The 57,671-nt window shown below is 63.8% G+C and carries 50 protein-coding genes (2 of these 50 cut by a window edge); 15 read left to right on the forward strand and 35 right to left on the reverse strand.

Features of this window, described 5'->3' with window-relative positions:
* From ACVNHC_RS13320 to ACVNHC_RS13330, 3 genes are all read right to left on the reverse strand, one after another.
* Window positions 1–161 carry the beginning of a DUF3141 domain-containing protein gene (locus ACVNHC_RS13320; protein WP_457167536.1) on the reverse strand. 2,278 nt of this gene lie to the left of the window's left edge, so 161 of the gene's 2,439 nt are visible here — the first part of the coding sequence; its start codon is at window positions 159–161; its stop codon lies beyond the left edge, outside the window.
* 12 nt (window positions 162–173) lie between these two features.
* A complete protein-coding gene (gene fabI, locus ACVNHC_RS13325) occupies window positions 174–938 on the reverse strand; it encodes an enoyl-ACP reductase FabI (protein ID WP_457167537.1) in 765 nt (254 codons plus the stop codon).
* 354 nt (window positions 939–1,292) lie between these two features.
* Window positions 1,293–1,514: a hypothetical protein gene (locus ACVNHC_RS13330; RefSeq protein WP_157757167.1), complete on the reverse strand. Its 222-nt coding sequence runs from the start codon at window positions 1,512–1,514 to the stop codon at window positions 1,293–1,295.
* A gap of 197 nt (window positions 1,515–1,711) precedes the next feature.
* Here ACVNHC_RS13330 and ACVNHC_RS13335 point away from each other — a divergent pair, with 197 nt between their 5' ends.
* Together ACVNHC_RS13335 and ACVNHC_RS13340 are read left to right on the forward strand one after the other, a co-directional pair.
* On the forward strand, window positions 1,712–3,739 hold the full coding sequence (locus ACVNHC_RS13335; protein WP_457167538.1) for a cysteine peptidase family C39 domain-containing protein: 2,028 nt from the start codon (window positions 1,712–1,714) through the stop codon (window positions 3,737–3,739).
* Window positions 3,732–5,567 carry an ATP-binding cassette domain-containing protein gene (locus ACVNHC_RS13340; RefSeq protein ID WP_457167539.1) on the forward strand — a complete coding sequence of 612 codons (1,836 nt, stop codon included), beginning with the start codon at window positions 3,732–3,734 and terminating at the stop codon, window positions 5,565–5,567. The genes ACVNHC_RS13335 and ACVNHC_RS13340 overlap by 8 nt, the downstream gene beginning before the upstream one ends.
* A 6-nt stretch (window positions 5,568–5,573) precedes the next feature.
* Here ACVNHC_RS13340 and ACVNHC_RS13345 read toward each other — a convergent pair whose 3' ends face one another.
* The 11 genes from ACVNHC_RS13345 to ACVNHC_RS13395 form a co-directional block, all read right to left on the reverse strand.
* Window positions 5,574–5,879, reverse strand: coding sequence for a hypothetical protein (locus ACVNHC_RS13345; protein ID WP_457167540.1), 306 nt, complete (start codon window positions 5,877–5,879; stop codon window positions 5,574–5,576).
* 41 nt (window positions 5,880–5,920) lie between these two features.
* Complete coding sequence (locus tag ACVNHC_RS13350; protein ID WP_457167541.1) at window positions 5,921–6,901, reverse strand: hypothetical protein; 981 nt, start codon at window positions 6,899–6,901, stop codon at window positions 5,921–5,923.
* 248 nt (window positions 6,902–7,149) lie between these two features.
* Window positions 7,150–8,124 (reverse strand): TerC family protein, encoded by a 975-nt coding sequence (locus tag ACVNHC_RS13355; RefSeq protein ID WP_457167542.1) that lies wholly within the window; start codon window positions 8,122–8,124, stop codon window positions 7,150–7,152.
* Between the two features lie 222 nt (window positions 8,125–8,346).
* Window positions 8,347–10,044: a carbamoyltransferase family protein gene (locus ACVNHC_RS13360; protein WP_457167543.1), complete on the reverse strand. Its 1,698-nt coding sequence runs from the start codon at window positions 10,042–10,044 to the stop codon at window positions 8,347–8,349.
* A complete protein-coding gene (locus ACVNHC_RS13365) occupies window positions 10,044–10,298 on the reverse strand; it encodes an acyl carrier protein (RefSeq protein ID WP_050472803.1) in 255 nt (84 codons plus the stop codon). Before ACVNHC_RS13365 ends, ACVNHC_RS13360 begins: the two co-directional genes overlap by 1 nt.
* Window positions 10,298–12,457 carry a cytochrome P450 family protein gene (locus ACVNHC_RS13370; protein WP_050472802.1) on the reverse strand — a complete coding sequence of 720 codons (2,160 nt, stop codon included), beginning with the start codon at window positions 12,455–12,457 and terminating at the stop codon, window positions 10,298–10,300. Before ACVNHC_RS13370 ends, ACVNHC_RS13365 begins: the two co-directional genes overlap by 1 nt.
* A gap of 3 nt (window positions 12,458–12,460) precedes the next feature.
* Window positions 12,461–14,089, reverse strand: a complete 1,629-nt coding sequence (locus ACVNHC_RS13375; RefSeq protein WP_082205923.1) for an AMP-binding protein — start codon at window positions 14,087–14,089, stop codon at window positions 12,461–12,463.
* A complete protein-coding gene (locus ACVNHC_RS13380) occupies window positions 14,086–16,764 on the reverse strand; it encodes a tetratricopeptide repeat protein (RefSeq protein WP_457167544.1) in 2,679 nt (892 codons plus the stop codon). The genes ACVNHC_RS13375 and ACVNHC_RS13380 overlap by 4 nt, the downstream gene beginning before the upstream one ends.
* Window positions 16,765–17,033: 269 nt before the next feature.
* Window positions 17,034–18,971, reverse strand: coding sequence for an adenylate/guanylate cyclase domain-containing protein (locus ACVNHC_RS13385; RefSeq protein WP_457167545.1), 1,938 nt, complete (start codon window positions 18,969–18,971; stop codon window positions 17,034–17,036).
* Between the two features lie 24 nt (window positions 18,972–18,995).
* Window positions 18,996–19,727, reverse strand: coding sequence for a hypothetical protein (locus tag ACVNHC_RS13390; protein ID WP_457167546.1), 732 nt, complete (start codon window positions 19,725–19,727; stop codon window positions 18,996–18,998).
* Window positions 19,728–20,000: 273 nt separating this feature from the next.
* Window positions 20,001–20,474 carry an SH3 domain-containing protein gene (locus tag ACVNHC_RS13395; protein WP_058899575.1) on the reverse strand — a complete coding sequence of 158 codons (474 nt, stop codon included), beginning with the start codon at window positions 20,472–20,474 and terminating at the stop codon, window positions 20,001–20,003.
* A gap of 200 nt (window positions 20,475–20,674) precedes the next feature.
* On the opposite strand from ACVNHC_RS13395, the gene rarD reads away from it, so the two are divergent.
* Window positions 20,675–21,586, forward strand: a complete 912-nt coding sequence (rarD, locus tag ACVNHC_RS13400; protein WP_050472797.1) for an EamA family transporter RarD — start codon at window positions 20,675–20,677, stop codon at window positions 21,584–21,586.
* A gap of 31 nt (window positions 21,587–21,617) precedes the next feature.
* Window positions 21,618–21,947: a DHCW motif cupin fold protein gene (locus tag ACVNHC_RS13405; RefSeq protein ID WP_457167547.1), complete on the forward strand. Its 330-nt coding sequence runs from the start codon at window positions 21,618–21,620 to the stop codon at window positions 21,945–21,947.
* Here ACVNHC_RS13405 and ACVNHC_RS13410 read toward each other — a convergent pair whose 3' ends face one another.
* From ACVNHC_RS13410 to ACVNHC_RS13445, 8 genes are all read right to left on the reverse strand, one after another.
* On the reverse strand, window positions 21,948–23,771 hold the full coding sequence (locus tag ACVNHC_RS13410; RefSeq protein ID WP_457167548.1) for an ABC transporter ATP-binding protein: 1,824 nt from the start codon (window positions 23,769–23,771) through the stop codon (window positions 21,948–21,950). It abuts the gene before it with no gap.
* Window positions 23,768–24,526: a DUF1028 domain-containing protein gene (locus ACVNHC_RS13415; protein ID WP_457167549.1), complete on the reverse strand. Its 759-nt coding sequence runs from the start codon at window positions 24,524–24,526 to the stop codon at window positions 23,768–23,770. Before ACVNHC_RS13415 ends, ACVNHC_RS13410 begins: the two co-directional genes overlap by 4 nt.
* 3 nt (window positions 24,527–24,529) lie before the next feature.
* The gene (locus tag ACVNHC_RS13420; protein WP_457167550.1) at window positions 24,530–26,314 is read right to left on the reverse strand and encodes a gamma-glutamyltransferase family protein; all 1,785 of its coding nucleotides are present in this window, start codon (window positions 26,312–26,314) and stop codon (window positions 24,530–24,532) included.
* A 22-nt stretch (window positions 26,315–26,336) separates the two neighbouring features.
* Window positions 26,337–27,206: an ABC transporter permease gene (locus tag ACVNHC_RS13425; RefSeq protein WP_457167551.1), complete on the reverse strand. Its 870-nt coding sequence runs from the start codon at window positions 27,204–27,206 to the stop codon at window positions 26,337–26,339.
* Window positions 27,203–28,150, reverse strand: coding sequence for an ABC transporter permease (locus tag ACVNHC_RS13430; RefSeq protein ID WP_186391873.1), 948 nt, complete (start codon window positions 28,148–28,150; stop codon window positions 27,203–27,205). The genes ACVNHC_RS13425 and ACVNHC_RS13430 overlap by 4 nt, the downstream gene beginning before the upstream one ends.
* Window positions 28,151–28,253: 103 nt before the next feature.
* Window positions 28,254–29,765 carry an ABC transporter substrate-binding protein gene (locus tag ACVNHC_RS13435; protein WP_050472792.1) on the reverse strand — a complete coding sequence of 504 codons (1,512 nt, stop codon included), beginning with the start codon at window positions 29,763–29,765 and terminating at the stop codon, window positions 28,254–28,256.
* A 130-nt stretch (window positions 29,766–29,895) separates the two neighbouring features.
* A complete protein-coding gene (locus tag ACVNHC_RS13440; protein WP_457167552.1) occupies window positions 29,896–30,639 on the reverse strand; it encodes a FadR/GntR family transcriptional regulator in 744 nt (247 codons plus the stop codon).
* Between the two features lie 242 nt (window positions 30,640–30,881).
* A complete protein-coding gene (locus ACVNHC_RS13445; RefSeq protein WP_457167710.1) occupies window positions 30,882–31,580 on the reverse strand; it encodes an aspartate/glutamate racemase family protein in 699 nt (232 codons plus the stop codon).
* A gap of 118 nt (window positions 31,581–31,698) precedes the next feature.
* Between ACVNHC_RS13445 and ACVNHC_RS13450 the strand changes: the two genes are divergently transcribed.
* Complete coding sequence (locus tag ACVNHC_RS13450; protein ID WP_457167553.1) at window positions 31,699–32,310, forward strand: pyridoxamine 5'-phosphate oxidase family protein; 612 nt, start codon at window positions 31,699–31,701, stop codon at window positions 32,308–32,310.
* Between the two features lie 296 nt (window positions 32,311–32,606).
* A complete protein-coding gene (locus ACVNHC_RS13455; protein ID WP_457167554.1) occupies window positions 32,607–34,652 on the forward strand; it encodes a M3 family metallopeptidase in 2,046 nt (681 codons plus the stop codon).
* A gap of 148 nt (window positions 34,653–34,800) precedes the next feature.
* Here ACVNHC_RS13455 and dgt read toward each other — a convergent pair whose 3' ends face one another.
* Entirely contained in the window at window positions 34,801–36,147 is a 1,347-nt protein-coding gene (gene dgt / locus ACVNHC_RS13460; RefSeq protein WP_457167555.1) for a dGTP triphosphohydrolase, read from the reverse strand.
* 300 nt (window positions 36,148–36,447) lie between these two features.
* On the opposite strand from dgt, the gene ACVNHC_RS13465 reads away from it, so the two are divergent.
* From ACVNHC_RS13465 to ACVNHC_RS13480, 4 genes are all read left to right on the forward strand, one after another.
* Window positions 36,448–36,699 (forward strand): type II toxin-antitoxin system ParD family antitoxin, encoded by a 252-nt coding sequence (locus ACVNHC_RS13465; protein ID WP_186391878.1) that lies wholly within the window; start codon window positions 36,448–36,450, stop codon window positions 36,697–36,699.
* Between the two features lie 3 nt (window positions 36,700–36,702).
* A complete protein-coding gene (locus ACVNHC_RS13470; RefSeq protein ID WP_186391879.1) occupies window positions 36,703–36,996 on the forward strand; it encodes a type II toxin-antitoxin system RelE/ParE family toxin in 294 nt (97 codons plus the stop codon).
* A gap of 277 nt (window positions 36,997–37,273) precedes the next feature.
* Window positions 37,274–37,576, forward strand: coding sequence for a hypothetical protein (locus ACVNHC_RS13475; RefSeq protein ID WP_457167556.1), 303 nt, complete (start codon window positions 37,274–37,276; stop codon window positions 37,574–37,576).
* Window positions 37,577–37,770: 194 nt separating this feature from the next.
* Window positions 37,771–38,187, forward strand: a complete 417-nt coding sequence (locus tag ACVNHC_RS13480) for a DUF423 domain-containing protein (RefSeq protein WP_058899565.1) — start codon at window positions 37,771–37,773, stop codon at window positions 38,185–38,187.
* 41 nt (window positions 38,188–38,228) lie between these two features.
* On the opposite strand, the gene ACVNHC_RS13485 is transcribed toward ACVNHC_RS13480, so the two are convergent.
* The 3 genes from ACVNHC_RS13485 to ACVNHC_RS13495 form a co-directional block, all read right to left on the reverse strand.
* Window positions 38,229–38,996: an SDR family oxidoreductase gene (locus ACVNHC_RS13485; RefSeq protein ID WP_457167557.1), complete on the reverse strand. Its 768-nt coding sequence runs from the start codon at window positions 38,994–38,996 to the stop codon at window positions 38,229–38,231.
* 216 nt (window positions 38,997–39,212) lie between these two features.
* Window positions 39,213–40,037 (reverse strand): S-formylglutathione hydrolase, encoded by an 825-nt coding sequence (fghA, locus tag ACVNHC_RS13490; protein WP_457167558.1) that lies wholly within the window; start codon window positions 40,035–40,037, stop codon window positions 39,213–39,215.
* 10 nt (window positions 40,038–40,047) lie between these two features.
* On the reverse strand, window positions 40,048–41,175 hold the full coding sequence (locus tag ACVNHC_RS13495) for an S-(hydroxymethyl)glutathione dehydrogenase/class III alcohol dehydrogenase (RefSeq protein ID WP_457167559.1): 1,128 nt from the start codon (window positions 41,173–41,175) through the stop codon (window positions 40,048–40,050).
* Window positions 41,176–41,560: 385 nt separating this feature from the next.
* On the opposite strand from ACVNHC_RS13495, the gene ACVNHC_RS13500 reads away from it, so the two are divergent.
* Genes ACVNHC_RS13500 through ACVNHC_RS13515 form a run of 4 tightly spaced genes read left to right on the forward strand, consistent with a single transcriptional unit; the run spans window position 41,561 to window position 46,709 of the window.
* Window positions 41,561–42,814, forward strand: a complete 1,254-nt coding sequence (locus tag ACVNHC_RS13500; protein WP_122521376.1) for a sarcosine oxidase subunit beta family protein — start codon at window positions 41,561–41,563, stop codon at window positions 42,812–42,814.
* Window positions 42,815–42,824: 10 nt separating this feature from the next.
* Window positions 42,825–43,130: a sarcosine oxidase subunit delta gene (locus ACVNHC_RS13505; protein WP_457167560.1), complete on the forward strand. Its 306-nt coding sequence runs from the start codon at window positions 42,825–42,827 to the stop codon at window positions 43,128–43,130.
* The gene (locus ACVNHC_RS13510; protein WP_457167561.1) at window positions 43,127–46,147 is read left to right on the forward strand and encodes a sarcosine oxidase subunit alpha family protein; all 3,021 of its coding nucleotides are present in this window, start codon (window positions 43,127–43,129) and stop codon (window positions 46,145–46,147) included. The genes ACVNHC_RS13505 and ACVNHC_RS13510 overlap by 4 nt, the downstream gene beginning before the upstream one ends.
* The gene (locus tag ACVNHC_RS13515) at window positions 46,140–46,709 is read left to right on the forward strand and encodes a sarcosine oxidase subunit gamma (RefSeq protein WP_457167562.1); all 570 of its coding nucleotides are present in this window, start codon (window positions 46,140–46,142) and stop codon (window positions 46,707–46,709) included. The genes ACVNHC_RS13510 and ACVNHC_RS13515 overlap by 8 nt, the downstream gene beginning before the upstream one ends.
* Before the next feature lie 84 nt (window positions 46,710–46,793).
* On the opposite strand, the gene ACVNHC_RS13520 is transcribed toward ACVNHC_RS13515, so the two are convergent.
* From ACVNHC_RS13520 to ACVNHC_RS13560, 9 genes are all read right to left on the reverse strand, one after another.
* Window positions 46,794–48,284, reverse strand: a complete 1,491-nt coding sequence (locus ACVNHC_RS13520) for an inorganic phosphate transporter (protein ID WP_457167563.1) — start codon at window positions 48,282–48,284, stop codon at window positions 46,794–46,796.
* A 100-nt stretch (window positions 48,285–48,384) separates the two neighbouring features.
* Window positions 48,385–48,903, reverse strand: a complete 519-nt coding sequence (locus ACVNHC_RS13525) for an NUDIX hydrolase (protein ID WP_019964806.1) — start codon at window positions 48,901–48,903, stop codon at window positions 48,385–48,387.
* Between the two features lie 264 nt (window positions 48,904–49,167).
* Complete coding sequence (locus tag ACVNHC_RS13530; RefSeq protein WP_457167564.1) at window positions 49,168–50,073, reverse strand: nitrilase-related carbon-nitrogen hydrolase; 906 nt, start codon at window positions 50,071–50,073, stop codon at window positions 49,168–49,170.
* Between the two features lie 95 nt (window positions 50,074–50,168).
* Window positions 50,169–50,372, reverse strand: a complete 204-nt coding sequence (locus tag ACVNHC_RS13535; protein ID WP_457167565.1) for a hypothetical protein — start codon at window positions 50,370–50,372, stop codon at window positions 50,169–50,171.
* A 131-nt stretch (window positions 50,373–50,503) separates the two neighbouring features.
* Window positions 50,504–52,336 (reverse strand): single-stranded-DNA-specific exonuclease RecJ, encoded by a 1,833-nt coding sequence (recJ, locus tag ACVNHC_RS13540; protein ID WP_457167566.1) that lies wholly within the window; start codon window positions 52,334–52,336, stop codon window positions 50,504–50,506.
* A gap of 15 nt (window positions 52,337–52,351) precedes the next feature.
* Entirely contained in the window at window positions 52,352–53,347 is a 996-nt protein-coding gene (glpX, locus tag ACVNHC_RS13545; protein ID WP_019964810.1) for a class II fructose-bisphosphatase, read from the reverse strand.
* 46 nt (window positions 53,348–53,393) lie between these two features.
* Complete coding sequence (locus tag ACVNHC_RS13550; protein ID WP_026355763.1) at window positions 53,394–54,725, reverse strand: homoserine dehydrogenase; 1,332 nt, start codon at window positions 54,723–54,725, stop codon at window positions 53,394–53,396.
* A 93-nt stretch (window positions 54,726–54,818) separates the two neighbouring features.
* Window positions 54,819–56,036 carry an LL-diaminopimelate aminotransferase gene (locus ACVNHC_RS13555; RefSeq protein WP_457167567.1) on the reverse strand — a complete coding sequence of 406 codons (1,218 nt, stop codon included), beginning with the start codon at window positions 56,034–56,036 and terminating at the stop codon, window positions 54,819–54,821.
* A gap of 310 nt (window positions 56,037–56,346) precedes the next feature.
* Window positions 56,347–56,685, reverse strand: coding sequence for a hypothetical protein (locus ACVNHC_RS13560; RefSeq protein ID WP_457167568.1), 339 nt, complete (start codon window positions 56,683–56,685; stop codon window positions 56,347–56,349).
* A gap of 281 nt (window positions 56,686–56,966) precedes the next feature.
* Between ACVNHC_RS13560 and ACVNHC_RS13565 the strand changes: the two genes are divergently transcribed.
* Window positions 56,967–57,671, forward strand: the 5' end (the start) of a protein-coding gene (locus ACVNHC_RS13565; RefSeq protein ID WP_050472773.1) for a PHA/PHB synthase family protein. It continues 1,119 nt past the right edge of the window; the window shows 705 of its 1,824 coding nt (coding positions 1–705); the start codon lies at window positions 56,967–56,969; its stop codon lies off the right edge, out of view.

Raw genomic sequence — 57,671 nt, forward strand, 5'->3', positions numbered from 1 at the left:
ATCGCCACGGCCGTGTTGAGGATGTCCACCGTGGCCGATGCGGCGCCGATCTCGGTTTCGCTTGAGGCGAGCGCGCCCTGCAGCGCGGCCATCACATCGCCCTCGGCCCGCGGGACCTGCGGCTGGAGGAAAGGATCAAACAGATCAAACACATTGGCCATGACGGCGTCTCCTCAAGCGGTGATCGAAAAACCGCCGTCGATGTCATGGACACCACCGGTCAGGTTGCGGGCTGCGGGGGAAGCGAGGAAGGCGGCCATGGCCCCCACATCCTCGATGGTGGCAAGCTGATGCGTGGGGGCCCGCTCGGAGGCAAGGCTCAGAAGCTCGTCGAAATGGCCGATGCCGCTGGCCGCGCGGGTCTTCAGAGGTCCGGGCGAAAGGGCGTGAACGCGGATGCCCTGCGGGCCGAGTTCGGCTGCGGCATAGCGCACCGCGCTTTCCAGCGCGGCCTTCACCGGGCCCATCATGTTGTAGTGGCGCACAACACGGGACGAACCGAAGAAGCTGACGGACAGGCAGCAGCCGCCTTCCGGCATCAGCGGCTCGGCCAGCCGGATCATCCGCAGGAAGGAGTGGACCGACACATCCATGGCCAGCGAGAACCCATCGGACGAGCAGTCGATGACCCGGCCATGCAGATCCTCACGCGGGGCAAAGGCAATGGAATGGACAAGCGTGTCCAGCCGCCCCCAGCGCTCGGTTATGTCCTGAAACAGGTCCTCAAGCTGGCCGGGCTGGGCGACGTCGAGCGGCGCAACGATTTCCGCCCCCAGTTCCTCTGCCAGCGGCCGCACATAGGACTCCGCCTTGCTGTTCAGCCAGGTGACCGCCAGATCGGCGCCCTGGCTCCTCAGCGCGCGGGCGCATCCGTAGGCAATGGAGTTTTCATTCGCAATTCCAACGACAAGTGCCTTGTGACCTTGCAGCGAAAACACATTTCACCTCCGCGTAGCCTGCGCATGCATCCTGCACCCGGATTGTTGCGGTGGCTTGGCACTTCCATGACAGTTTGCCACGGGGGTGCCGCCAGCCGGCGGGATGATGCGGCAAGGCAGAATTCAGGGTCGGGATCAGGCCGCACACAATGGCTTGCGCGGACCTGCCCTCGGGCAAGTGGTCAGGGAAAGTCCGGCTCTGAGGCTCTTTCAAGCTGCACACTGCCGTGGGGAGGACGGCGCGGCGCGCAAACTCGCAGGGGCTCGCAGGCCCGGCGCAGTCAGCACAGAAGCCGCAAGCCGGTCAAACTGGTAGTATTCCGCATGTTGCTGCCTGGTCCTTGCGGCGGGATTTCAGCGCAAAAGCAGAGCCACACCGCCCGCAACAGCCGTCAGGGCAGCGGCCAGCATGACGCCTGCGCGGGGCAAAGCCGCAAGCCGGGCCGGACGGTCGAGATCTTCCGTCGCCGAAAGACGGGCGAGCGCGGGAGCACTGAACAGCCCCGCCCCCTTCGGGGCCATGGGGGCGGCCTGTTCCGGCGTTGGAACTGCTGTCTTGTCAGGCTTTTGCGTCACGCACCGTTTCCTCACCGCCGATTGATGCTGCCGGGGCAGATTGAGACAGATTGCAGGCCGCCAGCCCCGGCGCAAGGCTTGCGTGCGGCCGCCAAGTCCTCCATCACTCTCCAGGGACGAAGCAGGTTCAACCCCCTTGCCCGGACCTTGACCCGAAAGCCCACCAGCCGCCGCGCTGCAGACTGTCCGGCCTTGCCATGCTGCCCCTTCTGCCCCGATTGCGAAACCGCCAGAAAAACCGTGAGAACCGGTCTTCGCGCACGCCGGATATCCGGCAGGGCGAGACTTCCGAATGCGGGATCGCGGCGCTGGCGATCCTGCTCGCCCATCACGGCAGCCCGGTAACGCTGGAGGATCTGCGCCAGCAGGCAGGCACAACACGGCTCGGTCTCACTGCCCGCCAGCTGATCACGCTCGCCAGACAGAACGGCTTTCATGCGGCGGCCTACCGCCGGACGCTGGAAGATCTGCGCCGCCAGCCGCTGCCCGTGATCGCCCACAGCCGCTTCATCCATTTCGTCGTGATCGAGGCGGTGACGGACAGTCATGTGCGCATCAATGACCCCGGCTGCGGCCCTCTGGTGCTGCCGCTCCACGAATTTGCCGAAGATTACACCGGCATCATCCTGACGGTGCAGCCGCTGCGCTCTGCTGCGGCTGAAAGACGGCAACAGCATCCGCTCGCCGCCATGCTCCGGCCCATGTGGAAGGGCCTTGCCCTTGCAGCGCTGGCAGGGCTGGCGCTTCAGGGACTTGTGACGTTGGCCGCTTTTCTGCTCGCAAGCCACGGCATCATAGCGCTGACGCAGACCACAACGCCGCTGCTGCTGTTATCCGCTGCCGGGCTCGCCGGCGGCGCGGCCGCTCTTGCCCGCCACCGGGCAGGGCAAGTGGCGGGCCGCGCCCTGGCGCAGGGGGTGGAGCGGCAGACGCGCGCCTTCATGGCCACGCAGGACCTGGACTGGTTTGCCCGCCGCACACCGGACCAGACGGCCAACCTGATGACATTGCCTGCAGTTGCCGAAGCGGCAGGCTGCCGGGCCTCGCGCATGGCCGATGCCCCCGGCCTTCTGCTTCTCGCCCTCGCCGCTGGCATGGGTTTCGGCCTTTCGGGACTCGCGGTTGGCCTCTGCGGCCTTGGCGCAGCGCTGCTGACCCTCGCCGTGACAAACCGCCGGGGCACGCTGCTGTCGCGGATGGAAGGCTCGCTGGAAGAGCTGGCTCAAACACCGCCTGCCGTTCCACCGCCAGCGATGCTTGCCGGAATCGAAACATGGCTTTGCGGCGGGCGCAGTGATGAGCTGGCGCTGCGCCTTGCCGGCTCCCATGCGGTCAGCCTTGATCAGTCGCAGCGGGTGGGTGGGAGAACAGCAAGGCTCAACGCCTTTCTGGCGCTTCTGTTTTTGACCTCACTCGGGGCCGCCGCCCTGCACGGTCTTGCAGGCGCCCCGGCCGGCAGCGTCCTCGGCTTGTCTCTTCTGGCAGCAGCCCTGCACCGGCAGGCCGGAAAGCTGAGCGGGCTTGCCCCGGCACTGACGCAGCTGCGTGCCCTGGCCGCCACCTTGCGCGATCTGACGGACGGCACGCGCCCGCAAAGCACCGAAGTCCTGCCGCGTCCGGCCTCCGCCGAACTGACACTGCACCTTGACGCAGAAACCCTTATCCTCAGGCCCGGTGAAACGCTGGCCGTGACGGGACCTGCCGGCAGCGGCAAGTCGCGTCTGCTGCGCGCCATCGCCGGACTTGAGCTGATGCCGGGCGCAGACATATCGCTGAACGGCACGCCCATCAGCACAGCGGCGGCACAATGGCCCGGCCTCGTTCTGCATGAAGACCGGCCCCTGCCGCCTTTCGCAGGCACCGTGGCGGACAATCTGCGGCTCGGCCAAAGCGGCCTGGCTGATGCTGACCTGATGGCTGCGCTCGAAACGGTGGAGCTGTGGCCGGTGCTGCCCCCGCGCGGCGGCCTTGCGCTGATGCTCACGCCTGCACGCCCCGGCCTCAGCGGCGGGCAGCTGCGCCGCCTGATGATCGCCCGCAGCCTCCTGCGCCGTCCGCAGGTTCTGGTGCTGGACGAAACCCTTGATGCGCTGGAAACAGATCTGGAAGAGCGCCTGCGCCAGCGGCTGACCGCCACCGGCATGGCCCTTGTCCTCAGCGGCGCAAGAGCGCTGACGGCGGGCACGGTCACTCACACCCTCACGCTGGGAGGCCGCGATGCCTGACACCGCGCAGCGCCTTGCCCGCCTTGCCGCACAGGCGGACCATACCGGCGAAGAGGACCTGCGCCGCACCGCTCTGGATGAAGGCCTGCTCCTGCGCCGTGTCCGGCTGACGCCCTCACCAGACGGTGAACAGAAATGGCCACCGTTGGATGCCGGGTTGATCATCACCTTTGCGATGGAGAGCGGCCAAGCGAAGGTGATCGACACACGCAACGGCACGCCGGTTCTGGTGCAGGCCGATGGCCGCAGGAGCCGCGCGACGGTCCCCGGCGATGTGATGCCGCCAGCCCTCGCGCTTGTTGCGCCGCTGGGGCGCGCCGGTCCACTGTGGCAGGAGGCGTGCGCTGCGCTGCTGGCGGGACTGGCTGTCAATGCCCCTGCCGCAGCCCTGACCCTTGCCCCCTCCCCGCTCTCCGCTGGCGCCGGACTTGCCCTGATGGCGGCAGGCGGGGCACTTGCTGCGGCTCTTCGGCAGACTGCGGATCTGCGCCGCCTTGGGCTCGCGGATCTGGCCAGCGCCTCCGCCATCTGGCAACGGCTGGCACGAACCACGCCAGCCCAGCTGAACCAGCCCTCGGCGGCATCTGTTGCGGACTATCTGTCGGACACGGTCATAAGAGCCCGCAAAGCCAGCCTGCGCAAGGGCGGGTGGCTTTCCGGGCTGGGCCTTGCGCTTCCCGCGCTCGGCCTGCTGGGAGCCACCGGCCTTGGCTCCCTTGCCGCAGCGGCTGCCGTGATACTGCCCGGACTTGCCCTCCGGCTCTGGCTGATGCGGCGGGAGCTGCGCCTTGAAGCGGCCGTGAAGCATCCCTCGGCAGAGCTGCAGCAGACTTCAAGCCTTGCCTCAGCAGCCCTGCCGCAGTTGCGGCTGATGGGGGAAGCGGGCTGGCTGTTGCAGAAGACGGGAAAGATCGAGACAGAGGTCCGGTCCCTGCAGCGGCGGCACCATTGGCTCGGCGCGTGCCGCTCTGCCCTCGAAGTCCTGCTGACGGGAACAGCGGGACTTGCGGCCTGGCTTGCCGCAGGCCAGGAAGCCTCCCTGGCCCTCGCCGGAGGGGTAATCGCCGCAGCCACACTGGCCGCCGCCGCCCTGCAGGCAAGCCGCCCGCTTCTGCCGCGCAATCCGCAAGGGCTGAACTGGCTGGAGGACAGCACGGCCGGCGCTGTCCTGCCGGCCCTCCTTGCGCCCATTGAAGAAATCCGCTGCGAAGACCTGAGTTTCCGCTATCACGGGGCGCCGGAAAAGGTGCTGGAGAATGTCAGCCTCACAGTGCGGCGCGGCGCGGTCACGGCCCTCACCGGGCCATCCGGCTGCGGCAAGTCCACGTTGATCCAGCTGCTTCTGGGGTTCCAGAGCCCCGAACGCGGACGCATTCTGGTGGACGGCCAGCCACTCGGCCAGCTCGACCCGGCAAGCTACCGGCGCCGCATCGGCTGCGTCTTTCAGGACGAAAGCATCAGTCTCGACACGATCCGCGCCGCCATCCTGGGCATGGCGCCGCTCCGGGATGAGGCCATCGCCCGCGCCCTGCACGTCACCGGACTGGATGATGAAATCGCCACGCTGCCGATGGGTGTACAGACGCTGGTGGCCGAAGGTGTCGTGCCGCAAAGCCTTGTGCAGCGTCTGCTGATTGCCCGGACCGTGGCACGCGGGCCTGACTTCCTGATCCTGGACGAGACCGTCACCGGCCTCGATCCGGACCAGATTTCAAGGCTGCTCGAAGCCTTGCGCGAAAACGGGACCGGGGTTCTGATCGTGACCCACAATCCCGCCATTCTGGCTCAGGCTGATACCACCCTGCGGCTCTCCAAGGGTGGCGGCTGAAGCTGCTTAGCCGAAACTGATCTTGCTATTCTTTCCAAGATCTTTCATCGACGGCCTTGCAGGATAACCACCGGCCACGAGGTCCAGTTCACTGTCGGCCAGGGCATCGCCGGGAAGGAAGCAGGCGGTCCAGCCGTCAGGACCTTCACAGACACCCAGTGGAACCGGCAGTTCCAGGCCGTAATGGGCCTTCACGGCAGCGTTCAGATCTGCCTGGGCTTCCGCCAGAAAGGCAGCATCCTCATTCAGGCGCTTGCGCACCTTCTCAACCGTATCGACGCCAAAAAGGGCATTCAGATCAATATTTTCCATTTCTCTTCTCCTTGTTGTAAAAATCCGGAACAGCCTGACCCTCAGGCTGGCTCCAGGGACTGGGGGACCAGCGGCTGCCTCGTGCGCCAGTGCTCGTCCACCTGCAGCGCAATCGGCCCGAACCGGCGGCGGACCATGGCCGCCATGCGCGGGATGCCTGTGTGAAAAACGGCAATTGAATCCGGCCCATAGGCGTTGACCTGAGCCTCGAAGGCAGCCCTGTAAGCGCCGACCATCAGCCCTGTATGCCAGAGCTTCTGCGTCAGATAGGCCGAGCGGTAGCTGACGCCTTTCCGGTTCCGGTAAGCGTCCAGCGTGATCACGGGCAGCCCCTCCGCCACCACCCAGCCGATCAGTTGCCCCTCCCGGCGCACCGCGATGGAGCAGGCCGGGTCAAAGGTTTCAGGATCAGCCTCAGGCGCCATGCCGGGCCTGTATCCCGGCTCCTGCGATAACGTCCTGACAGCGGCAAGGTCCGCCGCATCCAGCGGACGCCAAGGCTCGAAACTTGCGCTGTCCGGATCCCGCAGGCGCCGCATCATGCTGGGCCACTGGTTCACAGCTTCCAGCATCGCCCCCGCCTCGCCCGTCGTGATCAGTTCCAGCAATTCCGGCGCGGGAAATCCGGCTGCGGTCAGGCAGCCTGCCAGCGCCTCCCGGTGGGCGATCCGTGAGGAAAAGCCCACATCAACCCACTGCGCACCGCATCTGGCCGCCTCGCTGGCGAACAAGGCCGCAAGCCTCCGGCCATGCCCCTGGCCGCGCAAGGGTGCGGCGACCACCAGCGACAAGAGAAGCGCCTCGTCCCCTCGCAGCAGCCCGAAGGCAAGCCCCGCAGGAAGACCTTCAACCCGCAGCCCGGCGGCGATCCACGGAGCCGTGACCGCAGCCAGATGCCCGGCCAGCCGCGGAAAACCGAAACCGGCAAAGCCGCTGGCATCACCTTCAAGCACTGCAACAGAAGCAGCCGGAGCAGCTGCTGCCGGGTGCATGCTTGCGTTGCTGAGGGCACGGGCGTTCAAGGCATCTTCTCCCATCACGGCTTTCTGTGCGGGGCAGATTCCCGCTTCACCAGTCCATCTAGAGCCGGACCAGCCCGCAGGGCAACGGCACATTTGGGGTGGATCTCATATGGGTCTCCAATGAGCCTGAGGCACAGAAAGACCCGGCATCAGGAGCCATGCGGCCAGCCCCGCAACCGGCCTGCCCAAGCAAAAATCCCGCCGGCAGCGCCAATCTGCCGGCGGGACATATCTGGAAAATCCGGGCCTTAACGGCTCTCCGCTCTGCCCGTCTTCCAGAGCGAGAAGAAGGTTCCAGCGCCCAGGATCGCAAAGGTGATCCCGAGCGACCATTCCGGCGGGAACTTCTGCCAGCCCATGAACTTGGCAATGAAGATCTTCGAGCCGATGAAGACCAGCAGCACCGACAGCGCATATTTGAGATAGGCAAAGCGGTGCAGGATGGCAGCCAGCGCAAAGTAAAGCGCACGCAGGCCGAGGATGGCGAAGATGTTGGAGGTGTAGACCACATAAGGATCGGTGGTGATGGTGAAGACAGCCGGAACCGAATCCACCGCAAACACCACATCGGCGATCTCGATCACGATCAGCGCCAGCAGCAGCGGCGTGACGAAACGCTTCAGGTGGCCCGTTTCCGGGTCCTTCTGCTTCACGATGAAGCTGTGGCCGTGGATCTCGTCCGTCACCGGCAGCCGCCGCTTCAGGAAGCGGATCAGCGCGTTTTCCTCGATCTTGTGCTCCTCGTCACCGGCAAACAGCATCTTGATGCCGGTGAAGATCAGGAAGGCGGCGAAGAGATAGAGCACCCAGTGATATTGCTCGACGATGGTGGCACCAAGGCCGATCATGATGCCGCGCAGCAGGATCACGCCCAGAATGCCCCAGAACAGCACCCGGTGCTGATAGATGCGCGGAATGGCGAAGAAGCCGAAGATGAGCGCGATGACGAAGATGTTGTCCATCGCCAGCGTCTTTTCGACCACGAAGGCAGTCAGATACTGCGCGGCCGCCTCCCCGCCCATCTGCCAGAAGATGAAGCTGGAGAAGGCGAGGCCGAGAATGATGTACATGGCCGAAAGCTTGAGACTTTCGGCAACCCCGATCTCGTGGTCGTCCTTGTGCAGGACACCAAGGTCGAACACCAGCAGCGCAATGACCAGAGACAGGAAGACCAGCCACATCCACAGCGGCTTGTCGAGAAACAGCAGAAACAGGATATCCAAGATTTGCCTCACTCGCGTGACGGCGCCGTGTCATGACACGTGATTGTCCGCGAGGCGGCAGTCCGGGCATGGCATCAAGCGCACTTGATGCGGTCCGACATCACGAGGCGCCTGCTCTTGGAGTTCAGTGCGCATCGCCAGAGGGGCCCGGCCCGCTGCGCGATAGATAACAGGGAATTGAAGAAATGCAAGCAGGCGTGCCGCAAGCCAGGCGGTGTTCCTTCACCGGTCCGGCTTGCGGATCAGCAGATCCCCGGCCAGAACGGCGTCAAGGCCTGTCGTGCAGAGCACCGCGAGGGCATCCTCCAGCGTATCCACCATCGGCTTGCCCATGATGTTGAAGCTGGTGTTCAGCAGCACCGCCTGCCCCGTGTGCCGCTCCATCCCGTCCAGAAGCTCCGACATCCAGGGGTACATCTGCTGCGTGACTGTCTGGGCGCGGCCCGTGCCATCGGCATGTACCACCACCGGCACCTGCCCCATCCGCTCCTGCCGCCATGGCAGGGTCATGGACATATAGGGCGAGGATTGGGGGCCTGTGAACCAGCTGGCCGCGTCGTGCTCCCGGACGGCGGGAGCAAAGGGCCGGTAGGCCTCACGGCCCTTGATGGCCGCGTTGACGTGGTCCTTCATCCCCGCTCTGGCCGGGTCCGCGAGGATCGAGCGGTTGCCCAGCGCCCGCGGCCCGAATTCGGCACGGCCCCGGAAGGTGCCGACAGTCCGGCCTTGCGCCAGCGCTCCGGCAACGGCGGCGGCCGAACGCCCGGTCACATCCTCGACTTGGAACCCGTTGAGATGGGACCGCAGATCACATCCACCCGTTTCCGCCTCCCTGCCGAGGAATGGCGCACCGTCCGGGCTTGCGGGAAGGGTGTGCCTCTCCTGATCCTGCATCCAGGACAAAAGTGCAGCGCCGATCGCGTTGCCGTCATCGGCGGGACAGGGTGGCACATGGATCGCCCGCAGGCCAAGCCTCGCGGCGGCAGAGCCGTTGTAGGAAGAGTTGAGCGCGCAGCCGCCGGACAGCAGGAGATCGAAAGGCCCCTGCCCGTCCTGCTGGCGGATGAGATCGAGAATGACCGCGTCGGCAAGGGCACTGTAGGCGGCCTGACCGGAGGCGGCCAGATCAGCGGCCTGCATCAGCGGCTCATGCGGCTCACGGGCATGGGCAGCCGCCATGTGCTGGATGCCTGCAATCACCTCGGCCGCCGGAAAGACAAGACGCCCGTCCCAGACGGTCAGCAGACGCTCCAGTGCGCCTTGCAGATCCGGAAGAACCTTGCCAAAGGCCGCAAGGCCCATAACCTTCCATTCCTCGCCCAGCCGCCAGTCAAAGCCGCAGCGAAAGGTCAACCAGCCGTAGAACGTGCCAAGACTTCCGGGCCCCCACGAGCGCCAGAGCCTTTTGATCCGGCGGTCCTGCATGGCATAGGCCGAAACAGCCCCTGCGTCCCCCTCCCCGTCCAGAACCAGCACCAGAGCATCAGACACCGGGGCAAACCACGCCGCCGTGACCGCGTGGCACAGGTGATGCTCATGCCGCAGAAGGTGCTGGCGCTCCGGCGCCACCCCGAGACGGAGCAGCGAATGCCCCGCCATGGCCTGCTGCGTTGCATGCAATCCGCGCATCCACAACGTATCAAGGGCCGGCAGCATGGCGTCATGCACGTTGACATCCATCTGCGCCTTCATGGCCTTCCATGAGGTGCCCACGCAGAAACGGTCGGTCTCTGGCGACGCACCGCAGGCCTTCAGCGCCCGCTCAAGATGCGGCGCATGATCGGGGGCAATGCCCCAGGCCCGCTTGTCCTGCAGGAAGCGCTCGGTTGCCTCGGCATAGACGACCTGCCCCGCTTCGTTGACGATGGCGAGAGCAGGATCATGACCGGAAGTGGAGAGGCCGAGGTACCAGGTTGTCATCAGGCTGCCATGAGGCCTTTCACGGCCGCTGCAAAACTGCCAAGCGTCTCGTGGTCGAAGATCAGCGCCGGGTCGAGTTCCACCTGAAAGGCATCCTCCACCTCACCGCACAACAGGACCGCATCGATGGACTGCAAGCCTGCATCCACGAGCGAGGTCTCAAGACCGATGGACGCCTCGTCCTGCTTCGTCAACGCCGCAATGCGGCGGACGAGAAAGGCAACGAGTTCATCACCGGGCAAAACTTCAGGCATCAGGCGGTCCTTTCAGGAGCATGCGGCAGACAGGGAAGGCTTTCCAGGGCAATGGTCTGTGACAGCGCAGCATAGGCATGCCGTTGCGGATCCAGTTGCAGATGAGGAAAACGGTCGAACAGCGCCGGGATGGCGAGACGAATGATCTGGCGCGACATGGCCGCGCCGAAGCACCGGTGCAGGCCATGGCCAAAGGCGAGATGACCGGCCGGTGCGGCACGGTTGAGGGTGGCAAGACGGAAGCGCAGAGTGGTGCCTGCAGGCACGCCAAGGGCATTCTCTGCATTCCGGGCGATCCGGTAGATGTATTTGGGGGCGGCGCACAGGCCGATCAGACGGTCATAAAGGCCTGCCCTGTCGCCGGTGTTCAGCAGCGCCTGCCGCTGTTCGGGCGGCAGCATCAGAAGGTGATGCAGGATGTTGCCCAGCGTGTGGCGGATGTTGAAACTCGCCCCATAGAGCACAAGGGTCAGCGCTATCTTGTCCCGCGGGTCAAAGCCGTCCATCTCCTCGCGCAGCAGCGCGGCAAGAAGCCCTTCGCCTTCGCCTTTGGCGGCAGCATCCGCCTCCAGCCGTGCCAGCAGCCCGGTCATGGCCGACTGGATCTGCAACAGATCGCGCATGGGCAGCAGCGGCGCCAGAACCAGCTGGATACGTGGCGCAAGATCATCAAAGCGCGCGCAGTCTTCCTGCGGGATGCCAAGCACAGGCTTGACCGTGCCCTTGAACACGGCATCGGTGAAATCGCGCATGAGGTCAGGCGCAGGCACACCGGCCAGATGATCCAGAGCGGAGGCAACCGCGGCCTCCCATACCGGCTGCCAGTCTTCCAGACGGTTGCCGCCGATCTGCGCAAAGACGGCACGCCGGGCCGTGGCATGCCTTTCACCGGAGAGGAAGAACGGCGCATTGCGGGCAAAACGGATGGCATCGGACAGGTCCTCACCGGAGCGCTGCGCCAACCCTTCCAGGTGGCTCACCATATCCGGAGGAGACCAGGCCTCATCATCGTTCAGCAGCTCGCGGGCATCTGCCCGGGAGCGGATTTCGGTCATGCGCGGATTGATCCGGACATTGTCACCGGTGAGGATGCAAGGCAGATTCACGGCGGATTGCAGGACATGCGTGCGCTTGTGGCGGACAAGATCCCGTTGCAGCGTCAGTTCCGGAAAGGCGCGGGCGAGACGCGGCAGGGCTTCGGTGAGAAAGACACGGCCAAGATGTTCGCCCAAGCACTTGTGCGGCCCGAAACCGAAAGACATGTGCGCCTGCGGCCCCTGAGCGGCACGCAGTGACGTGTTGATCTCACGGATATCCAGCAGAACGGTTTCACCGGCAGCAAACGGGCATCCGCCGATCTGCGCATCCGCCTTCACCGCACGGCCAATCAGCAGTGTCGGGTTCGAGACGGAAAGGATGTGCTCGATGAACTCTTCCGGCAGGTCCGGCTCCGCCAGTTGCAGCCAGACCGCCTGAGGCTGCAGCAGCAGATCGTAGAGCATCAGGGTGAAGGTCTGCAGGACGGTGACAAAGGCCTCGGCAACCGTAATGGCCATGCCCGTCTTCGGATCAAAATCCGTCAGCGCCTCTTCCGGAGATGCAAGGAAGGCCATGAAGGAACCCGCAGGCCTGCCGGAATTCACCAGGCATGCTGCAATGCGCGCCATCGCCTCATCGATCCGCCGGAGGCGGGAAGCGGAGAGCAGCGGCTCGATCACATCATTGGCGATGATGATGAGCTCCAGCAGATCCTCCCCGCAGTCTTCCGGAACACCCATCACCGCATGGACGAAGGCCTTCATCGCGGGCTCTGCAAAGTCGCGGACAAGATCGGGATCAGGCGCGGACCGGAGACGGTCCAGCGCATTTTCCACGGCCTGCACCGCAACAGGCCGCCAGCGCTCCACACTGGCCGGGGCAAAGAAAGAAGCAATCTGGCGTCTCAGAGCGAGATGCTCTGGACCATCCATGAAGATGAAGCTGCTGCGGGAGACAGCGCGCAGGTGCGGCAGCTCGATGCCACGTCCGGCAAGCTGGTCCAGATAGGCGGTCAGTTTGCCTGCAGTGACTTCGGGATGGCGCATGACATCGCGCGCCAGTTGCGGATCGCCAACCTTCCGGGCTCCGTGAAGCCAGCTGCGTTTCGAGACAGTCGCCATGGTTCAGCCCTGCTCCCCGCCTGCAAATGCTTCATCGCCCTTGCGGAAAAGCGCTGCCACATGGGCACGGCGCACCTTGCCGCTGGTTGTCTTTGGCAGCTGCCCCCGGCCAACGAAACGGATTTCGCTCAAGGTCAGCCCCCATTCCCCCAGAATGCGGTTGCGCATGCGGGCGCGGGCTTCATCGGGCGAGTGCACCGGGCAGCGGCTGTCGATCAGCTCCACCAGCAGGACTGCCTCTCCGGACTGGTTTTCATCGCGCATGAAGGCCGCCGCTGCCATGGCATTCAGCTCCGGCACGCCCTCGCAGGCCAGTGTCTCGACCTCTGCGGCCGGTATCGTCAGGCCATTGGCAAAGAGCACATCCTTCAACCGCCCGGAGATCCAGAGCCGGCCATCAAGGATATGGCCAATATCACCGGTCCGCAGAAACAGTCCCTCCCGCCCCGGCACCGCATGTCCAAAGCTCTCGGCGCTCAGGTCCGGCCGGGACAGATAGCCGCTGCCCTGCGACGGGCCGCCAAGCCAGATCTCGCCCTGCTGCCCGTCTTCCACGGGCAGGCCGGTCTCCGCATCCATGATCACGATCTGCTGCCGCATCTCGTCGCTCAGCCAGCAGCCATGAGCACCGCCAGGGGGCGTCTGGAGACCGGTATTCCTCGCCCCGGCGGCAAACAGGGTGATTTCCGCCATGCCATAGCAGGCAAAGACCGCTTCCCGCCGCAGGCCAGCGGGCGCAAGATGACCGGCAAAAGCCTCCAGAAGGCCCGGAGGGATAGGCTCGGCACCGCAATAGGCCCGGGACCAGCCAGACAGGTCCAGTCCGGCCAGAGCCTCCTGCGGCACCTTGCGGATGACATCGGCAAAGGCAGAGGCCGGACCGCCGCTGAAGTCAGCTTGCCACTGCGAGATCACCTCAAGCCAGAGGCGGGGGCTGCGGATGAAGTCGAAGGGGCTCATCTGCACCGACATGCCGCCACTGAGCAACGGACAGAGGATGCCGCCGATCAGGCCCATGTCGTGGAAATGCGGCATCCAGTTGACGACGCGGGCTGTCTCATCCAGACCCCAGGCCCGCTGAACGGCAGCGCAGTTCTCCAGAATGTTCTGCCCGGTGATCAGCACGCCCTTCGGCGTCATCGTCGAACCGGACGTATACTGGATGAGCGCCGTATCCTGCGGCATGTCAGGCCGGGTATGTCCGTCCACGCGCAGAGGGATGTCACCGGAGAAAGGCACAACGGGCGGCGCGCCCTCCCCCAGCAGCATGCGCAGACCGTCCTCCAGCCCTTGCTGGCAAAGCACGGCCACAGGCGCAGCTTCAGTGCAGATATGGGCGAGCCGGGTGGAGACGCTGCCCCGGCGCGGCGGGGCAACCGGAATGGCAGTTACTCCGGCCAGAAAACAGCCGAGCAGAAGCGAAATGAAGGGCGCTCCGGCGGGGAACACCAGCACAACGCAATAGCCCCGAGCAGGCTCCAGCTGCTGCGCCGCAGCCTCCGCTGCCGCCAGAAGTTCATTTCCAGAGAGGACTTGCTGCGTCACGCCGCGCGCGCAGAACGCCAAGATCTCCCGTTCCTCCCGCGCCCGGCAGGCCTGCCTTATTGCCCGTTCCAATGGCCTCTGCTTCACCTGACAATGCCTCCCTGGGTGCCGCCTGTCTGCACAGACCGGTGAGACGTCACCATCAGATAATTCAACAAGTCATGATTGAGCCGTGCATTGCGCGGATCGGAGCGGAGCAGCGCCTCAATCTTGTCGAGGTAGGCCTGCGCCCATCGGCGGCACCAGACCTCTCGAGGCTCCCCCTCCTCCGCATCCGGCATCCGGATAACGTCAATTTCGATATCATCGCCACTCCACTGCGCCTGGAACCAGTAGACTGGGATCTTCATCGCCTGGCTGATCTTCGGGACGATGTCGTCGATCATCACCGGCCTGCCGAGCAGGATCCCTGAAGCGCTGCTTGCAGGGCCGAGAGGATGAAAGCCTGTCCACGAAAAGTCCCGCGCAAAGTAGACGCTCACGCCTTCACGCAAGCTGCGCACAACATCCGCAGCCAGCCTGCCGCTATCGAAACCGTGCAGGATCCTTACATCAACTTCACCTGCCCCCTGCGCCTGAGTTTGGGTCTTCGACCTAGGTCCCGTCACATAGGCCAGATTCTTCATCAGCACGGTCAGCGCAACACTGAGCCTTGCACCGGCATGCGTTGATACGATCATGGTTGGCTGGCGGCTTTCCACCCGCTCGCGCAGCATTGCAAAGGCTGGAGAACGCCCGAAGGCTGGCGGCACCGTCTCAAGCAGGACGCGCGCCGACATCAACTGATCCACATGGCCAGCCCGGCAGGCCCGGCGGCGCCATGTCACGCCGTCCATGCCAGGAGGGCATAGGGCCTCTTGAGCAAAGTACTGAGCATGCTGAAGGACCGGCCCCGACGGCCCGTCCCAGTCTGCCTCGTAAAGAAGACCGCGCAAATCCTGATCCGGGATGGGGCGTGACCAGCGGGCACGGGTTTCCGGAATGGAAACAGGCCTTACTTCTCCCAGAAACAGCTTGCGGAACCGCTCCAGCTTCCAGTCAGAGGAGGCCGGTTGGCCCGGCAGATGACGAAGCGCCAGCACCCGCGCCCGCTCTGCCTGTCCCGTATCGCACAGGGCGCTCATCAGCCAAGTGTCCAGCGGTGCATGGCCCGCCTCAACCTTCGCCTCCAGAAAGTCGAGGCAACCGGCAATGTCGCCGCGTGCCAGAAGCAGAGCCTTGCGCAGTTCAATCGCCGTCCGGTCTGCCGGTGCCTGTTCGAGGACATTGTCCAGCAGGCAGTCTGCCTCGTCAAACTGTTCCAGCTCATAGAGACAGCGGGCCTTCATCTGAAGGTGACTCATGTCACCGGGCGCGGCCGGACAAACCGTCTCCAGAAGGTCCAGCGCCTGCGGCCAGTTCCCCAGAGCATAGGCAAACCGAAGCCGCAGGATCCGGCTGGTCAGTTCGGGCAAATGCCCCTCCGCCTGCGCCATGAGGCCATCTGCACAATCCAGAAGAATAGCCGCCCCGCGAGTTCCCATCCCCTCCTGCAAGGCAAGATTGGCAAGTGTGATGATCTGCGCAAGACCGGCAGGATAGCGCCGGAATTCTTTGGACAGGATCGCCGCGGCCTCCTCTATCTGCCCTTCAAGGCGGAGCAGCGCTGCCTCCGCCAGCCGCACCGCCGGAGCCTGCCGGACGGAAGCTGCAAGCTTCTCCAGAATCTGACGTGCGGCAATGGCATCGTTCCCGCGGATGGCATCATGGAGGACATTGGCCGCATGAACGGGATTGGAGGGTTCCGCTGCAAACAGGTCCTGCGCAATCTCCGCAGACTTCTCCAGCTGCCCCTCGGCCTGCAACAGATAAAACGTCTGAAGGCCTGCAGCCGGACTGCCCTGCCCCAGCTCATCAATGTCCTGCCGGACCTTTGCGAAACGCCGGAAGGCCAGGTCCACCCAGCGCCTCTGGTCCTCGTGGCCCGCCCCGAACTGCCGCAGCCTCTCATCGGCATCGCGCATCCTGCCCATGCTCATCAGCAGGTTGACGAGCAGCCGCCGCAGCACGGCATGATCCGGCCAGCCGGCCAGCCCCTCTTCCAGACGGGCAAGTGCCGCCGCCCCCTCGAAAGCCTGTATTTCCAGCTGGATCAGGGACAGAACAAGCGAGATGTTGCCAGGATCATCCTCGACGGCAGCTTTCAGCGTCCCGATGGCGGAGGCAAGATGTCCGGCAGCAGCCTGCGCACTAGCCAGTTCGGTCAGAATGACCGGCAGCAACCCAGGAGCGGCCCCAGCGCTACCGCGCATGTCGGCCAGCCAGCCAGCGCTCTCTTCGAACCTTTGCAACTGCCGCAGCACGCTGCCCCGGCGCAGCTTCAGATGCAGATCATCCAGAGGCAGGGCAAGGGCGGCATCCACCGCAGCCAGAGCCCCTTCCGGATCACCGCTGCGCGCCAGCGCATCCACCAGCACAAGCCAGGCCCCGAGATGATCCGGCTGCTGATCGAGAATGGCACGGGACAGGCTGACCGTGCGCTCGAAGCGTCCGGCGGCCAGCGTCGAAGCGGAAAGCTGGTACATGAGATCGACGGAACCGGGAGCCTCGGCAAGGAGTGCCTCGAACCAGTCCGCGCTCTCCGCAAAACGGTGAAGGGCGCGCAAAACCTCTCCCTTGCGGCAACCCAGCCAGAAGTCTGCAGGCGCAAGGAGCAGTTCCTCCTCAACGAAGGCAAGCGCCTGCGTAAAGGCCTGATCGAGCATCAGCGCTTCGATTGCCAACCGCCCTGCTTGCGCGCCTCCATCTACCGGTTCCGCCCGAGACATTGCCACCCTCACCCGTTTCTCACACTCTGGCATGATGGCCGCATACCAAGGCTCTGAGATGCCGATGCATCACGCCTTGAAATTGCTCATGCGCCGCACGGGATGATACCCATGCTCACCCGATAGCATGACGGCAAGCTTTACGCTCGCCTCATTGCTGAAATTCTCCCCTAGGGAAACAATGATTTACAGATAACCGGCGAAACGGGAAAGACTGGCGCCGCTTACCCTGCGACACTGCGGATGCCGGTTTCCGGCAGGTCCGGGTCTTCGCCGGCCAGAAGCAGGCGCGGCCCGCTTTCTTCCATGAAGAGCGCAGCATCGTCCAGGGTCAGCACTTCCGTCTCGACGGAGAGGCCGCGCAAGGTGCCTTTCCACAGCGGCAGCAGCGCAGGGGCATTGAGACCTTCCGCCACCGAGCCGCTGAAGGCAAGGCGCACGGCGGCTTCCTTGGCAATGGTCTCGATGCGGCTGGCTGTGTTGACAGTGGTCCCCATGACAGTGAAGGAGCGGCGCGTCTCACCGCCGATATCGCCCACCAGCGCGGGGCCTGCGTTGATGGCGATGCGCAGATCCAGTCCGGGCTGACCGGTGCGGCGGCGCAGCTCCGGCAGCATGGCAACCACCGCAAGGGCGCAATCCACCGCGTGCTGCTCGGGCGCCTCAACGTCATTCGGCGCGTTCCAGATCGCCATCACCGCGTCACCGATATATTTGTCGATGTAACCTTCAAAGCGGGTGATCTCACCGCCGATGGCTTCGAAACAGGTGTTCACCACCTTCACCACCTCACGGTCGGGCAGCTGTTCCGACATGCGGGTGAAGCCGACGATGTCGATGAAGGCGACGACCACGCGGCGGGTTTCGCCGCCCAGATCCGACAGGCGCTCCTGCTCGGCCATGGTCTTGATCACCTGCGGCGACAGATAATGGCCGAAGAGGCGCACCAGCTCACGCTCGCGGCGCTTGAGCACGGCAACTTGCGCCACACCGGCCACCATCAGCGCGATGAAGCCTGCAAAGGGCGCAGCGCCGGCGGGCAGGACACTGCCGCCCATCAATGCCGCAAAGGCAATGGCAAGGCCGCCGCCGATGAGCCCGGCTGCCACGAAAGGCAGGCTCGGCAGCGGCAGGTTCAACCCGGCGAGTGCACCGGCAAGCGCAAAGGCGATGATCAGCCCCGCAACGGCTGCCAAAGGCGCATCCGTGGCAAAGCGGCCGGTCAGCGGCGCGCCGACCAGGTCAGCCAGAATGAAGACGCCGGACGTCGCGCTTCGCACCGGCGGGCGGCCCATCGCCCCCTCGATCGCGCCCGGAACGCCTTCCCGCGGCAGATAACGGTCGAGGTAAAGATGCTCGTCCTCATTCGGCAAGGTGCTGCCGAAGAGAATGGCGCGGCCATCGGCAAATTCATGCAGCTTCGCCCGGCCCTCTTCGCTGTCCATCATGTCGAGCACATCGACCAGCGACAGGTAAGGCACGGTCGAGGCCAGCCGGGCACCGGGAAGCGGCATGTAGGGCTCGGCGATATTTGCGCCCATCAGCGAGAGCATGGCGTCCACAAAGGCAGGCGAGTTCTCCAGCGGCACCGCCGGTCTGTGGCGGCGCACCACTCCGTCATTGCTGGTGAAAATCTCGGTAGAGCGCACCCCCTCATTGCCGGCCGTTGCCGAAATGGACCGGTGCGGCACCCCGGTCGAGGTGCGCGCGACGACGACACGGCCCCGGTTCTGATACAGGAACTGCAGGAACTGGCGGTCATAGCCGCGCAGCCGCGCCTCACCTGTCTGCGGGTCGGCAAAGGAATCGGCGCTGAAGGCGAAAACGAAATCGAGGCCGATGGCTTTTGCCCCCGCCTCGAACAATCCGGACCCCGCCTCGGCAAAGGCCTGGGACATGAACACGCGCGGGATCGCCTCAAGCCGTTTGGACGTCAGCGCCGCCTGATCAAGGCCGACGACAGCCACCGGAAACCGGTCCTGCGGCAGGGGTTCGGCAGCCGCGCGCAGTTGCAGCAGCCGGTCCGTCATCCAGCCTTCCCAGATCGCATGGATCGAGGCAAAGCCGGACACAATACCAAGCGCGGCCGCGATGAGCACCATCGCGGCCTTCAGCCTGATACGTTCTGTTGCGGCGGTCTGTGCCCGCCCGGACCCGGTCATTTAACGAGGATCACCCGGCTCAGTTCATTTCACCACGACAACAGCAGTATCGCGGCCAACGCCCGAGGGGTCGAGCGTAAACTGACGCACTTCAGCGTCCCCTGCGCCTTCCTTCGGCTTGAACATCAGCTCAACCGGCACGGAATTGCGCACGGTGCCGCCTGCCATGGCCGCAGCCGCATCTTCCGGCGTCGTCAACGGCATTTCCGACAGGGCGGTGTCGTCGAGCTTGTATTCCTTCGGCTCACCGCCATCGACGGAGATCATGACGCTGTCATAGCGCTCCTTCAGATCATCGCCGAAGCGCAGCATCAGGGACGCAGCCACCTTGTTTTCCGGACGCACGCTGCGCAGGGTCGTGGCAAGCCCCTTGCTGGCGTCGGTATCGGCGTTGGTTGTCTGCTGCTGCAGGCAGTTGCCCGGACGCAGTTCCGTCTCCTGGCCTTCGGCCACTTCGAGCCCCGAGCTGACGGCCGTCACCGTTCCGCCCGTCACCCGCACCTCGCGGCAGGAGGTGTAGTCGAGCAGATCGACATAGCCTTCGCTGCCCAGCGCCACGGCATCACCGGGGAAAAGTTCGGTAAAGGCAGACGCCTGAACGCCTTCCGAGCGGTCCAGCACCATGGCGACCGGATCCGCGGCGAGGGCAGAAACGCTGCCGAGAAGGGACAGCCCCAGACCCAGCGCCAGCCCTCGCGCCGCGCTGTGCGGCGCAAGCGAGCGGCTGTTTGAGGGGGCCTTTGTCTTGAGTGCCATTCCAGTGCTCCTTTCACATGCCGTCCCAGCCGGGAAACAGGCATGACGAATCTCCATTTGCAGATACATGATTTAGAGAAGAATGCGTCCGGAACTGTGGCAGAAGTCACAGCTTATGTGGTTTCTTTTGGGTGTTTTCGGACACCGTTTGCCACAGCTGTTGCCACGGCTGGCAAGGAACACTTCAGCCTGCGGCAAGGATTGCCGCAGGCTGGAAGCTGTCAGGGTATTTGCCACACGCCGTGGTGGACTGTTCCGCCGGCAGGCCTGTTTTCAGTTCGGGCAGGTGATGCCGATACACGCATCGCCCCGCCGGTCCCGGTGCGGACGGTCGCGGTCCTGCCAATCGCGGTCGCGGTGCGGCGGCCGGTCATCATACCGGCCCGGCCGGTAATGCGGCGGACGGTAATGCGGTGGACGGTAGCGGGGGGGCGGTGCCGGACGATAGTAGGGCGGCGGCACGACGACCACCGGTGGCGGCACGGGCTGATAGTATCCACCGCCTGCGGGCGCCAGATAACGGGCACTCACGAAGCCCCGGTAGCCGGCATAGAACACCTGACACCAGCTGCTGCAGGCTCCTGCCTCGACCACAGCGCCGCGGGGAATGACCAGCAGCGGGGCATAGCCCGTGCCGGGCCCGGAGCGCATGTTCAGGTCAGCCGTTGCCTGCGCTGTCCAGGCATTGGCAGCGCCAGCGCCAAGCAGCCCAAGGGCAAGGGCGATCGAAAAAGCAATCTTACGCATCCGCGAAACCTCTCGAACCGTCAATGGCCCACGCATTTGATCTTACACCATGCCATTTCAGCAAAGCACGGAAAAACCGGCAGCAAGATGGCGTCCTCCGTCAGCCATGAACATGATTGATGCAGACACAAGTGGAATGAATTGGAACCCGGAATGGTTCCGTCCTATGGAAGGAGCCCAACAAGACAAGGTCAGGCCCCATGGCGATGGACACGCCCCCCGTTCCGCAGCAGACCGGCGACACCCCCAAGGGTTTTGCCTATGCCCTCACCGCTTACGGCCTGTGGGGCCTGCTGCCGATCTATCTGAAGGCACTGGGGCATATCTCGCCTTTCGAGGTGCTGGCCCACCGGGTGGTCTGGTCCGTCCCCTGCGCCGCCCTGATCCTGCTGGCAACGCGGCGCATCGGAGATCTGAAAGCCGCCGTGCGTTCACCCCGCACCATGGGCATGGCCGCACTCACCGCCAGCCTCATCACCGTCAACTGGTGCACCTATGTCTATGCGGTCGGCTCAGGACAGGCGATTGAGGGTGCCCTCGGCTATTTCATCAACCCGCTTTTCAGCATTTTGCTGGGCGCCATCGTCCTCAAGGAAAAGCTGTCACGCACTCAGATCGCCGCCATTGCACTTGTCGCCGTGGCCGTCGGCATCCTGACATGGGATGCGGGGCGGCTGCCTTGGATTTCGCTGACACTGACCGTCAGCTGGGGCTTCTATGCCTTCCTGCGCAAGACGCTGCCGGTGGGGCCCAATCAGGGCTTCTTCCTGGAGGTGGCGCTGCTGAGCATTCCCGCCGTGCCCTTCGTCCTCTGGCTGGAAAGCTCCGGCACCGGCCACTTCACCCATGGCACCCGGCTGGACACCTGGCTTCTCGCCTCGGCCGGGATCGCCACCGCCATTCCACTGATGATCTACGCCAATGCAGCCAAGCTGCTGCGGCTTTCGACCATTGCCGTGATGCAATACATCACGCCGACGATCATCTTCCTCATCGCCGTCTTCGTGTTCCGCGAGCCGATGAACCCGGTGAAGCTCTCCGCCTTCGTGCTGATCTGGTCGGCGCTGGCGCTCTACAGCTATTCGATGCTGCGGGCCTACCGGGCGCGCTGAGCTTCCTTCCCGCAGGACAAGGCCCCTCACGATGCATATGAACGGCATTCCCTTCGGCACCACGGACTGGGATGCCGTGGAGCGGACGGAACACAAGGGCGAGACCGGCGCCGCCTTCTGGCGCACGCGCCACTTCGGCGGCATCCGGGTGCGAATGGTGGAATACACCCCCGGCTATCTCGCCGACCACTGGTGCACCAAGGGCCATATCCTCCTGTGCCTTGAGGGCGAGCTGCTGACCGAGCTGGAGGATGGCCGCACCTTTCTGCTCAAGCCGGGCATGAGCTATCAGGTGGCCGACAACGCCGAACCGCACCGCTCCTCCACGACCTCCGGAGCAAAGCTCTTCATCGTCGACTGATCAAGCCACCTGCACCAGATGGCCGTCTGAAACCTCCCGGTACTCCCGCACCGGCGGCTGGTAGCCATTGGCGCGCACGGGGCTTCGCAGCTCATCGGCAGCAATGCCCCGGCGAATGCCCCGGCGGGCCGGATCGGGCACCGGCACGGCCGCCATCAGCTTCTTCGTGTAGGGATGCTGCGGGCTCTCAAAGACGGCGGCACGCGGACCGATCTCGACGATCTCACCGAGATACATCACCGCCACACGGTGGCTGACACGCTCCACGACGGCCATGTCATGGCTGATGAAGAGGAAGGCCAGATCCAGGCTTTCCTGCAGGCCCATCAGCAGGTTGCAGACCTGCGCCTTGATCGACACATCGAGAGCCGACACGCTTTCGTCCGCAACGATCACTTTCGGGTCCAGCGACAGCGCCCGTGCAATGGCGATACGCTGGCGCTGGCCGCCCGAAAACTCATGCGGATAGCGGTTCTTCATGGATGCCGAAAGCCCCACCCGCTCCAGCAGATAATCCGTCTTTTCAGCCGCTTGCCGGACGCCACCAAGCTTGTGTTTGAGGAAAGGCTCCGCAACAGCCTGGCCAACCGTCATACGGGGATTGAGGCTGGAGAACGGATCCTGAAAGATCATCTGCACGCTCTTGCGCATCCGTTGCAGCTCCACGGCGTCCAGTTCCCGGACGTTAAAACCATCGAGCTGGATCTCTCCGGACGACGGTTCGATCAGCCGCATGACCGAACGGCCTGTGGTGGACTTGCCGCAGCCTGATTCCCCCACGAGGGCAAGCGTTTCCCCCTGGCGCAGATCGAAGGAAATATTCTCGACTGCATGCACGGCGCCGGTCTGCCGGTTGAAGAGGCCCGAACGCACCGGGAAGCGGGTGACGAGGTTTCTCACCTGCAGCACGGGCTGGCTGTGCCCGGGAAGCGCTGCGGGAGCAGGCGGAGCGGTAATGACGCCGGTGGCCGTGTCCACAACCGGGAACCGCAAGGGCGCCGCTTCGCCTTCCATGGAACCGAGCCTCGGCACGGCGGACAGAAGCGCACGGGTGTAGGGATGCTGGCCGCGATGGAAGATATCCGCAGTCGGGCCAGTTTCCACCGCATCGCCCCTGAACATCACCACAGTGCGGTCGGCAATCTCGGCCACCACGCCCATGTCATGGGTGATGAAGAGAACGGCCATGCCTTCCTCGTCCTGCAGTTCCTTGATCAGATCAAGGATCTGCCCCTGGATCGTCACGTCGAGTGCAGTCGTCGGCTCATCCGCAATCAGCAGCTTCGGACGGGAGGCAAGCGCCATGGCGATCATCACGCGCTGGCGCATGCCGCCGGAAAACTGATGCGGATATTCATCGAAACGGCTGGCGGCATTGGGGATACGCACGCGCTCCAGCATGCGGATCGTCTCGGCACGGGCTGCGGACTTGGTCATGCCCTTGTGCCGCGTCAGCACCTCGGAGATCTGGCGGCCGATGGTGAAGATCGGATTGAGCGAGGTCATCGGCTCCTGAAAGATCATCGAGACCTCGTTGCCGCGCACGCCCCGCATCGCCTTCTCGGACAGGTCAAGAAGGTTGCGGCCATTCAACACCACCTCCCCTTCGATCCGGCTGGACTTCGGCGCCAGCAGCCGCATGACCGACAGGGATGTGACGCTCTTGCCCGATCCGCTCTCCCCGACGATGGCCAGCGTCTCTCCGGCTGAGACATCGAAGGACACATTGCGCACCACCGGCCTCCAGCCGTCATCCGTGCGAAAGGCGGTGGTCAGGTTGCGGACGGAGAGAACGGGCTGGCTGGTCAGGTCAGGATTGGTCATGACGGTGTCCACGGCGTCGCGAAGGAGGAAGAAGCACGTCCGGCCGCCTGCCGTTCGGCTTCGAGGCTTGCGATTTTCCGGTCGATTTCGGTCCGGTCGGTGAGGCCATGCGGGTTTTCCCGCGTCGGCATGGTCTCGGCCACATGCAGGTAACGCTCCTGCGCCACCCGGTAGAGCCGCCAGAGTTCGGCCAGCGGGTCCGCGTGGTCATCGGCGCGGATGCTGAGCCAGGCGTGATCCTGATCCCGGTAGATCACGAGCGCGGCAGACTGCTTGCCGCGCTTGTCGCCGCCCGCCGCTTCTCCTGCATCCATCGCACCCAGCAGCCGCTCGGCAAAGGGAGCAGCTGACAGGTCCCTGTAGGCGGCAAGGGTCCGCTCCAGCACCTGCGGACCGGCGAGCATGTTGCCGGCCACGGACACGTTGTCCTCGATGAGATGCCCGGCCCAGTCGACGCATTTCTTGCCGGTGAAGACCGCATTGCGGCCCTGCGCGTCGATCAGATGCATCTGGCGCTGTTCGGCGCCGTCATCGCGTCCCGTCAGAAACTCGATGATCTCCTGCGGGCGCTTGCCTTCGCCAAGCATCGCCAGGCCATCTGTCCCGTAAAGCGGGCTGACGAAGGCCTGCGTGGCAACGGCCCCCACGCCGCCGCGCATGTAAGGAACGGCGTTGCCGACCGCAAAGAAGCGGCTGGCAACGGCAATACCGAGGTGGCCGGTTTCAGGATCACGGGCAACGATGGACCAGGTCATGGCTCAGCGCCCCACCGCATAGGCCTGCATGAGGCGCGGCGTTGCCGCCGCCCGCAGCAGGCCATCGGCATCGCGGCGCGCCGCCGTCAGGCGTCCGACGCTCCAGCTGTCAGCAACCGTCACCTGATGCCCGCGCCGGCGCAGCTCTGCAATTGCCGCCTCGCCGAAGCTCTCCTCCACCATGATGTGGCCGGGCTCGGACGTGCGCGGATAGAAGGAGCCGGGGAAATGGGTGGAGTGGAACAGCGGCGCATCGATGGCCGCCTGCAGGTTCTTCGTGTGATGGGCATAGCGCAGGAAGAACGGCAGCTGCCACTGGTCCTGCTGGTCGCCGCCGGGCGTTCCGAAGGCCAGGGTAGGCCGTCCCTGATAGAGTGCAATGGATGGCGTCAGGGTCGTGCGCGGGCGCTTTCCGGGGGCAAGGGAGGTGGGCAGCCCTTCCTTCAGCCAGAACATCTGCGCGCGCGAGTTGAGCGCAAAGCCAAGCCCGGGCACGACCGGCGAGGACTGCAGCCAGCCGCCGGAGGGGGTCACCGCCACCATGTTGCCCCAGCGGTCGATCACATCGATATGGACCGTATCGCCCTTCTTCTCGGTGAGATGCGCCATGGTCGGCTCATAGACCGCGCCCCGGCCGGAGAACTCGGCCAGCATGGCCATGGTCGCATCGCGCTGCTGCTCGTAGCCGGGCACGGTTCCGGGGTGCAGGTCGAACGAGGCCTCAGGCCCGATCAGCTTGCGCCGCTCGCTGTTGTAGCCCTCCGACAGCAGGAACTCCGCCGGGATTTCCCCGAATTTCGGATCGCCGTAATAGACCTCGCGGTCCGCATAGGCGAGCTTCATCGCCTCGACCACATGGTGGACGAAATCGGGACCGGCCGGATCCATCGCGGCAATGTCAAAGCCCTTGAGCAGCGCCAGCGACTGCAGCAGCACCGGCCCCTGCCCCCAGGCCTGCGTCTTGGCGACGGTCCAGTCGTGGTAGTCAAAGGTCTGCGGCGCCTCGATGGTGGCGCTCCAGTTCGCCATGTCGTCAGCCGTCAGCACGCCCTTGTGCTTCTGGCCGCTCGCATCCATCACCTCGGCCGTCTTCAGGTAGTTGCCGATGGCCTCGGCAACGAAGCCCCGGTAGAAGGCATCACGTGCGGCCTCCACCTGCTCTTCGCGGCCGGTCTTTGCTTCCGCTTCCGCAATGATGCGCTTCCAGGTTTCCGCCAGAACCGGATTGCGGAAGTTGGCATGCGGCTCGGGTGCCGCGCCGCCGGGCAGCCAGGTCTCGTACGAGGTCGGCCATTCCTTCTCGAAGAAATCACCCAGCCCCTTGATGGTCGCCGATACGCGCGGCAGCATCGGATGACCGTGCTCGGCGTAATAGATGGCAGGCTCCAGCACCTCGCGCAGGGACAGGGTGCCATAGTCGCGCAGCATCAGCATCCAGCCGTCGAAGGCGCCCGGAATGACGGTGGACAGCAGCCCGTCACCGGGGATCAGTTTCAGCCCTTCGCTGGTGTAATGCGCGATGGTGGCACCTGCCGGGGCTGGCCCTTGCGCGCAGATCACCTCCACCTTGTCTGTCTTCTTTGAATAGATGACCGCTGGCATGTCGCCGCCGGGCCCGCACAGATGCGGCTCGACGATCTGCAGGACAAAGCCTGCTGCAACCGCCGCATCAAAGGCGTTACCGCCCTTTTCCAGAATGCTCATGCCGACCGCAGAGGCGATCCAGTGGGTCGAGGTGACAACACCGAAGGTGCCGAGGATTTCCGGCCGTGTGGTGAACTCAGTCAATGTCTGTGCCTTCTTCTGCAAATCAGTGTTCGCGCGGGTCCAGCGCATCGCGCAGGCCGTCGCCCAGGAGGTTGAAGCCGATCACCACAAGGAAGATCGCGGCACCCGGCCACATGGCCATCCAGGGCGCCTGTGAGAGGAAATTCTTCGCCACATTCAGCATGGAGCCCCAGCTGGCCGCCGGAGGCTGCTGCCCGAGGCCGAGGAACGAAAGGCTCGCCTCGGCAATGATGGCGGTGGCAACGGTCAGCGTCGCCTGAACGATGATCGGCGCTGTAACATTGGGCAGGATGTAGCGGAGCATGATGTCCATGTGGCCAAGGCCGACAGACCGGGCGCCTTCCACATAGTCTTCCTGCTTCACCGCCAGCACCTGACCCCGTGTCAGCCGGACGAAAATGGGCATGGCCGACAGACCAATCGCAATCATCGCATTGGTGAGGCTCGGGCTGAGGAAGGCGGCAAGTGCGATGGCCATGATCAGGAATGGCAGCGCCAGCAGCGCCTCGGTGACACGCGAGATGACGAGATCCACCCAGCCGCCGAAATAGCCGGCCAGAATGCCGAGAGGCACCCCGATACCGGCGGCAATCAGCACCGAGAAGACACCGGCCATCAGCGAGGCTCTTGCACCCCAGATCATGCGCGACAGGATGTCCCGGCCCAGATCATCCGTGCCGAGCCAATGGGCCGCCGAAGGGGCCTTGCGGATCGCCGACCAGCTGGTGGCCACCGGATCGGCGATAGGCAGCAGCGGCGCAAGGATGGCCAGAGCGGAAAAGAAGGAGATGATGATGAGCCCGGCCAGCGCACTGCGGCTGGAGCGCAGCTTCTTCCAGGAGCGGCTGCCCTCGGGTCTGGCCGCCACGGAAGGCTGTTCGATCGCGGTCATAGGCTTGCCCTCAGCCGTGGATTGAGAAGGACGTAGAGAACATCGGCAACAAGGTTCATCGCGATGAAACCAACCGCCGTGCACATGACGACGCCCTGCACCACCGCATAGTCGCGGTTGAAGACGGCATCGACGATCAGCTTGCCAAAGCCCGGAATGGTGAAGATCTGCTCGGTCAGCACAGCCCCGGCCAGCAACTCGCCGAACAGCAGCGCGCTCAGCGTGACGACGGGCAGCAGCGCATTGCGGAAGGAATGCGACAGCACCACTTCGCGCGGCGACAGCCCCTTGGCCCGCGCCGTGCGGATGTAATCCTGCGACAGGACGCCGAGCATGGCCGAGCGGGTATGCCGCATCAGCGTCGCGGCCAGCGCGGTGCCCAGCACGAAGGCCGGCATGATCATCGTCTGCAGCGAGCGGACGGGGTCCACGAAGATCGATTCAAAGCCCGAGGCCGGCAGCCAGCCGAGGTTCACCGACACCAGCAGGATCAGCATGATGCCGAGCCAGAAATTGGGCACCGACAGACCCGAAAGGGCAATGATGCTGGCGATATAGTCGATGGCCGTGTTCTTCTTCACCGCCGCCAGGATGCCCATCGGCACGCCGATCAGGAAGGCAAAGATCATCGACATGACGGCGAGTTGAATGGTGACCGGCAGCTTCTGGGCGATGAGTTCGGTCACCGGCTGATTGGTGCGCAGGGACACACCGAGATCCCCGGTCATGACACCGCCAAGCCAGGTCAGATACTGGACCGGCAGCGGATCATTGAGGCGGTATTTCTCCCGCAGCATTTCCAGAACCGCAGGATCACGCTCCTCCCCGGCCATCACGAGGACGGGATCTCCCGGCAGAAGCTTCTGCAGCGAGAAGACGAAGATGGAAATGATCAGCAGAGTCGGAATGGCGACCAGCAGACGCTTCGCAATGTAGACAGGCATGAATGCCATCCTTCACGGCACAGGTGGGATGGGGAGCGCTGCGGAGGAGGCTCCGCAGCGCCCGTGGACGAACAGGAACCAGCCCCGCAAGGGGGCGGTTCCGTCAGTCTTCCTTTTTCAGGCCAACAAGGCGGATCATGCCATCCGGCGAGGCAACAAAGCCGGTGACATTCTTCTGCATCGCCCAGATCCAGGACTGGTGCCCGAGATAGATGATGGGCATATCGTCGTTGAGGATCACGCTCGCCGCATCATACTTTTCCTTGCGCACGGCATCATCCGTCGAGGCGCGCGCCTCGTTCAGAAGCCGGTCGACTTCCGGATTGCAGTACTTGGTGTCGTTGATGCCGCCATTGCAGGTGATGAACTGGTGGATGTTGCCATCCGGATCGACACGGCCCGACCAGTCCGAACGCGACAGCTGATAGTTTCCGCGCGTCTGCTCGTCGAGCAACGTGGCAAACTCGGTCGACTTCAGGCTGACATCAAAGCCCGCCTCGGCCACCATCGACTGCACCACCTGCATCATCTGCTGGGCAACCGGATTGTTGGCGACCTGCAGCTCGATGGGCACGCGGTCGTATCCGGCCTCCTGCATCAGTTCCTTGGCCTTTTCCACATCACGGGCGGGAACGGGAAGCGCGGCATTGAACCACGGGCTGTTCGGTGGGAACGGCTGGTTGCCACCAACGGCCGTGCCTTCATAGACGATCTGGTTCAGGGCATCGCGGTCGATGGACAGGGAGAACGCCTGACGCAGGCGCTTGTCCTTGCCGAAGGGATTGTCGGCACGCGGACCATTGGCGATGTTCGCATAAAGCGCCATGTAGCCGATGTTGACCACATCCGCATAGGTGAGCCTCGCATTCGCCTGCACTGCCGCAGCATCGGTGGGGGCAAGGCGCTCGATCATGTCGAGATCACCCGACTGCAGGTTGGCGAGCCGGACGGTGGAATCCGGGATCGGCAGATAGGTGACCTTGTCGATGAAGACATTGTCCTTGTTCCAGTAGTCCTGGAACTTCTCCAGCACGATCCGGTCCTGCTGGATGCGCTCGACAAACTTGAACGGCCCGGCGCAAACCGGACTGGAGCCGAAGTTGGCGCCAAGCTTTTCAGCTGCTGCCGGAGAGACAATCATGCCGGCCCGGTCCGAAAGCTGGGCCAGGAGCGTCACGTCGGGCTTCTTCAGCGTGAACACGACCTCCAGCGGCCCTGCTGCCTCGACCTTCTCGACCGAGGACAGCTCGCTCTTGCGGCGGGACTCGGGCAGCGTCATGTTGCGCTCGATGGTGGCCACCACGGCGGCGGCGTCCATATCCGTGCCGTCATGGAACTTCACGCCCTCGCGCAGCTTCATCGTCAGGGCCATGCCGTCCTCCGACCAGGCCCATTCCGTTGCCAGCTGCGGAATGATCTTCAGATCCGGCGACACATCAACCAGCTTGTCGCACATGGCGGTGTAGACGATGCGGCCGACAAAAGTGCGCGACTGCGCCGGGTCCAGCACATCGGCATCATCCTGCAGGCCGATCTTCAGCTCGGCGGCGGCAACGGGCAGCGCCGAAAGCGCCCCAAAGGCAAGCGCGGTCGTCAGGCGCAAAAGTCGGGTCATGCCATTCTCCTCTGTTCCATTGGTTCTGTTGGCTCACAAGGGACCGGCTTGTCTGCGCCGGCTTGTCCCGTCATCCGGGCGGTTTCCGCCCGGTGATTTCTGCTTCGGGCGGTTTCCGCCCGGTGAAGTCTCAGGAGGCGAGTGCCTCGTCAGCCGTGTCCGGCGCAGGCGCCTCGTGGTCGAGCGACGTTGCGCGGATGAGGCGCTCCTGCAGCATCAGGAGGTGCTGGCGCATAGCCTCTCCCGCCCCCGCCGGGTCACGCGCGGCAATCGCCGCGATGATGTCCTCGTGCTGTGCATAGGCCATGCTGATGCCGGAGCCTGTCCGGGCCCGCTCGCGGATGTTCTGCCAGGCCTCATCCTGCCGGACCTGGTTGATCACATCGAAAATGGTGAGGAACAGCCCGTTGCGCGCGCTCTGGGCGATCTGCCGGTGCAGGGCGCCGTCCCACAATTCACGGGCATCGGCGTCATCACTCTCCTTGATACGCCGGGCAAGATCACGCATGCGCGCCAGCTCCGCAGGCTTGGCCCGCAGTGCCGCCAGCTGCGCCAGTTGCGGCTCGATCCGCAGGCGCACCTCCATGATTTCCATGAAGTCGGTTCCCGCGACAATCGCATCAACCCCTTGCGCAAGGCCGCCGGGCCGCTGCCCGGCGAAAGTGCCCGCCCCCTGCCGGCGCCAGATTTCCCCTTCCGCCTCCAGCACTTCGAGAGCGCGGCGGATGGCGCGCCGCCCGAGGCCAAGCTTTGCCGAAAGCGCCCGTTCGGTCGGCAGCTTTCCATCGGCACCGAAGTCACCTTCGCGCAGCATGTCGCGCAGCTTCTCCAGCGCGTAATTGGCATTGTCAGGATGTGGCACAGTCTGGACCATTGGGTGAACCATTTTCAAGATTGGTTCATCCTGTTGGACAATGCGGCAGTCTGTCAAGCGGCAAAGCTAAGCAAATGGCACGCCCAAAGACTGTGCAAATGCCCATCATTTTTGCCGATAGTCTGGAAGTGGCTCGACGCCTCGCCCCAGCGCGCGCCGCTCACCCCACAACGGCGAATGGTAACGGCAGACTCCGGAGACAGGCCAAAGGTCTGAACCAATTCAGAATCTGGTTCAGCGCTTCAGATCTGCCCGCAAGCCGCCTGATGCAGCCAGCGGCCGAGGGTGAGGATGTCGAAGACCGGCAGGCCGAAGCGCTGGCGCAGGGCTGACGAGAACGGCGGCAGGTTGGTGCATTCCAGCAAGAGCGCGCCGGTGGCGGGATGCTCCGCAATCAGCCGCGCAGCCACCGCCTCCAGCTCCGCCTGAAGTGCAGGTGCATCATAGGCCGCCCCGCCCTCGATCAGCCCGCGAAACGCCCCGCCCTGCGGCAGGCCGGCGACCGGCGTTGCCGGATCTGCGCCCACGCCTGCAAAATGTGCAGGGCCAAGGGAGCCAGCATCATAGGTGATCACCCCGACCGTGCGCCCCCTGGGCAGGAGGCTGGCAATCACCGGGATCTGCAACAGGCTGGAGGTGGCCAGCGGCAGGGACAGACGGGCGGCCAGCACCGGCTGGCGCGCCGCCAGAAACCCGCAGGAGGTGATGAGCGCCACAGCGCCCTGCCCTTGCAAGGCCTCTCCGGCGGCCACGAAAGCATCCAGCAGATCCGCATCATCCCCGCCCACCACCTTGCGCGCCGTTGCGCCGCTGACGGTCTGGAACAGCACCGGAAACGGCCAGCTGGCCGCATTGCCCACATCGCCCGGCGGCCGCTCGAAGGCGGTGTCCAGCATGATGATGCCCAGCGGCGGCATTGCTTCTGCGGCGGCATGGTCCATGGTCTGCAACGGCTTTCCCCAGACTGAGAATTGCGACCCGCCACCAGAAAACCACTGGCAGGCCGGGACGGATCAGGATTACCTGTATCCCGGCAAAGGCATCAGGGACACCGGCACGATGAGCATCATCACCAGCATTGACGATCTGGAAAAACTCTATGGCACTGCGGGCCCCGCCTCCACCGTCAAGGAAAGCCCGCGCATCACGCCGGAATACCGCCGCCTGATCGAAGCTGCCCCCTTCTGCGCGCTGGCCACCAGCGGGCCGGAGGGGCTGGACTGTTCGCCGCGCGGCGACAAGGGCTCCTGCGTCTTCATCGAGAATGACACCACCCTGCTGATGCCCGACCGGCGCGGCAACAACCGGATCGATTCCTTGCGCAATGTGGTGCGCGATCCGCGCGTGGCACTGATGTTCCTCATTCCCGGCCATGGCAACGCCCTGCGCGTCAATGGCCGGGCTGTTGTCAGCATTGATGAGGCGCTGCTGACCCGGCTGGAAATGGAGGGAAAGCGGCCGCGCTCCGTTCTCGTCATTTCCATCGAAACCATCTACTTCCAGTGCGCCCGCGCCATCATGCGCGCCGGATTGTGGGACGCCTCCGCCCATGTGGACTCCAGCAACCTGCCGACGCCGGGCCAGATCCTCGCCAGCCTTTCGGACGGCACCGTAGGCGGCACGGCCTATGACAAGGAATGGCCGGAACGCGCCCGCACGAGCATGTGGTGAAACGGCCGGCAACCAACACCCACCCTCTCCACCGTCATCCCGGCCAAGCGCAGCGCGAGCCGGGACCGGTGGGCCCGGGCGCAGCTTGCACCGCCCCAGCGTCAGAGCCAGAGCCTGAGTCTGAGCCGGTATACCTTGGCTCACCGGCCCCGGATCTCCGCTCCGCTCCCGTCCGGGGTGACGATGGAGAGGGTTACGAAACATAAGGCCCCCTCCGAAACCGCCCGCATTTGGCATCTGGAAACTCTTGCCCCATATGAAGGCAGAACCCCTGCCGCAAACCATTGGAAAATCTCATGTCCGGAAACCCGCTCCTCACCGTCTGGTCCACCCCTTTTGGCCTGCCTCCCTTTGCTGACATCACCCCGGCGCATTTCCGCGAGGCCTTTGAAACGGCCATGCAGAGCGCACGCAAGGAGATCAACGCCATCGCGGATCAGGCAGAGGCACCAAGCTTTTCCAATACGATCATTGCTCTTGAAACGGCTGGCGAGGACCTCTCCCGCGTTGCCCGCACCTTCTTCAACCTGACCGGCGCACACACCAACGCTGAACTGCAGGACATCGAGCGCGACATGGCGCCGAAGCTCGCCAGGCACGGCTCCGATACCATGCTGAACCCGAAGCTCGCCGCCCGCGTGTTTGACCTGTGGGAGCGGCGTGACAGCCTCGGCCTCAGTGCTGAGGAACTGCGGGTGCTGGAGCGCTACAAGCTGGGCTTCACCCGCTCGGGCGCGGGGCTGGACGAGGCCGGCAAGGCCCGCATGGCCGAAATCGGCCAGGAGCTGGCGACCCTCGGCACCCGCTTTGCCCAGAACGTGCTGAAGGATGAATCCAGCTATCAGCTGGTGCTGGAGACGGAGGAAGACCGCGCCGGCCTGCCCGATTTCCTGCTTGCCGCAGCCGCTGCCGCCGCCCGCGACCGGGGGCTGGAGGGCAAGCATGTGATCACCCTTTCCCGCTCCTCCATTGAGCCCTTCCTGCAATTCTCCACCAACCGGGAAAAGCGCGAGGAAGCCTTCAAGGCCTGGGCCGCACGCGGCGAGACCGGCGGAGAGACCGACAACCGCGAAACCGTGGCCCGCACGCTGGCCCTGCGCGCCGAAAAGGCGCAGCTGCTCGGCTATCCGCATTATGCCGCCTACAAGCTGGACGACTGCATGGCCAAGACGCCGGAGGCCGTGCGCGCCCTCCTGACCCGCGTGTGGGCGCCTGCCGTGGCGCAGGCCCGCACCGAGCGCGACAAGCTGGCGGAAGCCGCCCGCGCGGAGGGCAACAACGCCCCCATCGCCCCGTGGGACTGGCGCTACTATTCCGAAAAGGTGCGCAAGCGCGACCATGACCTCGATGAGGCGGAGCTGAAGCCCTATCTGCAGCTCGACAAGATGATCGAAGCCGCCTTCGACACCGCCACCCGCCTGTTCGGCCTCACCTTCGAGGAGAAGAAGGGCCTGCCGGTCTATCATCCGGATGTGCGCGTCTTCGAGGTGCTTGGCCGCGACGGCAAGCATGTGGGCCTCTTCCTCGGCGATTATTTCGCCCGCCCCTCCAAGCGCTCCGGCGCCTGGATGAGCGCCTTCCGCTCGCAGCACCGGGCGAAGGGTGAAGTCACTCCTGTCATTGTCAATGTCATGAACTTCTCGAAGGGCGCCGATGGCGAGGCCGCCCTGCTGACCTTTGACGATGCCCGCACCCTCTTCCACGAATTCGGCCACGGGCTGCATGGCCTGCTGTCCAATGTCACCTACCCGTCCATTTCCGGCACGTCCGTGGCGCGGGACTTCGTGGAACTGCCCTCGCAGCTTTACGAGCACTGGCTGAGCCAGCCGGAGGTGCTGTCCCGCTTTGCCGTGCATTACAAGACCGGCGAGCCCATGCCCAAGGCACTGCTCGACAAGGTGCTGGGCGCACGCAACTTCAATCAGGGCTTTGCCACGGTGGAATACACCGCCTGCGCCCTCCTCGACCTCAATCTCCACGAGATCGCGGACCCGGCGGGCATTGATGTCACTGCATATGAAAAGACGGCGCTGGCGGAAATCGGCATGCCGGATGAAATCATCATGCGCCACCGCATCCCGCATTTCTCCCACGCCTTTTCGGGCGAAGGCTATTCCTCCGGCTACTACAGCTACATGTGGTCAGAGGTGATGGACGCGGACGCCTTCGGCGCCTTCGAGGAAACCGGCAACATCTTCGACCCCGCCACCGCCACCCGCCTCCACGACTTCATCTACTCCGCCGGCGGCCGCCAGGACCCCGAAGAAGCCTACAAATCCTTCCGCGGCCGTGGCCCGGACATTGATGCGCTGCTGGAGAAGCGCGGGCTGAAGGCGGCTTGAGGGGATGAGGAGTTAGAGGGAGTTTGATGCCCTGGCCCGGGGAACCGGGCTGGGGAGCACCGGGCTAAAGGAGGCAACCTAAAGCCACAAATCTATAATGACACAGAAAAGCGTCACCCGCCCTCAAGTCCAACCATCCGCCGACTATTCATGATACCACAAGCATCTTCGCAACTTTAACCGCATACCGGTCCGTCATTCCAGAAACATAGTCACAAATCGACCTGCAAGCAGAATAAGAATCCCTGACATCCCTTAAATCTACTGCGACAGCTTTTTTCAACTGCCGACAATACGAACTCATACTAGTTTCATTACAATTATTATTTATATAATCCTCATAAATAGGCAGCAATCCATTAAGAATACCATGAATAACATTTCTCCCAAAAACCTCAAGCTCTACCTTTCTTTTTGAAGTGAATAGTTTTTTATTTGAGTTATCGGTAATATTTCTGAAAAAATCAGAAACAGACGAAGCATCAATCAATGACAACGAAAATCTTCCATCAATTATTTCATCATAATTTTCCTTGAATACATCAATGCAGCTTTTTATTGATTTATTTATTGCGACAGCACGCAAGATAGCGATCTTTTCGCCCTCATTTTGTTCCGGGTACTTTTGACAAAAATCCTCAATACCGGCCAGCGGGAGCAACATATCAGAAACCTGATCATAACTAAAATCACCCGAAGTAAATCCGTCCTCAACATCAAGGATTTTGTAACATATATCATCAGCGGCCTCCACAAGGAACGCCAAGGGATGCCTACGCCAATACTTATTTCCCGCTTCAGATACACATGGAATTTCAATAGATGAGAACACCTTCTCAAATATCTTAAACTCAGATTTGAAAATCCCGAACTTTTTCAAACCGCAATATTCTTGAGAATTTATGAAATTGCCTCTCATTTCTGCGGTCACAGGATACTTAACAAATGAGGCAATTACAGACTTTGACAGTCTCATGCCTCCATCATTTCGATACATCTCCAATTGATTTATTATTCTGAATCCTTGCGCGTTTCCTTCGAAATTGGACAGCTCTTCATGAAATTCTACAGGTAAATCTAAGAATATACCCTTCTTTTCAGCTATTTTATATTTAAACCACTGGCCAATCGCATCTTCTCCAGAATGTCCAAATGGAGGATTTCCTATATCGTGAGCCAAACAAGCTGCCTGCACAACTCCAGCAACGCGGTGCCTTTCACCTTTCTCAATCTCGTTCCGTTCCTCCAACCATGCACCAACTCCAATTCCCAAGGATCGGCCTACACTTGCTGTCTCAAGACTATGTATTAATCGATGATGCAAATGATCGTTTTCATAAAGCGGGTGAACTTGCGTCTTGTTCGCCAGGCGACGAAAAGGCGCAGAAAACAAAATGCGATCATAGTCTTGTATATAGGACGGCCTATCAGCTTGTTCATTATATGGCTCGTCATATCCGAGCCTCCTCCAATCAAGAAGATTGCTCCACTCCATCGAAAACCCCCGCCCTTTGAATTAAACCTCTAGAAAATTTAGCATTTAAGATAAAAAATTCAATCAGTAGATGCACTTCAGAATCAAGAAGCACTTTGACGAAAATCGATACTGGCAGCCACTGCGGCTTACGTCATACGAACATCACTCCAGTACTCGCTCAAGACGCCATCATTGCAAGGCCATCTGCCCGGCACACAGCCCCCGGAACAAGCCGGGGCGGCGCCTGCGATTGAGGACCGCTCAAAAACTGACAAGTCTCACCACATATGGCATGATGTCCAGATGGAGGTGATGCCGATGGCGACCATGAATGTATCCTTGCCAGATCCCGTGAAGGAATGGGTGGAGGAGCAGGCCCGCACCGGCCACTATGCGAATGCGAGCGACTATGTGCTTGATCTGATCCGCAAGGATCAGGAGCGCAGCAACAAGATCGCGGCCATGCAGCGCCATGTGGACGAAGGTCTGCAGAGCGGCTTGGGCAGCCGCTCGAAAGAAGAGCTGTTCGAGGCAGCGCTGACACGAACAGCAGCACCGCGCAGCGGCTGATTCATGGGCTTTCATCTGTCCCTTGAAGCGGAAGAGGATATTATCGGCATTGCCGAAACAGGCTTACGCCTTTTTGGTGCTGAACAGGCGAGAAGATACCATGACCAGCTGTTCGAGCTGTTTGACCTGATCGCAGCAAATCCCCAGCTGGCAAGAGAACGCCCGGAATTGACGCCGCCCATGCGCATATATCCCTTCAAGGCGCATCTGATCATCTACAGGATTACCGAAAGCGGCGATATTCTCATTGTTCGGATAAGGCACGGGCACGAAGACTGGGCAACTTCGCCGTCCTGACCATATTCTCCGCATCTCATCGCGGACGCCGTGTGACGCCGGTTTCCAGCAGTTGCTGGCAGTTCATAAAGGGGATGGTAGCTTTCGCTTCTCTTGCCCCCTCACGGGCGCCGGCACAAGGCCGGCGCGGCGCGGAGGAAGGTAAAAGGATGCCCAGACGCGATTACTTCTGAAGCCATCCGGTCTTTAATTGTGGAACTTAACCAACACCCCCTCTAATTGCACATAATTATTCTGTATCCAGATATCCAGTATGAGAGGAATGGAGCACAGGGGAATGGCAAGATATCGCGTTGGAAACCGCTACCTGTCCGAAAAAGAGTACCAAGAAGAAGTCGACACCAAATGGGCAGGCGGCCTGTTCCTTTTCGGCCTTATTACGGTGGGCATAATTGTGAACAAATATCTCGTAGACCCCGAATGGCATAAAACAGTCCGCTTCTTCGCCGCCGCCATTCCCGCGATAGTTTCTGGAATAATACTTGCACTTATTCGAAATATAATAATATTTATGATAGGGTTATTATTTGCAGCCTCCGCTCTAATGTGGATTTACGAGATAGTTATGGCATTAATTTAAAATTAAAATATTCGTCCCGGCCTGATAATCGTGCTGGCAGGTCTGCCGTTTCACGTTCAAATGTCCCCCTCCCCCTGCGTCCCTTTGCCATTCCCCCGCACATCGACACTGGCCCCTGCCGCCGGTAGATTTGCCCGGATAGATACTCCCCGAGGGTGCCGTGTGGTGCCGGGGTTGGCTGATGGCGGTTCAGGATGCAGGTTTCTTCTCAAGGCTCTCCCTCTGACAATGCGGCGTCACAGGCCACGCATCCGCTGTTCCGGGCGGGGATGGTGGCGGCTGGGCTTTGCGGGGCGGCAGGGGTGGCGCTGGCGGCGCTTGGCACGCATATGGATGCAACCGGGCTGATGAGCGTGGCCTCCGGCATGCTGCTGTTCCACGCCCCGGCGTTTCTGGGCCTTGGCGCGCTGGCGCAGCTGCGGCGGGTGCCGCTGCTGCCCGTGGCCTTCGTGCTGCTGCTGGCGGGCGTGGCGCTGTTCAGCGGCGATCTGGTCAGCCGGGCGCTCACGGCTGAACGGCTGTTTGCCATGTCCGCGCCTACGGGTGGCTCACTGATGATCTGCGGCTGGCTCGCCGTGCTGCTCAGCGCGGCCTTCGTGCGGCCGCGCTGAAAGTCAGCCTCCCGGTGTGTTTGGCACACCGGGAGCTTGCCTCAGGTCTTGGAGATGGAATTGCCGCCATCGGCGGTCAGTGCCGTGCCGGTGACAAAGGAGGCATCGTCGCTGAGGAGGAAGGCGGCAGCGGCGGCGATCTCTTCCGGCCGGGCAAGGCGCTTCAGGGCATGCAGCCCGGCCACCCAGTCCAGCGAGGCCTGATCCTGCGGCGCCATGTCCGTGCGGGTGCCGCCCGGCAGCAGCGCGTTGACCCGGAGCCCCGCCGCGCCATGTTCGGCGGCCAGAACCTGCGTCAGGCCAATGAGCCCCGCCTTTGCAGCCGCATAAGCCGCCATGCCCGGCAGGCCCGCCGCATGGCCGACGAAGGTGGAGGTGAAGACGATGGAGCCCTGCCCTCCCTCTGCCAGCATGGCCGGGATCTGCGCCCGTGCCAGATGGAAGGCGCTGGTGAGGTTCACCTCCAGCACCCGGTCCCAGTTGGCCGGGCTCATCTGCGGCAGCGGCACCATGTCCCCCACCATGCCGGCGTTGTTGAAGGCCCCATCGAGGCGGCCGAACTGGCCGAGCGCGGCATCCACCAGCGCCTGCGCATGTTCCGCCTCAGCCACATCCCCTGAGACAGGAATGGCAACAGGGACAGCTGCGCCGCCGCCCGCGCTGATCTCAGCTGCCAGCGCTTCCAGCCTGTCCTTGCGTCTGGCGCCAATGACCAGCCTTGCGCCGCGTGCTGCAAACATCCGCGCTGCCGCTTCGCCGATGCCGCTGCTGGCGCCGGTGATGATGATGACCTTGTCTTTCAGTTGCATGGATCTGCTCTCCGGTTGAAAACACCGGCAAGCTAGGCGGCGGGAGAAGCCGGAACGACCCGAAACCAGACCGGCAAGCCCTTGTCCAGACAGGAATATTTTTGCATTCCGCTCGCTTTCCGGGTTGCGGCGGATGGGGGAACGGGAGGCACCAACGGCAAAGGGCGGAGCCGTTCCCGGCCCCGCCCCTTGCTCATCGCATAAAGCCCTGCAGCGTTACTTCAGCCGTGCTGCATGCCATTCCACGTGATCGCGGCCGAAGGTGGCGACGAAGTTGTAGGAATGGTCATAGCCCGCCTGCATGCGCACCGTGGAAGGCGTGCGGGTGCGGCCCAGCGCTTCTGCGAGGGCCTCGGGCTTCAGCAGATCCAGAAACTGGTCGGACAGGCCCTGATCGACCAGAAGGTCCGAAGACCAGCCCTTGTCCGCCAGCAGATGCACCGCATCATGGCCGCGCCACAGGCTCTCGTCGGCGCCAAGATATGCCCCCAGCTGCTTGCGGCCCCAGTCCGAGGCGGACGGGTGGGCAATCGGGGCGAAGGCCGAGAGCGAGGCATAGTGGCCGGGGTGGCGCATGGCGAGCGTCAGCGCGCCATGGCCGCCCATGGAATGGCCGGTGATGCCGTGGCTGTCCGTCACGGGGAAGGACGCGGCCACAAGATCGCGCAGCTCGCGCACCACATAGTCCTCCATGCGGAAATGCGGTGCCCACGGGTCCTGCGTGGCGTTGACATAAAAGCCCGCGCCCTGCCCCAGATCATAGGCCTCGTCATTGGCAACACCCTCGCCGCGCGGGCTGGTGTCGGGGAAGACGAGGGCCAGACCGAACTCGGCCGCATGGGCCTGCAGCCCGGCCTTGGTCATGGCGTTCTCGTGGGTGCAGGTCAGGCCCGACAGATACCACAGGCAGGGCACGCGCCCTGCCTTGGCCTGCGGCGGCAGGTAGACGGCGAAGGTCATCGGCACGCCGCAGACATTGCTGTCATGGGTGTAGACGCCCTGCACGCCGCCATTCATGCGGCTTTCGGAAACGGTCTTCATCGCCCGCCCCTCAATAGACCACGACGGAGCGGATGGACTCGCCCGAGTGCATCATGTCGAAGCCCTTGTTGATGTCTTCCAGCGGCAGCAGATGGGTGATCATCGGGTCGATCTCGATCTTGCCGTCCATGTACCAGTCAACGATCTTCGGCACGTCCGTGCGCCCGCGCGCGCCGCCGAAGGCGGTGCCCATCCAGGTGCGGCCCGTGACGAGCTGGAACGGGCGGGTGGAGATTTCCTGCCCGGCACCGGCGACGCCAATGACGACCGACTTGCCCCAGCCGCGGTGCGAGCATTCCAGCGCCTGGCGCATCACCTTGGTGTTGCCCGTGCAGTCGAAGGTGTAATCCGCTCCGCCGATGGTGTCGGCACCGCGCTTCGTCAGGTTGACGATGTAGGGAACGATGTCCTCGCCGATTTCCAGCGGGTTGACGAAATGGGTCATGCCGAAGCGCTCGCCCCATTCTTTCTTGGAGTTGTTGATGTCGACGCCGATGATCATGTCCGCACCGGCAAGGCGCAGGCCCTGAATGACGTTGAGGCCGATGCCGCCGAGGCCGAAGACGACCGCCGTGGCGCCGATCTCCACCTTGGCGGTGTGGATGACAGCGCCGATGCCGGTGGTAACGCCGCAGCCGATGTAGCAGATCTTGTCGAAGGGCGCATCCGGATTGACCTTGGCGAGCGCAATCTCCGGCAGAACCGTGTAGTTGGCGAAGGTGGAGCAGCCCATGTAGTGATGGATCTTGTCATTGCCGATGGAAAAGCGCGAGGTGCCGTCCGGCATCAGGCCTTGGCCCTGCGTGGCGCGGATGGCGGTGCACAGGTTGGTCTTGCGCGACAGGCAGGACGGGCACTCGCGGCACTCGGGCGTGTAGAGCGGAATCACATGGTCGCCCGGCTTCAGGCTGGTGACGCCCTTGCCCACTTCCACCACGACACCGGCGCCCTCATGGCCCAGGATCGCCGGGAAGATGCCTTCCGGGTCGGCGCCCGACAGGGTGAAATCATCGGTGTGGCAGATGCCGGTGGCCTTGACTTCCACCAGAACCTCGAAGGCACGCGGGCCTTCCAGATTGACGGTCATGACTTCCAGCGGCTTGCCGGCCTGAACGGCGACTGCGGCGCGAACTTCCATGGGATCTCCCCTCCTTCAATGGGCAAGTCATCAATGATGATCGCCGTGTTATAAGCAGTGACGTTCATGTCAGCCACCCCCGGTAACAGATCGAGCGGCAGAGCCTGTCACGAAACGCGACACAAATTGTCCAGCCAGTCACACAGAGAGCCCTGTTCCATCAGAATTTTCCGGTCTCTGCGGCCGGTGCGGCGGACATGTCGGATTCTGACCATTGCAGGACTGTCTGAGGTTAGGATGTTGCGCTGCTGCTGGCAAAAGTGAGAGACCTGTTCTGACGGGAGGCCCCCTTGTGTCCAGCCGCCCGCATCAGTCACACTGAGACAACAAGCCCTGCCCGGCGGCGGCGCAGCGGCACACCATGACAAGGAGCCTGCCGGCGGCCATGACGCGCTATTCCCTTCTCGAACTGGCGAAAAACGCCTTCAGCGCGCACAAGAACTGGGGCCACCAGTGGCGCTCCCCGGAGCCCAAGGCCGCCTATGACGTGATCATCATCGGCGCAGGCGGCCACGGGCTGGCCACAGCCTATTATCTGGCCAAGGTGCATGGCATCACCAATGTGGCGGTGCTGGACAAGGGCTGGCTGGGTGGCGGCAACACGGGCCGCAACACCACCATCGTGCGCTCCAACTATCTGTGGGAGGAAAGCGCCGCCCTCTACCAGCATGCGCTGAACCTGTGGGACGGGCTGTCGCAGGACCTCAATTACAACGTCATGTATTCCAAGCGCGGCGTGATGATGCTGGCCCATACGGTGCATGACGTGCAGGTGTTCAAGCGCCACATCCACGCCAACCGGCTGGCCGGGGTCGAGAACGAGTGGATGACGCCGGAAGAGGCGAAGGAGTTCTGCCCGCCGCTGAACATCGAGAAGAACATCCGCTACCCGGTGATGGGCGCGGCCCTGCAACGGGTGGGCGGCACCGCCCGGCATGATGCGGTGGCCTGGGGCTATGCCCGCGGGGCCAGCGCCATGGGCGTCGACATCATCCAGAACTGCGCCGTCACCGGCATCCGCCGTGCGCCCACGGGCGAAATCACGGGCGTTGAGACCTCCCGCGGCTTCATCGGCGCCAAAAAGATCGGCTGCGTTGCGGCTGGCAACACCTCCGTCGTCATGGCCATGGCCGGGTTGAAGCTGCCGCTGGAATCCAATCCGCTGCAGGCGCTGGTGTCCGAGCCGGTAAAGCCCGCCTTCCCTTGCGTGGTCATGTCCAACACCATCCACGCCTATATTTCCCAGTCCGACAAGGGCGAGTTGGTGATCGGTGCGGGCACGGACCAGTTCGTCTCCTATTCGCAGGCGGGCGGGCTGCACATCACCACGCACACGCTCGATGCCATCTGCGAGCTGTTCCCCATGTTCCGGCGCATGCGCATGCTGCGCAACTGGGGCGGCATCGTTGACAACACGCCAGACCGTTCGCCGATCATCGGGCTGACGCCGGTGCCGGGGCTTTATGTCAACTGCGGCTGGGGTACGGGCGGCTTCAAGGCGACGCCGGGCTCGGGCCATGTGTTTGCCCACACCATTGCGACCGGCGCGCCGCACCCCATCAACGCCCCCTTCTCCCTGGACAGGTTCCGCACCGGACGCCTGATCGACGAGGCGGCTGCTGCCGCCGTGGCTCACTGAGGCTTTCTCCATGCTGCTGATTTTCTGCCCCTGTTGCGGCGTCGAACGGCCCGAGACCGAATTCCGCTACGGCGGCGAGGCCCATATCGCCCGCCCGGCTGACCCCTCCGCCCTCAATGACGAGGAATGGGCACAGTTTCTCTACATGCGCTCCAACACGCGTGGGCTCTATGCCGAGCGCTGGCGCCACGCCCATGGCTGCGGGCGCTTCTTCAATGCCGTGCGCGACACGGTGAGCGACAAGTTCGTCTGCACCTACAAGACCGGGGAACCGAAGCCGGATCTTGAAGCCCTTGCCCGGGAGGCCGCGAAATGACCAGCCACAGCACACGCGGCGGCCACTTGCGCACCGGCAACGGCGGACGGGTGGACCGGTCCCGCCCTGTCAGCTTCACTTTCGATGGAAAGGAAATGACCGGCCTTGCGGGCGATACACTGGCTTCGGCCCTCATCGCCAACGGGGTGCATCTGACCGGCCGCTCCTTCAAGTATCACCGCCCGCGCGGCATCGTCACGGCGGGTTCGGAAGAGCCCAATGCGCTGGTGGGCGTCTACCGGCACGGCGACCAGACGCCGAACCTGCGCGCCCCGCAGGTGGAGCTTTACGAAGGCCTTACGGCCGTCAGCCAGAACCGTTTCCCCTCGCTGGAATTTGACGTGGGGGCGGTCAACAATGTGCTGTCGCCGCTGTTCCCCGCGGGCTTCTACTACAAGACCTTCATGTGGCCGAAGGCGTTCTGGGACCGGGTGTATGAGCCGGTGATCCGCGCCGCCGCCGGTCTCGGCAAGCCGCCCAAGCTCGCCGACCCCGACCGCTACGCCAACACCTATGCGCACTGCGATGTGCTGGTGATTGGCGCTGGCCCCGCAGGCCTTGCCGCCGCTCTTGCGGCCAGCGAAAGCGGCGCGCGGGTGATCCTGTGCGACGAGCAGGCGGAAATGGGCGGCTCGCTGCTGGCGGAAGCCGGTGCCACCATCGAAGGCCATGCGGCGGCGGACTGGGCGGCGGCAACGCTGGCCACCCTTGCCGAACGCGGCAACGTCACCCTGCTGCCGCGCACCACGGCTTTCGGCTATTTCGTGCAGAACTTCGTCGCCTTGGCCGAGCGGGTGACGGACCATATCGCCCAACCCGATCCCGCCCTGCCGCACGAGCGGATGTGGCAGGTGCGCGCGAAGGAAGTCGTCATCGCCGCTGGCGCCCATGAGCGTCCGCTCGTCTTCCCGGAAAACGACCGGCCCGGCATCATGCTGGCGGGCGCAGGGCGGACCTATCTCAACCGCTATGGCGCAAAGGTTGGCCGCAACGTGCTGGTCGCTGCCGCCTGTGACAGCGCCTGGACGGCAGCCTTCGATCTCGCTGCCTCCGGCGTGGATATCGCCGCCATCGCCGACCTGCGCCGCACGCCGCCGGAGCATCTGGTCGCGGAAGCTGCAAGGCTCGGCATCCGGGTGGAAACCGGCTGCACCGTCACCGGTACCTCCGGACACCTGCGCGTCAGCAAGGCGCTGCTGGGCCGGTTGCGCGAGGATGGCAGCGTGGCGGCCGCCGGTGACATCAACTGCGACGCCATTCTCATGTCCGGCGGCTGGACGCCTGCGGTCAGCCTCTATTCCCAGTCGCGTGGCAAGGTGGTCTGGAATGACGAGATGCAGGCCTTCCTGCCGGGGGTGAGCGTCCAGAACGAGCGGTCCGCCGGCAGTTGCCGGGGCGTGAATGGCCTTGCCGCTGTCCTCAACGATGGCTATGCCGCCGGTGAGCAGGCGGCGAACAAGGCGGTGGGAACCCCGCTGAAGGTGCGCAGCATCCGCGCCGATGGGGCCGAAGCTGCCACCGGCGGCTTCCTTGGCGCCCTGCCGCATGACCGTGATGCTTCCCGCGTGAAGGCCTTCGTCGATTTCCAGAACGACGTGACCGCCAAGGACGTGGAACTGGCCGTGCGCGAGGGCATGCATTCCATCGAGCACATCAAGCGCTACACCACCACCGGCATGGCGACGGATCAGGGCCGCCTGTCCAACCTCAATGCGCTGGCGATTGCCTCCGGCGCGCTTGGCACGGCCCTGCCGCAAGTGGGCCTCACCACCTTCCGCCTGCCTTACACCCCAACCACCTTCGGCACCTTCGCCGGGTCCTCGCGCGGTGATGCCTTCGATCCCGTCCGCCGCACGCCCTCCCATGATTGGGTGGTGAAGCAGGGCGGCGTCTTTGAGGACGTGGGCCAGTGGAAGCGCACCTGGTATTTCCCCAAGGCGGGCGAGGACATGCATGCCGCCGTCGCCCGCGAGTGCCGTACGGCACGGCAGACGGCCGGCCAGTTCGACGCTTCCACCCTCGGCAAGATCGAAGTGGTGGGCAAGGACGCGGCAGAGTTTCTGGAGCGCTTCTACACCAACCCGTGGAAGGGCCTGAAGCCGGGCCGCTGCCGCTACGCGGTGCTGCTCAACGAAGCCGGCTACATCATCGATGACGGCGTGGTGGGCAGGCTTTCGGAGGACCGGTTCCACGTCACCACCACCACGGGCGGTGCGGCACGCGTCTTTGCCATGATGGAGGACTTCCTCCAGACGGAATGGCCGGACCTCGACGTGTGGATCACCTCCACCACCGAGCAATTCGCCGTCATCGCCGTACAGGGGCCGAAGGCACGCGAGATCATCGCGCCCTTTGTCGAGGGCCTGGATCTTTCGGCAGAAACCTTCCCGCACATGAGCGTTGCCACCTGCCGCTTCGCTGACCTGCCCTGCCGCCTGTTCCGCGTGAGTTTCACGGGCGAACTCGGCTTTGAGGTGAATGTCCCCGCCCGCCATGGCGCCAAGGTGTGGGAGATGATCTGGGCCGAAACCGAAAGGCACGGCGGCTGTGTCTATGGCACCGAAACCATGCACGTGCTGCGCGCGGAAAAGGGCTACATCATCGTCGGTCAGGAAACCGATGGCACCGTGACACCTGCCGATGCGGGCCTCGAGTGGGCCATCGGCAAGAAGAAGTTCGACTTCGTCGGCAAGCGCTCGCTCGCACGGCCGGATCTGGTGGCCACGGGCCGCAAGCAGGTCGTTGGCCTGCAACCGGTCGATCCCAAGCGGATGCTGGAAGAAGGCGCGCAGATCACCGCCGAGGCGAACCCGGCCAAGGGCACGCCTGCATTGGGCCATGTGACCTCGGCGTACTGGAGCGAGGCATTGGGCCGCACCATCGGTCTTGCCATTGTCAAGGATGGCCGCAGCCGTATGGGCGAAGTCCTGCAGGTGCCGATGCCCTCGGGTGCCATTGCCGTGAAGATCGTAGACCCTGTGATGTATGACCCGGAAGGAACCCGTCTCGATGGCTGAGATCTATACCCCTGCCGCAGGCGAAACCCCGGTTCTGCGTTACGAAGGCCTGAGCGTTTCGCGCTGCGCGCCGCTGGCCCGGCTCTCCTTCCGGGGCCGCGCCCCGGCGCAGGAGGCCATCGCCACAGTCCTTGGCACCGCCCTGCCCCAGACACCGCTGACCACAGCCGTATCCGGCAGCAAGGCGGCCCTGTGGCTCGGACCCGATGAATGGCTGCTGCTGGCCCCTGAAGCGGAGCTGGACGCCTTTCAGGCGGCAGCAGACAGCGCCGTCTCCGGCCTCGCCGCCTCGGTCACGGATATCTCGCACCGGCAGGACGCGGTGCTTGTCTCGGGCGCAAAGGCTGTCTGGCTGCTCAACACCGGCGTCTTCCTTGATCTCAGCCTCGCCGCTTGCCCGGTGGGTATGGTCACCCGCACCCTCTGCCACAAGGCGGAAGTGGTGCTGTGGCGGATTGCAGAAGACAGCTTCGTGCTCGAATCCTGGCGCAGCTTCCTGCCTTACGTGCTGGAACACATGGAAGATGCCGCACTGGAGCTGGGGGCAAAGGCGCCAGCCTGACAGGCGCAGTGCGCCCCTGACCGGAAACAGAAAAAGCCCGGAAGCGTAACCGCTTCCGGGCTTTTGTCATGAGGCAGATAGCTTTCAGCCGAGCAGGAAGGACAGCGCCACGAGCACGCCGGCACCAAGCAGCGCAGCAGCCGGAACCGTCACCACCCAGGCTGCCAGGATCGTCATCACATGAGCGCGGCGGACAAGGAAGCGGCGCTTCTGTTCCTCACGGTTCTTGATCGGACGCAGACGCTTGCCTTTGCCTGCGCCATCCGCCCGAACGTTGAGACGCGACCCGACGCGCTGGGTTTCCCACTCACGGAAGAAACCCACGCCGAAGACGCCGCCGACAGCCACATGGGTGGTACTGACGGGCAGCCCCAGAGCGGAGGCAAGGATCACCGTCACGGCGGTCGCCAGCGCCACGCAATAGGCACGGATCGGATTGAGCTTGGTGATCTGCTGGCCGACAAGGTGGATGAGGCGCGGACCGAACAGCACAAGCCCCAGCGAAATGCCGAGGGCGCCGATGACCATCACCCAGAGCGGGATCTCCACCTGATTGACCATGTGACCGGACTTGATCACCCCTGCGATGGCCGCCACCGGGCCCACAGCATTGGCCACATCATTGGCCCCATGGGCAAAGGACATGAGCGCTGCAGCGCAGACAAGCGGCAGGGAAAACAGGCGCCGGACAGACTGGTTGCGGTTCTCCATGCCCCGCGCCTGACGGCGCACATAGGGCCGGGCCAGCAGCCAGGACACGGCGGCGACGCCAAGTCCGGCCAGCATCGCCCCAGACAGCTTGAGCCCGGCGGCAGGAAAGGCCTTCATCACGATATAGGTGCTGAAAACGCCCGTCATCGCGGCGATGAGAATGGGCACCCAGAAGCGGGAAGCCGCAATCTTGTCCGGCTGATAGACTGTGACATTGCGGACGAAGGCAAGAAAGACCGCGGCCAGAATGCCGCCAAGCACCGGTGATGTGACCCAGCTGATGGCAATGCCGCCCAGCGTCGTCCAGTTGACCGCCGCGATGCCTGCAGCTGCCGCACCAGCCCCGGCTACGGCGCCGACAATGGCCTGCGTGGTGGAGACGGGCGCGCCGATCCAGGTGGCCAGATTGACCCAGACACCCGCCGCCACCAGCGCCGAAAGCATGACCAGCATGAAGGCCTGAGGGTTGGCGAGATCCTGCGGATGAATGATACCGCTGGAGATGGTGCTCACCACCTCACGCCCCGCCAGCAGAGCGCCGAGCGTCTCACAGACCGCCGCGATGGCGAGAGCCGACCCCAGCGACAGGGCGCGCGCACCAACCGCCGGTCCCATGTTGTTGGCGACATCATTGGCACCGATGTTCAGCGCCATATAGGCGCCGAGCGCGGCAGCGGCGATCAGCATGGAGCCGGAAACACCACCGCCGACAAATTGCCAGGCAGCCAGCGCACAGACCATTATGAAGACAAAGGAGAGGCCCGGCGCAACGAGACGGCGCGCAGCCGTTCCGGCTGCATCCTCGATATAGCCGATCCGGTCGAGATCCTTGTCGAGGGCAGATTGAGTTTCGGGTTTCTTCAAGGTGCAGCGCCTCGCGGCGTCCCCAGTGACGTCCTACATGCGGACGCTGCAGAGCACCCGCTACAGGTTTTTCATGAATTGGCGCCGTTATTGCAGATTTTCAGGCAGCTGTAACCCGGTCGCGCTCTAGCCGCTTCAGGATATCCACCAGACCCGGCTCGCTGGCCAGCTTGATCGCTTCGGCAACCGGCAGCCAGCGGCATTCCCGCTCGCCCGCCTCGGGATAGTCCTCGGCCTGTGCCTGCGCCTCGATCAGAAAGACGAGCACATCGGTATCGACGCGCAGGCCGCTGTCGAGGCCCTTGGTGGAACGGAAACGGCCATAGGGCTCCTGCGAGACCTTTCCGGTCACGCCCGCCTCTTCAAAGGCTTCGATCATCGCGGTGCGGTGTGATCTGTGGTCCAGCTCCGGCCAGCCCTTCGGCAGGATCCAGCGCTTGGTGCCGCGTGAGGCCACCAGCAGCACCTCCAGCTGGCCGTTGCGCACACGATGGCACAGCGCCGCAATCTGCAGCCGTGCCGGGCGCAGGAAGAGGCCACGCAGAAGGCCCCACAGACGCTGTGTGGTAGACTGGGACGTCACTGCCGGGTCCAGATATGAGGTCGCACTGTCCACCATCGGACGTCCTTTCCCTCAACCGTGTGAAAGAGGAGGCCTGACAGGGACGAAACACCACCCTTAAAGGCTCAAATTAAAACTCTCGCCCTTAAGAAATGTTCATTCGAACCGGCAAGTCAAGGCATGCTCAGACAGAATGACGCCCATAATGCGACATTCCGTAAAGTCAGCTTCAAAAATTCGAAAAATTTGCCGGCTAACTCGAAAACGCGCGCTTCGCAGCATTCCGGAAGCGCAGCTTTCTGCACTTCCGGCGCCATGCCGTCAGGCGTTGAGATCCTCACGCTCCAGGGTGATTCCCTCCGCGCTCCAGCTTCCCGGCCAGACCTCGGCCCCGCCGGCACGCAACTGGCGTACGGCATCAAGCGGCGGATGGACGATCAGGAAGGGCTCTTCTCCGGCAGTGCCGCCCGTGGGCGCGAGCGTCGCCGCAATGCCCGTGAAGCCAAGCTCCGCCTCGCAAGGGGTAAACAGCGTCGCGCCTGAGATATTGGTATCGTTCTGTGTCGTGCCGGTGGAAGCGCCCGTCACGCCGCAGACCGCAACGCAGGTCATCAGTTCCACGGCCCGCGCCTTGGCGCAATCGAACACCCGGTGATAGCCCGAAAGCTGCGATGTCATGGAGGGCACCAGCAGCAGGTCGATCTTTTCCGGCGCCAGCAGGCAGGACAGCGCCGGCATTTCCACATCGAGGCAGATGAGCATGGCCATGCGCACACCCTCCAGCTCGAACACCTTCAGCCGCTTGCCGGGCTTGAGCGTCCAGCTTTCCGGATCCTTTTCGAAGGGCGTCAGCGCCAGCTTGTCGTGGGAATGGGCTTCTCCTTCCGGGGTGTAAAGCCAGGCCCGGTTGGTGAAACCGCCGTCTTCGGCGGGCCAGGGAGTTGACCCTGCCAGAAGCGAAAGGCCGTATTTGCGCGGCAGATCCGCCAGTTGCGGCGCAATTTCCTGTGCAACGCCAGCCATGAAGGCCAGTTCGGATGTTGGCGCAAGTCCGTCCGGCTTGAACGAGAGGCAGGCCTCAATGGCATATTCCGGCAGCATCAGAAGCCGTGCACCGCCCTCCTTTGCCCGCTGCATGCGGGCTTCAATGGCGGCCACATACTCCGCCGGTGAGGCCGGTGCGAAGCCGAGATTGAAGGCGCAAAGGGCAATCGGAAAGTCAGTCATGGCCGGTCCATATGCTGTTGCGGGGCAAACTTACCCCTTCTGCATGACCGATTTAAGAGCGCTGGTAAAGAGACGGAAACGTGATCTGCGGGCGTTCAGCCCGGGATGCCCAGCTTGAACAGGCTGAGCAGGGCCGCGACTGCCAGGCATTCCTGCAGGGGCACGGGGATGAAGGAGGACGGCAGCGGTGCAGGATCGGCATCCACGCCAGCGCGGACCTTGGCAAGGCCAGCGAGCGCCCGATCGGCGGAACGGTCCAGTTCCGCAAACACCGCTCTGAGTTCGTCCTGGCTCTTCATCAGATCCCCGCGCTGTATCCTTCAGCCAGATGACTCTACCGCGTGCCCCTTACGGCATGGTTAATGCCCTGCGAATGGGGCAGAAAAACGCAAAACCTGCCCCCGCGTGCCCTATGCTGCGCGCAGGTCCCTCACAGCCGGTTCACCTGCGGGTCCGCCACATCCAGAATGCGCAGCTGCACCCGCTGCGCGCCCTGCCAGGTGTCGATGGAGAGGCTGCCCGCCACATGCAGCGTCTTGCCCCGTCCAGCCAGCAGCGCTTCGCCAAATGGCTTTTCCGCCGCCTTGAAGGCAATGCCCTTCAGTGTCTGGCCATCGGCACCGGCCAGCGTTGCCCGCACATGGCCGTTGCCGACCACATCCGCATAGGAAATGCGGTGGGACGGAAAGGCAAACACCGGCTCGGGATGGCCCGCACCGAATGGTCCGGCCAGTTCCAGCTTGTTCAGCAGCTCGATCGTTGCCCCGCCGGCCGTCAGCGCCGCATCCACCTTCATCTCGCGGCTGGCGCTGGCGACCTCCACGTCCTCGCGCAGCATCTCGTTGAAGAAGGCGGTCAGCTCCCCTTCCCGCTCGCGCCGCACGGTCAGGCCCGCTGCCATGGCATGGCCGCCGCCTTTTTCCAGCAGCCCCTCTTCCACCGCCTTGCGCACGGCCCGGCCCAGATCCACGCCGGGGATGGACCGGCCGGAGCCGGTGCCCTTGCCGCTGGCGTCATAGGCGATGGCAAAGGCGGGACGGCGGTGGCTTTCCTTGAGGCGCGAGGCAATCAGCCCGACAATACCCGGATGCCAGCCGTCCGATCCGGTCAGCAGCACCGCAGGATCTTCAGCCTGGATGCGGATGACGGCCTGTGCATCGCCTTCTTCCAGCATCACCGCTTCCATCGCCTGCCGCTCGGCATTCAGCCGGTCCAGCTGTTCTGCAATGGCGCGGGCCTGCGCGCTGTCACGGGTGGTCAGAAGGCGTGCTCCAAGGGCGGCATCGCCGATGCGCCCGCCCGCGTTGATGCGCGGCCCAAGCAGGAAGCCCAGATGATAGGAGGACGGCTTGCCGCCCACCCGCGCCACATCCGCCAGCGCCGCAAGGCCGGGGTTGGAGCGGGCATGCATGGAAATGAGGCCCTTGGTGACGTAGGCGCGGTTCAGGCCCTTGAGCGGCACCACATCGCAGACCGTGCCAAGGGCAACGAGATCGAGCAGCGCCAGAAGGTCCGGCTCCCGGCGTCCGGCAAAGGCGCCGCGCCGGCGCAGTTCGCGGTTGAGGCCGACGAGAAACAGGAACGTGACGCCAACGGCTGCCAGATGCCCCTGCCCCGACAGGTCGTCCTGCCGGTTCGGATTGACCAGCGCCCGCACCTGCGGCAGTTCCACGCCGCACTGGTGATGGTCGATCACCACCACATCCAGCCCCAGTCGCGCCGCCGTCTCGAATGCCTCGAAGGAGGTGCTGCCGCAATCGACGGTCACCAGCAGCCGCGCCCCATCATGGTGCAGCGCCTCGATGGCCGGGCCGTTGGGGCCGTAGCCTTCGATGATGCGGTCGGGAATATGGATCACCGCTTCCTGCCCCACCTCGGCCAGATAGCGGGAGAGCAGCGCGGAGGACGTGGCGCCGTCCACATCATAATCGCCGAAGATGGCAATGCGGGTGCCGGACTGGACGGCATCGGCCACCCGCGCCACCGCCTCATCCATGTGAACAAGGCTGGAAGGGTCCGGCATCAGCCCCTTCAGCGTCGGATCGAGAAAGGCTTCCGCCTCCTCCAGCGCCACATCGCGGGCCGCCATGACGCGGGCGATCACATCGGCAAGGCCGAAGCGCTGCGCCATGGCAAGGGCGGTGAGCGACTGCGCCTGTGTCAGCCGCTCACGCCAGATCTGTCCGTTTGCAGAACGTGTCACGCCCAGCACGGTGCGCCCGGTCTCCGAAGCGGCACCTGCAATAGGTCCGGCACCTGTCACGCCCTGCCCTCCAGCTCAGTCCAGATGGAACTTTTCGACCTGGGTATGCTGGGCCTTGATGTAACGCACGGTGCCCGTCGAAGAGCGCATGACCACGGTGTGGGTGGTGATGCGTTCGCGGCCGAAGCGCACGCCCTGCAGGAAGTTGCCATCGGTCACGCCGGTGGCCGCAAACAGAACGTCGCCGCAAGCCATCTCCTCAAGCTGATACTTGCGCTTGATGTCGGAAATGCCCATGCGGTGGGCGCGTTCCACCTGCTCGTCGCGGGTGATGACGAGACGGCCCTGCATCTGGCCGCCGATGCAGCGCAGGGCTGCAGCCGCCAGCACGCCTTCCGGCGCGCCGCCGATGCCGGCGTAGATGTCGATGCCGGTCTCTTCCGGGTCGGTGGTGTGGATGACACCAGCCACGTCACCATCGCCAATCAGGCGGATCGCAGCGCCGGTGGCGCGGATGTCCTCGATCAGGCGGGCATGACGCGGACGGTCAAGCACGCAGGCGGTGATTTCGGAGATCTTCACGCCCTTGGCCTTGGCCACATTGGCAAGGTTTTCGGCAATCGGGGCATCAAGGTCGATGATGCCGGCCGGATAGCCGGGCCCGATGGCCAGCTTCTCCATGTAGCTGTCCGGCGCGTTCAGCAGGCCGCCTGCCGGGGCCAGCGCGATGACGGCCAGCGAGTTCGGCAGGTTCTTGGCGCAGATGGTGGTGCCTTCCAGCGGGTCGAGGGCGATATCCACCTTCGGGCCCTGCTTGGTGCCGACTTCCTCGCCGATGTAGAGCATCGGTGCTTCGTCACGCTCGCCCTCGCCGATCACCACCGTGCCGTCGATCGGCAGGTTGTTCAGCTCCCGGCGCATGGCGTCCACGGCGGCCTGGTCGGCAGCCATTTCATCGCCGTGGCCACGCAGGCGGGCAGCTGCAACGGCTGCACGCTCGGTCACGCGGGCCAGTTCCAGCGTCAGAATGCGGTCAAGCGAGCTTGAGGCTGCGGTTTCTTTCTTCGGCATTGCAATCCCCTGAACACATGAATGGGACCATCCTCACGGGATGGGCTTAAGACAGTTTCTCGATGCGGATCATCTGCGGCCGGTCAGCCACCACGCCCTTGGCCTCGATGGACTCCAGCGCCTGACGGACAGCCGTCTCGGAGGTCTCATACGTGATCAATATGACAGGCTGAGCTTCATGCACCTCGGTTTCGGCACCATTAAGGCCACTGCCCGGCGCACGGCGGCGGCGCTGGACGATGGATTCCAACGAGATATCCGCATCCGCCATGCAGCGCGCGATCGTCGCAAAGGCACCCGGACGGTCAAACACGGACAGGCGGATGTAATAGCCGCCCTCATGCATGCGCATGCCCGCGCGCTTGTAGTCGGTGAGCACGTTGCTCGGCGCACCCAGCGCCGGGGCAATGTCACCGCGGGCGATGTCGGCAATATCCGAGGCAACGGAGGATGCCGTGGCATTGCCGCCCGCACCGGGACCGACCAGCACGACGCCGCCGACAAAGTCGCCATCCACCGCGACGGCATTCAGCACGCCGTCGATGCGGGCAATGGCCGAGGTCTTCGGCACCATGGTCGGGTGCACGCGCTGCTCGATGCCGCTTTCGGTCACCTGAGCGACGCCCAGAAGCTTGATCCGGTAACCGAGCTCGTCGGCCGCCTTGATGTCGGCGGTGGTGATGGAGCTGATGCCTTCCAGATAAATGTCGTCGGCGCTGATCTTGCAGCCGAAGGCAAGGCTCGTCAGCAGCGCCAGCTTGTGCGCCGTGTCGTTGCCTTCGATGTCGAAGGTGGGATCCGCTTCCGCATAGCCAAGGCGCTGCGCATCGGCGAGGCACTCGGCAAAGGACAGGCCCTCGCGCTCCATCCGGGTCAGGATGTAATTGCAGGTGCCGTTGAGAATGCCATAGACGCGGGTGACGGAATTGCCCGCCATCGCCTCGCGCAGGGTCTTGACGATGGGAATGCCGCCCGCAACCGCCGCTTCGTAGTTGAGCGAGACACCGGCCTTTTCGGCGATCCCGGCCAGTTCCACGCCATGGGCGGCCAGCAGCGCCTTGTTGGCGGTGATCACGTGCTTGCCGGAGGTGAGCGCGGCACGGACGCAGGCTTCGGCCGCACCGGAGGCGCCGCCGATCAGTTCCACCACAACATCCACATCGGCCGAGCGCGCCATTTCGGCCGCATCGTCGAACCAGGTGACACCAGTGAGATCAAGGCCGCGGTCACGGGTCTTGTCCCTTGCGGTCACCGCAGTCAGGACAACGGGACGCCCGCACTTGCGGGCCAATGCATCCCCATTCTTGGACAGGAGACGGATGAGCGAAGCTCCGACCGTTCCCAATCCCGCGACACCAAGTCTCAAAGCTGAAGCCATTGACGATATGTTCCGGTTGATGAGGGCCAGCGCCCGCCGCGGGGCGCCAGCCGGTTTAGTCCGGGTGCCGGGCACCCCCGGCCTGTGAGAAGGTCAGCGCGCCGCGCTGACCGGCACGACGTTGTGCAACGTTTCATCCGCCGTTTCAAGGAAACGGCGCAGGTTGCGTGCAGCCTGACGCAGGCGCTTCTCGTTTTCGACGAGGCCGATGCGCACATAGTCATCGCCATATTCACCGAAGCCGATGCCCGGTGCGACGGCGATCTCCGCCTTCTCCAGCAGCAGCTTGGAGAATTCGAGGCTGCCGAGCGAGCGGAACTTCTCCGGGATCGGCGCCCAGGCGAACATGCTGGCTTCCGGAGCCGGAATATCCCAGCCGGCGCGGCCGAAGCTTTCCACCAGCACATCGCGGCGGCGCTTGTAGGTGTTGCGCATCTCCACGATGCAGTCTTCCGGCCCGTTGAGCGCAGCCGTTGCCGCCACCTGGATCGGCGTGAAGGCGCCGTAATCGAGGTAGGACTTGACGCGGGCAAGCGCCGCCAGAAGCCGCTCGTTGCCGACGGCAAAGCCGACACGCCAGCCCGGCATGGAGAAGGTCTTTGACAGGGAGGTGAACTCCGCCGTCACCTCGATGGCGCCCGGCACCTGCAGCATGGAAGGCGGCGGCGTATCACCGAAATAGATCTCGGAATAAGCCAGATCCGACAGGATGAAGATGTCGTGCTTGCGCGCAAAGGCCACCACATCCTTGTAGAACTCCAGATCCGCCACATAGGCGGTCGGGTTCGCCGGATAGCACATGATCACGGCAATCGGCTTGGGCACCGAGTGGATGACCGCACGCTCCAGCGCGTGGAACACTTCCGGTCCCGGCTCGGCGGGAATCGCGCGGATCGCGGCACCGGCCATCAGGAAGCCGAAGGTGTGGATCGGGTAGCTGGGGTTGGGGCTCAGCACCACATCGCCCGGCGCGGTGATCGCCTGGGCCATGTTGGCAAAGCCTTCCTTGGAGCCGAGCGTCGCCACCACCTGGGTGTTCGGGTTCAGCTTCACGCCGAATCGGCGCTCATAGTAGGCTGCCTGGGCCTTGCGCAGGCCGGTGATGCCCTTGGAGGCGGAATAACGGTGGGTGCGCGGGTCCTGCACCACTTCGGTCAGCTTCTCGACGATATGCGGGGGCGTCGGCAGATCCGGGTTGCCCATGCCAAGGTCGATGATGTCCGCGCCCTGCGCTCGTGCCGCCGCCTTGAGCTTGTTGACCTGCTCGAAGACGTAAGGGGGCAGTCTGCGGGTCTTGTGAAACTCTTCCATGGCGCGGGCCTCGCGTTCCTCTGCTGCTAGCCGAACACATCCGGCGGTTGTTTCCCGCCAGATTCGCTGACCACCTGGTCAGACGCAGCAAGAGGCGCATGCGGCCAGTTGCTGTGTGGCGCTCTTCTTATCAGCACCACTTCACTTGCGCACGCACCTTCAAGGGCCTGCGCCGTGTTTTTTTGGTGGCTTATGACAGTGTTCCCTCAACAGCCCGCCATGCGCAGGCCTCACCGGAACCCGGCCAAGCCCGAATGGCGCCTGAACCTCTTCAAGGCGTGAGGCGTCAGCACCCTGGCGCCTTCTTGACTTACTGCCCTTCAATTTCCTGAAGCGCCGCCTTGCCATGGGCATCGCGCAGGCGCGCCAGCTCGGCCGCGGACGCTGACGTGCCATTGCGTCCCGCCGCGGCGGCCCGTGCCTCGGACAGTTTCTTCAGCCGTTCCAGATTCGCCTCACGCGCCTCGCTGTCCAGCACGCCGGAGACGTCTTCCCCGTCCTGCGCAATCGTCGGCGGCAGAGGCGGCAGGGAATTCTGCGGGCGCGCTCCGGTAACGGGCGCGCTCACCATGCTGAAAACGGACGTATCCGGCTCGCTTGCGCAGCCGCCCAACAGCACCACCACACCCAAAGCCGCAATCGCTCTCACCGTCTCAAACCTCCGGAAGGCGCACGGCACCAGGGCCAGCGCGCAAAACATCTGGCCGCTTATAACCCCGCGAACGGCTCGCGGTCACTCGCCAATCCGGTGTTTTTCGGATTTCCCGCCAGCATCAGTTGATTATGCTAGAAATCAGCGTTCGCCCTTGATCCATTCCGTGTCATAAATCGGAACGGCAACATTGATAATGAACGCAGCAAAGCAGCCCAAAAAGCCGCAAGGCCGGCAGCGCAGAGAAAAAGCAGTCCGATAGGGAGGGGAACCCTGACATGGCAGATGACCGCCGGAACGCAGACGAACAGAACAATCCGGTCATGCAGTACATCGTCAACAATCCGGAAGCCTTTGCGCAGAATCTGGCGAAGATGATGGAGAACGGCGGCAAGGCTTTGGCCGCCTATCTGGAGCCCCGCGAGAAGGGGGAAGCCTCGTCCCAGACCCCGGATGAGCTGACCTCCGTCGTCAAGACGCTGGCGCAGGTCGGCGAATACTGGATGTCCGATCCCCAGCGCGCCATCGACGCCCAGTCGCGGCTGTGGGGCGGCTACATCAATCTGTGGAACTCCTCCCTCAAGCGCATGATGGGCGAGCCTTCGCAGCCCGCCGTCACGCCCCCGCCGCGCGACAAGCGCTTCGAGGACCCGGACTGGAACGAGAACCAGTTCTTCGATTTCCTCAAGCAGCTCTATCTGATCACCAGCAACTGGGCCCAGTCCATGGTGAGCGAGGCCGAGGGGCTGGACGAGCACACGAAGCACAAGGCCGATTTCTACGTCCAGCAGCTGTCAAATGCGCTGTCTCCGTCCAATTTCGTGCTGACCAACCCGGCGCTGCTGAAGGAAACACTGGCCTCCAACGGCGAGAACCTCGCCCGCGGCATGGAATTTCTGGCCGAAGACATCAAGGCCGGGCACGGCGACATCAAGATCCGCCAGACCGACGCCAGCAAGTTTGCCCTTGGCAAGAACCTCGCT

Source organism: Pannonibacter sp. Q-1 (genome assembly GCF_054073275.1).

Bases quoted from the DNA above. Each gene is read 5' to 3' on its own strand.
- ACVNHC_RS13335 (WP_457167538.1), top strand. From the start codon at position 1,712: ATGCTGCCCCTTCTGCCCCGATTGCGAAACCGCCAGAAAAACCGTGAG.
- dgt (WP_457167555.1), bottom strand. From the start codon at position 36,147: ATGGAGTGGAGCAATCTTCTTGATTGGAGGAGGCTCGGATATGACGAG.
- ACVNHC_RS13345 (WP_457167540.1), bottom strand. From the start codon at position 5,879: ATGGAAAATATTGATCTGAATGCCCTTTTTGGCGTCGATACGGTTGAG.
- ACVNHC_RS13385 (WP_457167545.1), bottom strand. From the start codon at position 18,971: ATGACCGGGTCCGGGCGGGCACAGACCGCCGCAACAGAACGTATCAGG.
- rarD (WP_050472797.1), top strand. From the start codon at position 20,675: ATGGCGATGGACACGCCCCCCGTTCCGCAGCAGACCGGCGACACCCCC.
- ACVNHC_RS13530 (WP_457167564.1), bottom strand. From the start codon at position 50,073: ATGACTGACTTTCCGATTGCCCTTTGCGCCTTCAATCTCGGCTTCGCA.
- ACVNHC_RS13360 (WP_457167543.1), bottom strand. From the start codon at position 10,044: ATGACAACCTGGTACCTCGGCCTCTCCACTTCCGGTCATGATCCTGCT.
- ACVNHC_RS13505 (WP_457167560.1), top strand. From the start codon at position 42,825: ATGCTGCTGATTTTCTGCCCCTGTTGCGGCGTCGAACGGCCCGAGACC.
- ACVNHC_RS13465 (WP_186391878.1), top strand. From the start codon at position 36,448: ATGGCGACCATGAATGTATCCTTGCCAGATCCCGTGAAGGAATGGGTG.
- ACVNHC_RS13365 (WP_050472803.1), bottom strand. From the start codon at position 10,298: ATGCCTGAAGTTTTGCCCGGTGATGAACTCGTTGCCTTTCTCGTCCGC.
- ACVNHC_RS13435 (WP_050472792.1), bottom strand. From the start codon at position 29,765: ATGACCCGACTTTTGCGCCTGACGACCGCGCTTGCCTTTGGGGCGCTT.
- ACVNHC_RS13415 (WP_457167549.1), bottom strand. From the start codon at position 24,526: ATGACCTGGTCCATCGTTGCCCGTGATCCTGAAACCGGCCACCTCGGT.
- ACVNHC_RS13475 (WP_457167556.1), top strand. From the start codon at position 37,274: ATGGCAAGATATCGCGTTGGAAACCGCTACCTGTCCGAAAAAGAGTAC.
- ACVNHC_RS13455 (WP_457167554.1), top strand. From the start codon at position 32,607: ATGTCCGGAAACCCGCTCCTCACCGTCTGGTCCACCCCTTTTGGCCTG.
- ACVNHC_RS13390 (WP_457167546.1), bottom strand. From the start codon at position 19,727: ATGGCACTCAAGACAAAGGCCCCCTCAAACAGCCGCTCGCTTGCGCCG.
- ACVNHC_RS13495 (WP_457167559.1), bottom strand. From the start codon at position 41,175: ATGGAAGTTCGCGCCGCAGTCGCCGTTCAGGCCGGCAAGCCGCTGGAA.
- ACVNHC_RS13445 (WP_457167710.1), bottom strand. From the start codon at position 31,580: ATGGACCATGCCGCCGCAGAAGCAATGCCGCCGCTGGGCATCATCATG.
- ACVNHC_RS13525 (WP_019964806.1), bottom strand. From the start codon at position 48,903: ATGGTGGACAGTGCGACCTCATATCTGGACCCGGCAGTGACGTCCCAG.
- ACVNHC_RS13500 (WP_122521376.1), top strand. From the start codon at position 41,561: ATGACGCGCTATTCCCTTCTCGAACTGGCGAAAAACGCCTTCAGCGCG.
- glpX (WP_019964810.1), bottom strand. From the start codon at position 53,347: ATGCCGAAGAAAGAAACCGCAGCCTCAAGCTCGCTTGACCGCATTCTG.
- ACVNHC_RS13425 (WP_457167551.1), bottom strand. From the start codon at position 27,206: ATGACCGCGATCGAACAGCCTTCCGTGGCGGCCAGACCCGAGGGCAGC.
- ACVNHC_RS13555 (WP_457167567.1), bottom strand. From the start codon at position 56,036: ATGGAAGAGTTTCACAAGACCCGCAGACTGCCCCCTTACGTCTTCGAG.
- ACVNHC_RS13515 (WP_457167562.1), top strand. From the start codon at position 46,140: ATGGCTGAGATCTATACCCCTGCCGCAGGCGAAACCCCGGTTCTGCGT.
- ACVNHC_RS13405 (WP_457167547.1), top strand. From the start codon at position 21,618: ATGCATATGAACGGCATTCCCTTCGGCACCACGGACTGGGATGCCGTG.
- ACVNHC_RS13450 (WP_457167553.1), top strand. From the start codon at position 31,699: ATGAGCATCATCACCAGCATTGACGATCTGGAAAAACTCTATGGCACT.
- ACVNHC_RS13480 (WP_058899565.1), top strand. From the start codon at position 37,771: ATGCAGGTTTCTTCTCAAGGCTCTCCCTCTGACAATGCGGCGTCACAG.
- ACVNHC_RS13430 (WP_186391873.1), bottom strand. From the start codon at position 28,150: ATGCCTGTCTACATTGCGAAGCGTCTGCTGGTCGCCATTCCGACTCTG.
- ACVNHC_RS13510 (WP_457167561.1), top strand. From the start codon at position 43,127: ATGACCAGCCACAGCACACGCGGCGGCCACTTGCGCACCGGCAACGGC.
- ACVNHC_RS13550 (WP_026355763.1), bottom strand. From the start codon at position 54,725: ATGGCTTCAGCTTTGAGACTTGGTGTCGCGGGATTGGGAACGGTCGGA.
- ACVNHC_RS13535 (WP_457167565.1), bottom strand. From the start codon at position 50,372: ATGAAGAGCCAGGACGAACTCAGAGCGGTGTTTGCGGAACTGGACCGT.
- ACVNHC_RS13340 (WP_457167539.1), top strand. From the start codon at position 3,732: ATGCCTGACACCGCGCAGCGCCTTGCCCGCCTTGCCGCACAGGCGGAC.
- fghA (WP_457167558.1), bottom strand. From the start codon at position 40,037: ATGAAGACCGTTTCCGAAAGCCGCATGAATGGCGGCGTGCAGGGCGTC.
- ACVNHC_RS13410 (WP_457167548.1), bottom strand. From the start codon at position 23,771: ATGACCAATCCTGACCTGACCAGCCAGCCCGTTCTCTCCGTCCGCAAC.
- ACVNHC_RS13440 (WP_457167552.1), bottom strand. From the start codon at position 30,639: ATGGTCCAGACTGTGCCACATCCTGACAATGCCAATTACGCGCTGGAG.
- ACVNHC_RS13395 (WP_058899575.1), bottom strand. From the start codon at position 20,474: ATGCGTAAGATTGCTTTTTCGATCGCCCTTGCCCTTGGGCTGCTTGGC.
- ACVNHC_RS13370 (WP_050472802.1), bottom strand. From the start codon at position 12,457: ATGGCGACTGTCTCGAAACGCAGCTGGCTTCACGGAGCCCGGAAGGTT.
- ACVNHC_RS13485 (WP_457167557.1), bottom strand. From the start codon at position 38,996: ATGCAACTGAAAGACAAGGTCATCATCATCACCGGCGCCAGCAGCGGC.
- ACVNHC_RS13470 (WP_186391879.1), top strand. From the start codon at position 36,703: ATGGGCTTTCATCTGTCCCTTGAAGCGGAAGAGGATATTATCGGCATT.